This is a genomic window from Halomarina oriensis, from assembly GCF_009791395.1.
In the GTDB taxonomy this organism is placed as follows: Archaea; Halobacteriota; Halobacteria; order Halobacteriales; family Haloarculaceae; genus Halomarina; species Halomarina oriensis.
The window spans coordinates 1-52,248 of record NZ_WSZK01000006.1 but is presented as its reverse complement, the minus strand read 5'-3'; the positions used below and the strand labels follow the sequence as shown (position 1 = coordinate 52,248).

General features: G+C 67.7%; 67 protein-coding genes and 1 pseudogene (1 of these 68 only partly in view). 35 read left to right on the top strand and 33 right to left on the bottom strand.

The features are described from left to right. A protein-coding gene (locus GQS65_RS02095) for a DUF4112 domain-containing protein (RefSeq protein ID WP_158203018.1) crosses the window boundary here: on the bottom strand, positions 1 to 264 show its beginning. It extends 303 nt beyond the left edge of the window; only the first 264 of its 567 coding nucleotides appear in the window; it begins with the start codon at positions 262 to 264; its stop codon lies beyond the left edge, outside the window. Positions 265 to 392: 128 nt separating this feature from the next. Between GQS65_RS02095 and GQS65_RS02090 the strand changes: the two genes are divergently transcribed. From GQS65_RS02090 to GQS65_RS02075, 5 genes are all read left to right on the top strand, one after another. Continuing rightward, positions 393 to 1,937, top strand: coding sequence for an aldehyde dehydrogenase family protein (locus GQS65_RS02090; protein ID WP_158203017.1), 1,545 nt, complete (start codon positions 393 to 395; stop codon positions 1,935 to 1,937). A gap of 204 nt (positions 1,938 to 2,141) precedes the next feature. Then, positions 2,142 to 2,294 carry a hypothetical protein gene (locus GQS65_RS21320; protein WP_199268387.1) on the top strand — a complete coding sequence of 51 codons (153 nt, stop codon included), beginning with the start codon at positions 2,142 to 2,144 and terminating at the stop codon, positions 2,292 to 2,294. An 87-nt stretch (positions 2,295 to 2,381) separates the two neighbouring features. Then, a complete protein-coding gene (locus GQS65_RS02085; protein WP_158203016.1) occupies positions 2,382 to 3,503 on the top strand; it encodes a pyridoxal phosphate-dependent aminotransferase in 1,122 nt (373 codons plus the stop codon). Between the two features lie 70 nt (positions 3,504 to 3,573). Further along, entirely contained in the window at positions 3,574 to 3,951 is a 378-nt protein-coding gene (locus GQS65_RS02080; protein ID WP_368279763.1) for a hypothetical protein, read from the top strand. A gap of 363 nt (positions 3,952 to 4,314) precedes the next feature. Beyond that, a complete protein-coding gene (locus GQS65_RS02075) occupies positions 4,315 to 5,169 on the top strand; it encodes a UbiA family prenyltransferase (protein WP_158203015.1) in 855 nt (284 codons plus the stop codon). Positions 5,170 to 5,237: 68 nt separating this feature from the next. Here the strand turns inward: GQS65_RS02075 and GQS65_RS21550 are convergent, their stop codons facing one another. Continuing rightward, a complete protein-coding gene (locus GQS65_RS21550) occupies positions 5,238 to 5,399 on the bottom strand; it encodes a hypothetical protein (RefSeq protein ID WP_233264992.1) in 162 nt (53 codons plus the stop codon). Positions 5,400 to 5,562: 163 nt separating this feature from the next. Between GQS65_RS21550 and GQS65_RS02070 the strand changes: the two genes are divergently transcribed. Next, complete coding sequence (locus tag GQS65_RS02070) at positions 5,563 to 6,327, top strand: methyltransferase domain-containing protein (protein ID WP_368279762.1); 765 nt, start codon at positions 5,563 to 5,565, stop codon at positions 6,325 to 6,327. Positions 6,328 to 6,340: 13 nt separating this feature from the next. Here the strand turns inward: GQS65_RS02070 and GQS65_RS02065 are convergent, their stop codons facing one another. Next, complete coding sequence (locus tag GQS65_RS02065) at positions 6,341 to 6,733, bottom strand: histone acetyltransferase (RefSeq protein WP_158203013.1); 393 nt, start codon at positions 6,731 to 6,733, stop codon at positions 6,341 to 6,343. Positions 6,734 to 6,740: 7 nt separating this feature from the next. After that, the gene (locus tag GQS65_RS02060; protein ID WP_158203012.1) at positions 6,741 to 7,922 is read right to left on the bottom strand and encodes a redox-regulated ATPase YchF; all 1,182 of its coding nucleotides are present in this window, start codon (positions 7,920 to 7,922) and stop codon (positions 6,741 to 6,743) included. A gap of 119 nt (positions 7,923 to 8,041) precedes the next feature. On the opposite strand from GQS65_RS02060, the gene GQS65_RS02055 reads away from it, so the two are divergent. Both GQS65_RS02055 and GQS65_RS02050 read left to right on the top strand, forming a co-directional pair. Next, on the top strand, positions 8,042 to 9,229 hold the full coding sequence (locus GQS65_RS02055) for a S8 family peptidase (RefSeq protein WP_158203011.1): 1,188 nt from the start codon (positions 8,042 to 8,044) through the stop codon (positions 9,227 to 9,229). A gap of 134 nt (positions 9,230 to 9,363) precedes the next feature. Next, positions 9,364 to 10,440, top strand: coding sequence for a phosphotransferase family protein (locus tag GQS65_RS02050; protein WP_233264982.1), 1,077 nt, complete (start codon positions 9,364 to 9,366; stop codon positions 10,438 to 10,440). A 21-nt stretch (positions 10,441 to 10,461) separates the two neighbouring features. Here GQS65_RS02050 and GQS65_RS02045 read toward each other — a convergent pair whose 3' ends face one another. After that, a complete protein-coding gene (locus tag GQS65_RS02045) occupies positions 10,462 to 10,665 on the bottom strand; it encodes a hypothetical protein (RefSeq protein ID WP_158203010.1) in 204 nt (67 codons plus the stop codon). Between the two features lie 41 nt (positions 10,666 to 10,706). Then, a complete protein-coding gene (locus GQS65_RS02040) occupies positions 10,707 to 11,618 on the bottom strand; it encodes a polymer-forming cytoskeletal protein (RefSeq protein WP_368279761.1) in 912 nt (303 codons plus the stop codon). Positions 11,619 to 11,750: 132 nt separating this feature from the next. Here GQS65_RS02040 and GQS65_RS02035 point away from each other — a divergent pair, with 132 nt between their 5' ends. Both GQS65_RS02035 and GQS65_RS21315 read left to right on the top strand, forming a co-directional pair. Continuing rightward, complete coding sequence (locus GQS65_RS02035; protein WP_158203009.1) at positions 11,751 to 11,948, top strand: DUF5800 family protein; 198 nt, start codon at positions 11,751 to 11,753, stop codon at positions 11,946 to 11,948. A gap of 70 nt (positions 11,949 to 12,018) precedes the next feature. Next, positions 12,019 to 12,165 carry a hypothetical protein gene (locus GQS65_RS21315; protein WP_199268386.1) on the top strand — a complete coding sequence of 49 codons (147 nt, stop codon included), beginning with the start codon at positions 12,019 to 12,021 and terminating at the stop codon, positions 12,163 to 12,165. Between the two features lie 43 nt (positions 12,166 to 12,208). On the opposite strand, the gene GQS65_RS02030 is transcribed toward GQS65_RS21315, so the two are convergent. Together GQS65_RS02030 and GQS65_RS02025 are read right to left on the bottom strand one after the other, a co-directional pair. Next, entirely contained in the window at positions 12,209 to 12,499 is a 291-nt protein-coding gene (locus GQS65_RS02030; protein WP_199268385.1) for a C2H2-type zinc finger protein, read from the bottom strand. Further along, positions 12,496 to 13,914, bottom strand: a complete 1,419-nt coding sequence (locus GQS65_RS02025; protein ID WP_233264981.1) for a hypothetical protein — start codon at positions 13,912 to 13,914, stop codon at positions 12,496 to 12,498. The genes GQS65_RS02030 and GQS65_RS02025 overlap by 4 nt, the downstream gene beginning before the upstream one ends. A gap of 94 nt (positions 13,915 to 14,008) precedes the next feature. Here GQS65_RS02025 and GQS65_RS02020 point away from each other — a divergent pair, with 94 nt between their 5' ends. Then, complete coding sequence (locus GQS65_RS02020) at positions 14,009 to 14,869, top strand: cytochrome c oxidase subunit 3 (protein ID WP_158203008.1); 861 nt, start codon at positions 14,009 to 14,011, stop codon at positions 14,867 to 14,869. An 841-nt stretch (positions 14,870 to 15,710) separates the two neighbouring features. On the opposite strand, the gene GQS65_RS02015 is transcribed toward GQS65_RS02020, so the two are convergent. After that, positions 15,711 to 16,571: a cytochrome c oxidase subunit II gene (locus GQS65_RS02015; RefSeq protein ID WP_158203007.1), complete on the bottom strand. Its 861-nt coding sequence runs from the start codon at positions 16,569 to 16,571 to the stop codon at positions 15,711 to 15,713. A gap of 114 nt (positions 16,572 to 16,685) precedes the next feature. Between GQS65_RS02015 and GQS65_RS02010 the strand changes: the two genes are divergently transcribed. From GQS65_RS02010 to GQS65_RS02000, 3 genes are read left to right on the top strand one after another with little or no spacing between them, the layout of a single operon-like run. Then, complete coding sequence (locus tag GQS65_RS02010) at positions 16,686 to 18,101, top strand: heme o synthase (protein WP_368279760.1); 1,416 nt, start codon at positions 16,686 to 16,688, stop codon at positions 18,099 to 18,101. 18 nt (positions 18,102 to 18,119) lie between these two features. Beyond that, positions 18,120 to 18,833, top strand: coding sequence for a DUF7546 family protein (locus tag GQS65_RS02005; protein WP_158203006.1), 714 nt, complete (start codon positions 18,120 to 18,122; stop codon positions 18,831 to 18,833). Beyond that, positions 18,830 to 19,066, top strand: coding sequence for a SelT/SelW/SelH family protein (locus tag GQS65_RS02000; RefSeq protein WP_158203005.1), 237 nt, complete (start codon positions 18,830 to 18,832; stop codon positions 19,064 to 19,066). Before GQS65_RS02005 ends, GQS65_RS02000 begins: the two co-directional genes overlap by 4 nt. 16 nt (positions 19,067 to 19,082) lie before the next feature. Here GQS65_RS02000 and GQS65_RS01995 read toward each other — a convergent pair whose 3' ends face one another. Continuing rightward, on the bottom strand, positions 19,083 to 19,691 hold the full coding sequence (locus GQS65_RS01995) for a class I SAM-dependent methyltransferase (RefSeq protein WP_158203004.1): 609 nt from the start codon (positions 19,689 to 19,691) through the stop codon (positions 19,083 to 19,085). Positions 19,692 to 19,805: 114 nt separating this feature from the next. Between GQS65_RS01995 and GQS65_RS01990 the strand changes: the two genes are divergently transcribed. Beyond that, positions 19,806 to 20,741, top strand: coding sequence for an ABC transporter ATP-binding protein (locus tag GQS65_RS01990; RefSeq protein ID WP_158203003.1), 936 nt, complete (start codon positions 19,806 to 19,808; stop codon positions 20,739 to 20,741). Continuing rightward, positions 20,738 to 21,526 (top strand): ABC transporter permease, encoded by a 789-nt coding sequence (locus GQS65_RS01985; protein ID WP_368279759.1) that lies wholly within the window; start codon positions 20,738 to 20,740, stop codon positions 21,524 to 21,526. Before GQS65_RS01990 ends, GQS65_RS01985 begins: the two co-directional genes overlap by 4 nt. 282 nt (positions 21,527 to 21,808) lie before the next feature. Here GQS65_RS01985 and GQS65_RS01980 read toward each other — a convergent pair whose 3' ends face one another. Further along, the gene (locus GQS65_RS01980; protein WP_158203002.1) at positions 21,809 to 22,882 is read right to left on the bottom strand and encodes a hypothetical protein; all 1,074 of its coding nucleotides are present in this window, start codon (positions 22,880 to 22,882) and stop codon (positions 21,809 to 21,811) included. 434 nt (positions 22,883 to 23,316) lie between these two features. Here GQS65_RS01980 and GQS65_RS21545 point away from each other — a divergent pair, with 434 nt between their 5' ends. Together GQS65_RS21545 and GQS65_RS01970 are read left to right on the top strand one after the other, a co-directional pair. Beyond that, positions 23,317 to 23,505: a hypothetical protein gene (locus GQS65_RS21545; protein WP_233264980.1), complete on the top strand. Its 189-nt coding sequence runs from the start codon at positions 23,317 to 23,319 to the stop codon at positions 23,503 to 23,505. Positions 23,506 to 23,599: 94 nt separating this feature from the next. Beyond that, the gene (locus GQS65_RS01970) at positions 23,600 to 23,797 is read left to right on the top strand and encodes a DUF4177 domain-containing protein (protein ID WP_158203112.1); all 198 of its coding nucleotides are present in this window, start codon (positions 23,600 to 23,602) and stop codon (positions 23,795 to 23,797) included. A 387-nt stretch (positions 23,798 to 24,184) separates the two neighbouring features. Here the strand turns inward: GQS65_RS01970 and GQS65_RS01965 are convergent, their stop codons facing one another. Beyond that, complete coding sequence (locus GQS65_RS01965) at positions 24,185 to 25,246, bottom strand: S1C family serine protease (protein ID WP_158203000.1); 1,062 nt, start codon at positions 25,244 to 25,246, stop codon at positions 24,185 to 24,187. A gap of 129 nt (positions 25,247 to 25,375) precedes the next feature. Beyond that, positions 25,376 to 26,071, bottom strand: coding sequence for a DUF420 domain-containing protein (locus GQS65_RS01960; protein WP_158202999.1), 696 nt, complete (start codon positions 26,069 to 26,071; stop codon positions 25,376 to 25,378). A 92-nt stretch (positions 26,072 to 26,163) separates the two neighbouring features. Here GQS65_RS01960 and GQS65_RS01955 point away from each other — a divergent pair, with 92 nt between their 5' ends. The 4 genes from GQS65_RS01955 (at position 26,164) to GQS65_RS01940 (ending at position 29,227) form a co-directional block, all read left to right on the top strand. Continuing rightward, a complete protein-coding gene (locus GQS65_RS01955) occupies positions 26,164 to 26,583 on the top strand; it encodes a cobalamin B12-binding domain-containing protein (RefSeq protein ID WP_158202998.1) in 420 nt (139 codons plus the stop codon). After that, complete coding sequence (gene meaB, locus GQS65_RS01950) at positions 26,583 to 27,629, top strand: methylmalonyl Co-A mutase-associated GTPase MeaB (protein ID WP_158202997.1); 1,047 nt, start codon at positions 26,583 to 26,585, stop codon at positions 27,627 to 27,629. The genes GQS65_RS01955 and meaB overlap by 1 nt, the downstream gene beginning before the upstream one ends. A gap of 68 nt (positions 27,630 to 27,697) precedes the next feature. Further along, positions 27,698 to 28,651, top strand: coding sequence for an alpha/beta fold hydrolase (locus tag GQS65_RS01945; protein ID WP_158202996.1), 954 nt, complete (start codon positions 27,698 to 27,700; stop codon positions 28,649 to 28,651). A 171-nt stretch (positions 28,652 to 28,822) separates the two neighbouring features. Next, complete coding sequence (locus tag GQS65_RS01940) at positions 28,823 to 29,227, top strand: hypothetical protein (protein ID WP_158202995.1); 405 nt, start codon at positions 28,823 to 28,825, stop codon at positions 29,225 to 29,227. 151 nt (positions 29,228 to 29,378) lie between these two features. On the opposite strand, the gene GQS65_RS01935 is transcribed toward GQS65_RS01940, so the two are convergent. From GQS65_RS01935 to GQS65_RS01925, 3 genes are all read right to left on the bottom strand, one after another. After that, positions 29,379 to 29,723 (bottom strand): hypothetical protein, encoded by a 345-nt coding sequence (locus tag GQS65_RS01935; RefSeq protein ID WP_158202994.1) that lies wholly within the window; start codon positions 29,721 to 29,723, stop codon positions 29,379 to 29,381. A 182-nt stretch (positions 29,724 to 29,905) separates the two neighbouring features. Beyond that, positions 29,906 to 30,295: a Zn-ribbon domain-containing OB-fold protein gene (locus GQS65_RS01930; RefSeq protein WP_158202993.1), complete on the bottom strand. Its 390-nt coding sequence runs from the start codon at positions 30,293 to 30,295 to the stop codon at positions 29,906 to 29,908. Further along, positions 30,292 to 31,458, bottom strand: coding sequence for a thiolase domain-containing protein (locus GQS65_RS01925; RefSeq protein ID WP_158202992.1), 1,167 nt, complete (start codon positions 31,456 to 31,458; stop codon positions 30,292 to 30,294). The genes GQS65_RS01930 and GQS65_RS01925 overlap by 4 nt, the downstream gene beginning before the upstream one ends. Positions 31,459 to 31,620: 162 nt before the next feature. Between GQS65_RS01925 and GQS65_RS01920 the strand changes: the two genes are divergently transcribed. Next, on the top strand, positions 31,621 to 31,965 hold the full coding sequence (locus tag GQS65_RS01920) for a hypothetical protein (RefSeq protein ID WP_158202991.1): 345 nt from the start codon (positions 31,621 to 31,623) through the stop codon (positions 31,963 to 31,965). Between the two features lie 26 nt (positions 31,966 to 31,991). Here GQS65_RS01920 and GQS65_RS01915 read toward each other — a convergent pair whose 3' ends face one another. Further along, positions 31,992 to 32,315 carry a DUF7111 family protein gene (locus tag GQS65_RS01915; protein WP_158202990.1) on the bottom strand — a complete coding sequence of 108 codons (324 nt, stop codon included), beginning with the start codon at positions 32,313 to 32,315 and terminating at the stop codon, positions 31,992 to 31,994. A 96-nt stretch (positions 32,316 to 32,411) separates the two neighbouring features. On the opposite strand from GQS65_RS01915, the gene GQS65_RS01910 reads away from it, so the two are divergent. After that, positions 32,412 to 32,705 carry a PadR family transcriptional regulator gene (locus tag GQS65_RS01910; protein ID WP_158202989.1) on the top strand — a complete coding sequence of 98 codons (294 nt, stop codon included), beginning with the start codon at positions 32,412 to 32,414 and terminating at the stop codon, positions 32,703 to 32,705. A gap of 12 nt (positions 32,706 to 32,717) precedes the next feature. On the opposite strand, the gene GQS65_RS01905 is transcribed toward GQS65_RS01910, so the two are convergent. From GQS65_RS01905 to GQS65_RS01875, 7 genes are all read right to left on the bottom strand, one after another. Next, positions 32,718 to 33,044: a VOC family protein gene (locus GQS65_RS01905; RefSeq protein ID WP_158202988.1), complete on the bottom strand. Its 327-nt coding sequence runs from the start codon at positions 33,042 to 33,044 to the stop codon at positions 32,718 to 32,720. After that, positions 33,013 to 33,159 (bottom strand): VOC family protein, encoded by a 147-nt coding sequence (locus GQS65_RS21815; protein WP_158202987.1) that lies wholly within the window; start codon positions 33,157 to 33,159, stop codon positions 33,013 to 33,015. The genes GQS65_RS01905 and GQS65_RS21815 overlap by 32 nt, the downstream gene beginning before the upstream one ends. A 106-nt stretch (positions 33,160 to 33,265) precedes the next feature. Next, positions 33,266 to 34,408 (bottom strand): acyl-CoA dehydrogenase, encoded by a 1,143-nt coding sequence (locus GQS65_RS01895; RefSeq protein WP_158202986.1) that lies wholly within the window; start codon positions 34,406 to 34,408, stop codon positions 33,266 to 33,268. A 119-nt stretch (positions 34,409 to 34,527) separates the two neighbouring features. Then, the gene (locus GQS65_RS01890) at positions 34,528 to 34,731 is read right to left on the bottom strand and encodes a hypothetical protein (RefSeq protein WP_158202985.1); all 204 of its coding nucleotides are present in this window, start codon (positions 34,729 to 34,731) and stop codon (positions 34,528 to 34,530) included. Between the two features lie 68 nt (positions 34,732 to 34,799). Further along, positions 34,800 to 35,264: a GNAT family N-acetyltransferase gene (locus tag GQS65_RS01885; protein WP_158202984.1), complete on the bottom strand. Its 465-nt coding sequence runs from the start codon at positions 35,262 to 35,264 to the stop codon at positions 34,800 to 34,802. Positions 35,265 to 35,348: 84 nt separating this feature from the next. Then, positions 35,349 to 36,209: a 3-hydroxyacyl-CoA dehydrogenase family protein gene (locus GQS65_RS01880; protein WP_158202983.1), complete on the bottom strand. Its 861-nt coding sequence runs from the start codon at positions 36,207 to 36,209 to the stop codon at positions 35,349 to 35,351. A gap of 86 nt (positions 36,210 to 36,295) precedes the next feature. Next, positions 36,296 to 36,937: an HAD family hydrolase gene (locus GQS65_RS01875; protein WP_158202982.1), complete on the bottom strand. Its 642-nt coding sequence runs from the start codon at positions 36,935 to 36,937 to the stop codon at positions 36,296 to 36,298. A gap of 171 nt (positions 36,938 to 37,108) precedes the next feature. On the opposite strand from GQS65_RS01875, the gene GQS65_RS01870 reads away from it, so the two are divergent. Then, a complete protein-coding gene (locus GQS65_RS01870; RefSeq protein WP_158202981.1) occupies positions 37,109 to 37,894 on the top strand; it encodes a class I fructose-bisphosphate aldolase in 786 nt (261 codons plus the stop codon). Further along, complete coding sequence (locus tag GQS65_RS01865) at positions 37,891 to 38,826, top strand: class 1 fructose-bisphosphatase (protein ID WP_158202980.1); 936 nt, start codon at positions 37,891 to 37,893, stop codon at positions 38,824 to 38,826. Before GQS65_RS01870 ends, GQS65_RS01865 begins: the two co-directional genes overlap by 4 nt. 72 nt (positions 38,827 to 38,898) lie before the next feature. Here GQS65_RS01865 and GQS65_RS22035 read toward each other — a convergent pair whose 3' ends face one another. Continuing rightward, positions 38,899 to 39,456, bottom strand: a complete 558-nt coding sequence (locus GQS65_RS22035) for a DUF2267 domain-containing protein (RefSeq protein ID WP_158202979.1) — start codon at positions 39,454 to 39,456, stop codon at positions 38,899 to 38,901. A 32-nt stretch (positions 39,457 to 39,488) separates the two neighbouring features. On the opposite strand from GQS65_RS22035, the gene GQS65_RS01855 reads away from it, so the two are divergent. After that, positions 39,489 to 41,201, top strand: coding sequence for an acyl-CoA carboxylase subunit beta (locus tag GQS65_RS01855; protein WP_158202978.1), 1,713 nt, complete (start codon positions 39,489 to 39,491; stop codon positions 41,199 to 41,201). 21 nt (positions 41,202 to 41,222) lie between these two features. On the opposite strand, the gene GQS65_RS01850 is transcribed toward GQS65_RS01855, so the two are convergent. Further along, complete coding sequence (locus GQS65_RS01850; RefSeq protein ID WP_158202977.1) at positions 41,223 to 41,645, bottom strand: DoxX family protein; 423 nt, start codon at positions 41,643 to 41,645, stop codon at positions 41,223 to 41,225. 230 nt (positions 41,646 to 41,875) lie between these two features. Between GQS65_RS01850 and GQS65_RS01845 the strand changes: the two genes are divergently transcribed. Then, positions 41,876 to 42,226 carry a DUF5658 family protein gene (locus GQS65_RS01845; protein ID WP_158202976.1) on the top strand — a complete coding sequence of 117 codons (351 nt, stop codon included), beginning with the start codon at positions 41,876 to 41,878 and terminating at the stop codon, positions 42,224 to 42,226. A 16-nt stretch (positions 42,227 to 42,242) separates the two neighbouring features. Here the strand turns inward: GQS65_RS01845 and GQS65_RS01840 are convergent, their stop codons facing one another. Beyond that, positions 42,243 to 42,722, bottom strand: coding sequence for a MaoC family dehydratase (locus GQS65_RS01840; RefSeq protein WP_158202975.1), 480 nt, complete (start codon positions 42,720 to 42,722; stop codon positions 42,243 to 42,245). Between the two features lie 158 nt (positions 42,723 to 42,880). Between GQS65_RS01840 and GQS65_RS01835 the strand changes: the two genes are divergently transcribed. Next, positions 42,881 to 43,126, top strand: a complete 246-nt coding sequence (locus GQS65_RS01835) for a PRC-barrel domain containing protein (protein ID WP_158202974.1) — start codon at positions 42,881 to 42,883, stop codon at positions 43,124 to 43,126. An 18-nt stretch (positions 43,127 to 43,144) separates the two neighbouring features. Here the strand turns inward: GQS65_RS01835 and GQS65_RS01830 are convergent, their stop codons facing one another. Then, positions 43,145 to 43,924 (bottom strand): hypothetical protein, encoded by a 780-nt coding sequence (locus GQS65_RS01830; RefSeq protein WP_158202973.1) that lies wholly within the window; start codon positions 43,922 to 43,924, stop codon positions 43,145 to 43,147. Between the two features lie 130 nt (positions 43,925 to 44,054). On the opposite strand from GQS65_RS01830, the gene GQS65_RS01825 reads away from it, so the two are divergent. Next, on the top strand, positions 44,055 to 44,915 hold the full coding sequence (locus tag GQS65_RS01825) for an HpcH/HpaI aldolase/citrate lyase family protein (RefSeq protein WP_158202972.1): 861 nt from the start codon (positions 44,055 to 44,057) through the stop codon (positions 44,913 to 44,915). A gap of 104 nt (positions 44,916 to 45,019) precedes the next feature. Then, positions 45,020 to 46,279: a Glu/Leu/Phe/Val family dehydrogenase gene (locus GQS65_RS01820; RefSeq protein WP_158202971.1), complete on the top strand. Its 1,260-nt coding sequence runs from the start codon at positions 45,020 to 45,022 to the stop codon at positions 46,277 to 46,279. A 38-nt stretch (positions 46,280 to 46,317) separates the two neighbouring features. Here GQS65_RS01820 and GQS65_RS01815 read toward each other — a convergent pair whose 3' ends face one another. After that, positions 46,318 to 46,620 (bottom strand): DUF3784 domain-containing protein, encoded by a 303-nt coding sequence (locus GQS65_RS01815; RefSeq protein WP_158202970.1) that lies wholly within the window; start codon positions 46,618 to 46,620, stop codon positions 46,318 to 46,320. A 103-nt stretch (positions 46,621 to 46,723) separates the two neighbouring features. Between GQS65_RS01815 and mvaD the strand changes: the two genes are divergently transcribed. Next, positions 46,724 to 47,692 (top strand): phosphomevalonate decarboxylase MvaD, encoded by a 969-nt coding sequence (gene mvaD / locus GQS65_RS01810; RefSeq protein ID WP_158202969.1) that lies wholly within the window; start codon positions 46,724 to 46,726, stop codon positions 47,690 to 47,692. Positions 47,693 to 47,740: 48 nt separating this feature from the next. Further along, positions 47,741 to 48,211, top strand: a complete 471-nt coding sequence (locus tag GQS65_RS01805) for a hypothetical protein (protein ID WP_158202968.1) — start codon at positions 47,741 to 47,743, stop codon at positions 48,209 to 48,211. A 43-nt stretch (positions 48,212 to 48,254) separates the two neighbouring features. Here GQS65_RS01805 and GQS65_RS01800 read toward each other — a convergent pair whose 3' ends face one another. The 3 genes from GQS65_RS01800 to GQS65_RS01790 form a co-directional block, all read right to left on the bottom strand. Further along, positions 48,255 to 48,407: a rubrerythrin-like domain-containing protein gene (locus tag GQS65_RS01800; protein WP_158202967.1), complete on the bottom strand. Its 153-nt coding sequence runs from the start codon at positions 48,405 to 48,407 to the stop codon at positions 48,255 to 48,257. Positions 48,408 to 48,495: 88 nt separating this feature from the next. Then, positions 48,496 to 48,984 (bottom strand): cupin domain-containing protein, encoded by a 489-nt coding sequence (locus GQS65_RS01795; protein ID WP_158202966.1) that lies wholly within the window; start codon positions 48,982 to 48,984, stop codon positions 48,496 to 48,498. Positions 48,985 to 49,050: 66 nt separating this feature from the next. After that, entirely contained in the window at positions 49,051 to 50,232 is a 1,182-nt protein-coding gene (locus GQS65_RS01790; protein ID WP_158202965.1) for a cystathionine gamma-synthase, read from the bottom strand. A gap of 111 nt (positions 50,233 to 50,343) precedes the next feature. Here GQS65_RS01790 and GQS65_RS01785 point away from each other — a divergent pair, with 111 nt between their 5' ends. Both GQS65_RS01785 and GQS65_RS01780 read left to right on the top strand, forming a co-directional pair. After that, a complete protein-coding gene (locus tag GQS65_RS01785; RefSeq protein WP_158202964.1) occupies positions 50,344 to 51,600 on the top strand; it encodes an ABC transporter substrate-binding protein in 1,257 nt (418 codons plus the stop codon). 103 nt (positions 51,601 to 51,703) lie between these two features. Beyond that, on the top strand, positions 51,704 to 52,060 hold the full coding sequence (locus GQS65_RS01780) for a DUF7344 domain-containing protein (RefSeq protein WP_158202963.1): 357 nt from the start codon (positions 51,704 to 51,706) through the stop codon (positions 52,058 to 52,060). 34 nt (positions 52,061 to 52,094) lie between these two features. Here GQS65_RS01780 and GQS65_RS21535 read toward each other — a convergent pair. Then, a pseudogene (locus GQS65_RS21535) lies at positions 52,095 to 52,248 on the bottom strand (cysteine synthase); the annotation flags it as partial.

Here is a 52,248-nt window from a genome sequence, read left to right as displayed (position 1 = left end):
CAGCGAGACGCCCGCCGAGACGACCGGTCCGACGGCGGGGATGGCGCTCACCAGCGGGTCGAGTCCGACCTTGACGTCGGTGCCGGGGATGGTCACCGCCTCGTCGAGCAGGTCCGCGACCGCCCGCATCCGGTTGAGCGCGTCCTCGTCGACGGAGTCCGGGACGTCGAAGTCGTCGTCACCGATCTCGTTCAGGGCGTCCTCGCCGGGGAGGGTGTCGTCGTCGGCAGTCCCGTCGTCGTCCTCGTGTGGGGCGTCGTCCATGCGCTCATCCACTCGCGGCGACCACAAAGCGATGGCGCCCGTCATCACCCGAGACGGTCACGGCCGCCGAGAAGTACTGCCGCGAAAGACAGGGCTTTATACGGAGCTCGGGGCAACACTCCACCGTCATGAGCCAACAGGTCAGCGAGACCCACCAGCACTACATCGCGGGCGGGTTCGACGACGGGGACGGCGACGAGACGTTCGACTCCGTCAACCCGGCGAGCGGCGAGACCATCGCCACGTTCCGCCGCGGCACCGAGAGCGACATCGAGCGTGCGGTCGCGGCCGCCGAGGACTCCTTCGAGGAGTGGCGCTCGCTCAGCCACATCCAGCGCGCGGAGTACCTCTGGGACATCTACCACGAACTGCGCGAGCGCACCGACGAACTCGCCGAAGTCGTCACGAAGGAGTGCGGCAAGGAGATTTCGGAGGGTCGCGCCGACGTCGTCGAGGCGTACCACATGGTCGAGTGGGCCGCCGGCGACGCCCGCCACCCCAAGGGGGACGTCGTCCCCAGCGAGATTCCCGCGAAGGACGCCTACATGCGCCGCAAACCGCGCGGCGTCGTCGGCTGTATCACGCCGTGGAACTTCCCGGTCGCCATCCCGTTCTGGCACATGGCCGTCGCGCTGGTCGAGGGCAACACGGTCGTCTGGAAACCCGCCGAGCAGACCCCGATGTGCGGGCAGGTCATCGCCGAGATGTTCGAGGACGCGGGCATCCCCGAGGGCGTGTTCAACATGGTCCAGGGCTTCGGTGACGCCGGGTCGCGCATCGTCGACCACGAGGACGTCAACGCCGTGCTGTTCACCGGCAGCGCCGAGGTCGGTCACGAGGTCGCCCAGAAGGTCGCCGAACAGCCCGGCACGCTCGCGGCCTGCGAGATGGGCGGGAAGAACGGCATCGTCGTCACCGAGGAGGCGGACCTCGACGTCGCGGTCCACTCCGCCGTAATGAGTTCGTTCAAGACGACCGGCCAGCGCTGTGTCTCCTCCGAGCGTCTCATCGTCCACGAGGACGTCTACGACGAGTTCAAAGAGCGGTTCGTCGAGGTGGCGAAGCAGGTCTCCGTGGGCAACCCCCTCGACGAGGGGACGTTCATGGGCCCGGCCATCGAACCGGAGCACGTCGAGAAGATACGGAAGTACAACGACCTCGCCCGCGAGGAGGCCACCGAGGTGCTCGTCGACCGCACCGACCTCGACGACAGCGAGATTCCCGAGGGCCACGCCGAGGGCAACTGGGTCGGCCCGTTCGTCTACGAGGTCGAGTACGACGACGAGGGCGAACAGCGCTCCATCCGCGAGGAGGTGTTCGGCCCGCACGTCGCGCTCATGAGCTACAGCGGCGACATCGAGCGTGCCGTCGACATCCACAACGACACGCCGTACGGGCTGGCCGGTGCCGTCATCTCCGAGAACTACCGTCAGATCAACTACTACCGTGACCGTGCGGAGGTCGGCCTCGCCTACGGCAACCTCCCCTGTATCGGCGCGGAGGTCCAGTTGCCGTTCGGCGGCGTCAAGAAGTCCGGGAACGGCTACCCGAGCGCCCGCGAGGTCATCGAGGCCGTCACCGAGCGCACGGCGTGGACGCTCAACAACTCGAAGGACATCGAGATGGCACAGGGTCTCTCGGCGGACATCAAGACCGCGTCCGGCGACGACTGAGACCACGGGCCGACTGCGTGTGACCGTTTTTCGGCGAGGACGCCACCAGCGCCCGCCGTGACGTGAGTTCAGTCACGGACGGTTCCGGGGCCGAGACCCGTACCGCGCGACACGCCCGTCCGTGAGCGGTGGTGGTGTCGCCTGTCCGCGAGCGACCCGCAGCCGGGGCGACAGGTTCTCCCCTCTGCGGGCGAACCCACTGCCATGAGCGAACCCGACGACGCGGTCAGAGAGTACCTCCGGAAGGTCGACGGCGTGTTCCACGAGTACGAGCAGGGGTACATGGACGCCGACGCCGCGATGGACGCGATGGAACTGTACGTCGGCGAACTCCGCGAGGAGACCGACCTGGAGTAGCGACACGGCCACCGTGTCGACGCGTGACCGGCGTCCGAGTGACGCCGGTCCTCAACCTTCATGTCACGGCCCCACCCGGTAGTGGGTATGACGACGTTCTCCAATCGGGTCGAGCAGGTCTCCATCAGCGGCATCCGGAAGGTGTTCGAGGCGGCGGGCGAGGACGCCATCAACCTCGGCCTCGGACAGCCGGACTTCCCGACGCCCGAACACGCCCGCGAGGCGGCCGTCGAGGCCATCCGATCGGGGGAGGCCGACGCCTACACCTCCAACAAGGGGACCCGCGAGTTGCGCGAAGCCATCGCCGCGAAACACGACCGGACGAACGGCTTCTCGGTCCACCCGCGGGACGTCATCGCCACCGCCGGCGGGAGCGAGGCGCTCCACATCGCGCTGGAGGCCCACGTCGACCCCGGTGAGGAGGTCGTCTTCCCGGACCCCGGCTTCGTCTCCTACGACGCGCTGACCCGCATCGCCGGTGGGACGCCGACCCCGGTCGAACTCCGCGAGGACCTGACGATGGACCCCGCCGCCGTCGAGGACGCCATCACCGACGACACCGCCGCGTTCGTCGTCAACTCGCCGTCGAACCCCACCGGCGCGGTCCAGTCCGAGGCCGACATGCGCGAGTTCGCCCGTATCGCCGACGAACACGACGTGCTGTGCATCAGCGACGAGGTGTACGAGCAGTTGGTGTTCGAGGGCGAGCACCACTCACCGATGGCGTTCGCCGAGACCGACAACGTCGTCGTCGTCAACGCCTGCTCGAAGACCTACTCGATGACCGGGTGGCGACTCGGCTGGGTGACCGCCAGCGAACGCCGTATCGAGCGGATGCTCCGTGTCCACCAGTACGTCCAGGCGTGTGCGTCCGCGCCCGCACAGTTCGCCGCCGAGGCTGCGCTCTCCGGCCCGCAGGGCGTCGTCGAGGAGATGCGCGCGGCGTTCGAGGAGCGCCGGAACGTCCTGCTCGACGGGCTGAACGACATGGGGTTGGAGACACCCACGCCGGCGGGTGCGTTCTACGCGATGCCACGCGTCCCCGATGGCTGGTGTGACGCCGTCATCGACCGTGGCGTCGTCGTCGTTCCCGGCGAGGCGTTCGGTGCCGGGGGTACGGGGCACGCCCGCATCTCCTACGCCGTCAACGTCGAGACGCTGAAAGAGGCGCTCGACGTGATGGCCGACGCGACGGCGAGCGTCGAGTGACGCCCCCGTAGCCGCGACCACCGATGGCTGTAGCCGACGAATCCAAGCCCGTCGAACCCGTACTCGCCGTGTGGACTCACTCGCACCGTCGAACGTCCCGCTGTACGCGAGCGACCAGGAGCGAGCGCGCGTCTGGTCGCGCTGTGCCGAGCGTGGACTCCCCGTCGTCGCCGTCCGCATCGGCGAACGCGGGTTCGTCGTCCGCTACGACCTGGGCGTCGTCGACAAGCACCTGACGAGTACGGCGCTCCAGCGCCTCCGCCAGCAGGTGCTGGCGTTCCACGACCGTTCGCCGGGGGTCGACGCCCGCTCGCAGGTCGAACGGGTCGGCGGCGAGACCGGCCCCATCGCCGGGGAACTCCACGCCGACACCGAACGGACGGCCAGACGGCTCGCCTCGCACGTCGCCGACACCGTCCTCGACACGTCGAACTGGCGACGCGACTGACCGACCCCGACGCGTTGGCCCTCGCCCGACGTCACGACCGGCCGTCGAGCACTGGCGTTCGTGCCAACGCGAGCCGACCTCACAAGCCCCCTGAGAACTCCTGTACCCCACTCGCCCGGTGGAGACGCAGACGGCAGTGTTCGACCGCGTGAAACCGGTCTCGAACCGTCTCCCTGACGTTCGGTCGGGCCTCACGACTCGACTCGGGACGAGTCCGTTCTGTCGCTCACAGGCCTCGGCCGTCGTCCCGAACTCGGTCGCGCCGACGAGGGAAGACGGCGGCACGGCCGGGACCGGTCCTCGGCGTTCGGCCTTCCTGTTTCGCCGTCGATGTTTATGTGGCGGGGCGACCCGAGTGTGTGTATGGCTATCGCTCGTCACGGTTCGGGTGTCGGTGCGGACGTGCGAGCACTGGCGTCACAGGTCCATCCCGTGTTCATGCTCCCGCCGGTCGCCGCAAGCGCGTTCGGAGCCGTGCTCGCCCGTTCGTTCGACCCGGCCGTCGCGCTGCTGTACGCCGTCGTCGTGTTCAGCGCGCTGTTCGTCGCCCACGTCAAGGACGGCTACGTGGACTTCCACGGCCGCGGCGAGGACGACGACCACCCGCTGACCGCACGTGGCTGCCGACTCGCCCTGGCCGGTGCGTCGACGGTGTTCTTCCTCGGTCTGGTCCCCATCTACCTCGCGGCGGGACCGGTCGCCGTCGCGCTCACCCTTCCGGGGTGGCTCATCGGCTACCACCACGCGCCACGACTCGACATGCACCCGGTGACGGCGACGACGGGCTACCCCGCCGGCATCGGGTTCGCGCTCCTCGGCGGCTACTACGTGCAGGCGGAGGCGCTCTCGACGACCGTCGTCGCGTTCGCCGTCGTGTTCGTTACCGTCCTCTCGGGCATCAAGGTCATCGACGACGCGAAGGACTACGAGTACGACCGCTCCATCTCGAAGCGGACCGTCGCGGTCGTCCTCGGTCGTGAACGGGCACGGACCGCCGCGTACGCGCTGATGGCGACGGGGATGGTCGTCGTCACCGCACTCGCGGTGTCGACGTCCGTGTTCCCGACGAGTAGCGTCCTCGCCGTCGGCGTGTTCGTCGCCGTCGCGTCGCTCACTCGCCGGATGGACGCCCGGACGACGACGGCCGTGTTGATTCGTGGGTCGTACCTGTTCCTCGCGGCGCTGGTCGTCGCCGTCTGGTTCGAGCCGTTACGGTGACCGGTCGTCGGGGCGGCGGGTGGAGGACTCGAAGGCGGCGTCAGCGGTCGGACGGTAGAGAAGAGCGCTCACCGATGGTTCGTTGGCTCGTGACAGCACCGAAGTTCGGCGACCAGAAGACCGATGCGGTCGTGGAAGTACCGGGCGTCGTCGCTACCGATACGGTTGGACTCGCGGAGTTCCTCGACGACGAGGTGTAGCGCCCGTTCGGTGTCGGTCAGTTCGGTCATCGGTGATGCTCTGTGTGCATCGTTTGCACACGACTCGGTGGAGGGGGTGCCCGAGCAAAAGGGTATTTCAAACTCGGACCAGAGACTCACCCGAATTTCCCTCCGCAGCGTCGACAGTCGGTCGAAGGACACCTTCATTTCGACCGGACGAGGACCCCCGGTCGTGACCGACTGGTGTGAAGACCGGGAGGCGCTCGCCGAGCAGTACGACGACGCCTCGAACCTCGACGCACGTATCGCCCTCCACGAGCGGTTCTCGACGGCCGAGCGAGACCTCAAGCCCTGGCTGTTCGACCAGTTCGACTGCCCCGACTCGCCGCGAATCCTCACCCTCGGCGGCGGCCCGGGGGACGTCTGGGCCGACGTCGGTGTGCCCGGCGACTGGACCGTCGTCCACACCGACGCCTCGTCGGGGATGGTCGAGGAGGCACGCGACGCGGTCGACGCCCAGTTCGCCGTCGCCGACGCCGCGTCACTGCCGTTCGCGAGCGACTCGTTCGACGCCGTCACGGCGAACTTCGTGCTGTATCATATCGCGGAACGGCGGCGGACCTTCCGCGAGATTCGGCGCGTCCTCCGCCCCGGCGGGACGCTCCACGCCGCGACGAGTGGCGAAGCCCACCTTCGTGAACTCTACGAGAGAGTAGAAGCGGTCCACGAGGGGGTCGTCCCCCGAATCGAGGGCTTCCGGTTGGAGAACGGGCGCGAGCAACTCACGGCCGTCTTCGACCGCGTCGAGTGCCGTCGTCACGAGGACGCACTCGCGGTCACCGACGTGGACGTGCTGGTCGGCTACGCACTCTCGCGGGAGGAGTTCGACGAGTCGGACGCGCCGGCGCTCCGCGAGGCGTTCGAGGAGGGGTTCGAGGACGGCGTCTTCCGGGTTCGGAAGGACGCGGGCGTGTTCGTCGCCCACGTCGCCGAGTGACGGCGCGTGGTCGTCAGCCGTCGCCGAGTCGCTCGGCCGCCCGCTGGCATCGGTCGACCCACACCCGCTCGAACGTGGTGGCGTTCACGACCCGCCCGAACAGGTCTCGAACCTGAGTGACGTCCTCCTCGTGACACCACCCGACGCACTCGGCGTAGAGCGCCCTCGGCAGGTCGTCGGTGTCCTCGTGAACGTGGAGACTCTCAGCACCCGCGAACACAGCGAGGAAGGCCCGTGTGTGACCGTCGGTCAGCGTCCAGTTGCCGTCGATGCGAACGACAGGAACCGAGTCGTACTCGGGGTCGTCGAAGTCGAACCACTCGGTCGCCAGTGCCAGTTTCCGACCGTTCAGGTAGAGCTGTGAGGGTCGAACGTCCTCGGCCGGGAGCCTGAACGGTCCGGGCATCGCCGGGTCAGGCGGCCGTCGAGACGATCTTGACGACGTCGCCCTCCTCCAGTTCGTGGTCCTCGCCGATGCGTCGGTTCTCTCGGGCGTCGACGGCGTGGAGGTAGCCCTCGCCGATGTCGGAGTGGACCGCGAACGCGAGGTCCTTCGGGGTCGAACCCCGCGCGAGGAGGAACGCGTCGGGGAGGACGTTCTCCTGTCCGTCCGTCCACTTCGACTCGTTCTGGACGGGGTAGGCGGTGAAGTGGTCGAGGAAGTCGTAGACCGCGGTGTCGAGAGCGGTCTGGACGCCCGTGCCGCCCCACTCGTCCATCACGCCGCGAATCCGTTCGAGGCCGCGTTCCTGTTTCTCCGAGAGGTCGCCCGTGATCTCGAACTCCTCGTCGCCGGGGTCGTAGTCGACGGCACCCGCCTTCGCGGCCTGTCTCAGCGCGAGTTCGCCCTCGGCGGTGGCGGGGACGACGACGTCCGCGGCCTCGTGGAGGCGTTCGAGGTTCTCCTGTGGAGCGACGTCGGCCTTGTTGGCGACGACGATGATGGGTTTCGAGCGTGCCCGCAGGTCACGAGCGAGGCGTTCCTGGTCCTCCTCGTCCCACTGGATGGGGTCGGCGGGGTACTCGACGCTCCGTAGCGTGGCGGCGACGTCGTGTTCGCTCGCGCCGATACCGGTGAGGAGGTCCGTCAGGGCGTCCTCCAGCGAGAAGTCCGGCGAGCGTGACTGTCGCTCGACGGACTCCCAGTTGCGCGAGACGATACCCGCCAGCCAGAGGTCCATCTCCTCCTCGACGAAGTCGACGTCCTCGACGGGGTCGTAGCTGCCCACCTCGACCGGTTCACCTTCGGCGTTCGTCCCGCCGGAGGCGTCGACGACGTTGCAGATGACGTCGGCGTTCGACAGGGCGTCGAGGAACTGGTTGCCGAGGCCACGCCCCTCGTGTGCGCCGGGGACGAGTCCGGCCACGTCGAGCAGTTCGACGGGGACGTAGCGCTTGCCGTTCCGACAGTTCTCGTTGCCACAGCGGTCCTCGCGGGCGAGACAGGGGCAGTCCGTGCGGACGTAGCTCACTCCCCGGTTCGGGTCGATGGTGGTGAACGGGTAGTTGCCGACGTCGACGTCCGCGAGCGTCGCCGCCCGGTAGAACGTGGACTTGCCGGCGTTGGGCTTGCCCGCGAGCGCGACAGAGAGCATATCACACCCACCGCGAGGGCGGAGGTGTGCCTTTCGGTCGCCGGAATCCGAACGTACTTATTTCCTCGTTTGACTGACCCTAGATTTATTATCGGGTGTTACTTGTGATTGTCTGTTCCATGTCTCGGAATAACAAGACGCGGCGCAGCGTACTCAAGGGAATCGGCGCGGGTGCGGCCGGGACGGCACTCCTCGGCACGGCGAGCGCACAGGCCGCCGAGAAAGGTGACTTCGTCGTGGGCGTGACCGACGGGAAGGCCAAGGGCCTGGTGAAACAGCAGGCCAACAGCGTCAAACACGAACTCGACTTCGGGGCGCAGGGCGAGGCCGTCGCCGGGAACTTCCCGGAGCAGGCGCTGAAGGGGCTCCGGAACAACCCGAACGTGAAGTATATCGAACCGGACGGGAAGATGCACGCCATCGCCCAGTCGACGCCGTGGGGCGTCGACCGGGTCGACGCCGAAGTCGCACAGGCCAACGGGTCGACGGGCGACGGCATCGACGTCGCCATCGTCGACACCGGCATCGACTCGGACCACCCCGACCTCCAGGCGAACCTCGGGGAGGGCGTCGCCATCACCGCGTGTGGCGACGGCGGGTTCACCTGCTTCTTCGGCGGGAACTCCAACTCCTGTAACGAACCGTGGGACGACGACAACGACCACGGAACCCACTGTGCCGGGACCGCCAACGCGGTGAACAACAGCGAGGGCGTCGTCGGCGTCTCCACCGAGGCGACGCTCCACGCGGTGAAGGTACTCGACTGTGCGGGTTCGGGAGCGTTCTCCGACATCGCCGCCGGCATCGAGGCCGTCGCGGACAAGGGCTGGGACGTCGCCAGCATGAGTCTCGGGGCGTCCTCCGGGTCGCAGGCGGTGAAAGACGCCTGTCAGTACGCCGCCGACAACGGCGTCTTCCTCGTCGCCGCGGCCGGCAACTCCGGGGAGTGTACCGACTGCGTGGGCTTCCCGGCCGCCTACGACACCGTCATGGCCGTCTCCTCGACCAACAGCAACGACGGCCTGTCGAGTTTCTCCTCGACCGGTCCGGAGGTCGAAATCGCCGCCCCCGGAAGCAACATCAACTCCACCGTTCCCGGTGGCTACGCCGAGTTCTCCGGGACGTCGATGGCCTGCCCGCACGTCGCCGGTGCGGCCGGGCAACTGCTCGCCGACGGCTACGGCCCCGGCGAGGCACGCTCCCGGTTGAAGAGCACCGCCGAGGACATCGGCCTGGCCGAGAACGAGAGCGGTTCCGGCCTGCTCGACGTGGCCGCCGCCCTCGGCTACGACTCCTCGGACGACTGAGTCCGCCCCTCGCATCGGTGGGCCCCGTCTCCTCCGCTCGCTACCCGCCGAGCGTCTCGCTCGGTCGACGGCGAACTCACGGGTGGTAACACGCCTACGACACGCTTACCACGCCCGTGACCGAGCGTGTCGCCATGACGAACGAGTCGACTTCGTCGGACACCGTCGACGACGACGCGGTCCGCGGGATGGTCGGCGAACTCGAACCGACGTGGACCGTCGAGTCCATCGAGCGAAGCGAACACGGCACCGACTTCGTCGGCCTCCTGACGGTCGATACCGGCGACGAGCGACGGCGTGTCGTCCTGAAGGCGACGACGGCGGGCCTCGTCGATCCGGCGGTCGCCCGCTCCGAACCGCGACTGCTCGACCTCGTCGACCGAGAGACGGCGATTCCCGTCCCGAGTGTGGTCGGATACCGTGACGACCACGGGACGTACCCCGCGCCGTTCACCCTGATGGAGTACGTCGACGGCGAGAACCTGGAGAACCGGGCTGGGTCGCTCGCCCCCGCGGCCCGTGACCGAATCGTCCGCGATGCGGGGGCGAACCTCGCCAGACTGCACGCGCTCGGTCCGCTTCCCGCGTACGGCCGTGTCGGCGTCGAGGACGGCGAGTTGACGGTGCTCGACACCGACGATCACTCCCACCGGGAGGACTTCCGCGAGAAACTGCTCGCCGACACGGAGGAGACGCTCGACTCGCTCACCGACGGCGGGTTCTTCCCGGAACTCGCGGACGACCCCGAACGGTTCGCCGACCTCGTCCCCGACGCCCGTGCGTTCGTCCGCGAGGCGGTTCCGGCGCTCCCCGAAGCGGACCCCCCGACGTACAACCACTGGGACTACCGGTACGGAAACCTGCTGGTCGACCCCGAGACGGGCGAGACGCGGGCCGTCCTCGACTGGGCGAACCTCTCGGCGGCCGATCCGGCGTACAACCTGGCGAAAGTCGAGACGCGACTCCTCTCGCCCGAGGACGACGGCGAGACACGCACCGCCGACCTCCGCGAGACGTTCCGGTCGGCCTACCGACGAGAACGGCCCTCGTGGACGTTCGACGACGCGACCCTCGAACGGATGGCGCTGTACCGCCTCACCGACCGACTGGACGCGATGGCGTGTCTCCCACTGTGGTACCAAGACGCATCACCGAAGGAGCGTGACGACGTCGCGGCCGACCACCGCGCGTTCGTCCACGAGTTCTTCTGAGCGGCGTCGGAGGCGGCCTGTTCACTGTCGGGCGGTCAGTTCCTCGCCGCTGGCGCGAACCCGCTCGCCGGTGTCGACGAACTCGACGACGTAGGTCCGGTAGTCCGCCAGCGGGTGGGAGACGGCCAGCACGTCGACGACCGAACAGACCGCACCGTGGCGCGGGTGGTTCGGACGCTCGAAGGTGACGCGCTGGCCGATACGGAACCGCTGATCTGGAGCCATGGTGGGTCGAAGGCGGTGGTCGGCGAAGTGACCGTGGCCGGTCACTCGATTTCGCGGGCGAACTCGCGGACGATGGACATCTCGCCGCGGGCGCGAATCGCGCCGTCGACGGCGGCGTCGTCGTGGAGCGAGAGGTCCTCGCAGGCGACGTCGCCCAGCACCTCCGCGCCGGGCGCGATGCGGACGGTGCCTTTCCGGGTCGTCACGTCGCCGTGAATCCGGGTTCCTTCGCCGACGGTGATGTCGCCCTTCGCGCGGAGACTGCCGAAGACGTTGTTGTCCTCACCGACGTCGAGCGAGGCGGCCCGGAGGTTGCCGTGGATGCGACAGTCGTCGCCGACGAACGCGGGCGTCGAGACCCGCCACGCGTCGTCGGAGACGCTCGCCCCACGCGGAATCACGAGCGGAGCGGGACCGGTCGGCGCGTCCGCGTCGTCGACGTCCGCGTCGCTCTCCTCACCCTCGGATTCGTCGCCCTCGTCGTCGCTCAGTAGTTCGTTCGCGGCGTCCTGGGCGGCCTCCTCCTCGCCGATGCGGAGGAGATGCGAGAGGTAGACGAAGAAGAACGTGATGGTCGGCATCGGGTTCCGGATGACGATCCAGCCGTTGGCTTCGAAGCCGCGTTCGATGTCGACGTCGTCGCCGATGTCGAGGTCACCCGAGACCATCAACTGCCCGCCGATGTGGGTCCGCTCGCCGATGTAGGCGTCCTCGCCGACGAGGACGTTCCCGGCGACGTCACACCACATGTCGAGTCGGCAGTCGGCTTCGGCCTCGATGTCGCCGCCGAAGGTGACGCGCTCGCCGGCGACGACCCCCCGACCGCGAACCCCGAACTCGACGGTGGACTGTCCCCCGACGACCACGTCTCCCGCCGTCACCAGGTCGCGCTCCTCGACGGTCGTCCCGTCGGGAACGGCGAGTCTGTCCAGCGGGTCGGAACGGAGCGGCACGGCTACCCCTTGCCGTCTCCCATAATAAACCCACGGCGAGCGTCTGACGGACGGCAGACGCCTGTTCGAGGTCGTGAGAGTCCGGGTTCCGAGGAACGGTGAGGTTTTGTAAGCCGGATGCACAGGGGAGGTATGACGGTTCTGTCGTTCGACGAGTCGGGCGTCGACGTCGTCTACGAAGGTACCGAGTTCCGACTGGAGAAGTCCCTCGTCGAGGAGGCCATCGGCAAGTCCTACCCCGACGTCACCGACCACGAGGTGCTGAACATCGTCGAGAAGGACTCACAGCCGACGGGTGAGCCCCGACGTATCGGCGACATCGTCCGCTGAATCGGTCACCGGGTCGTCCCGTGGCTCCGGGCAACGATACACCTTTGAGCCGAGGCGCGCAGGGTCGGATATGGAACTGCCCGCACGCTTCGCCGAGTACGAACACCCGACCTGGCTCACGGCCGTCGCGACGGCACTCAGCTACGGCCTCATCCTCGTGGCGATGACCGTCGTCCTGTTCGTCCTGCCGTATCTCGTCTTCCGGGGACTGGGCTGAGACCGTCGTCGCTCCACCCGGTCACGGGCGGTCCAGTCGTCTCTCACAGCAGGAGGTTGACCACCGCCCACAGCATGAGGAAGCCGAAGTACGTGAACACGAGCGCGAGCAGCGCCTTCAGTCGAAACTGGCGCAGCGCCGCTTCCTCCTCCTCGCGGGCCGTCTCGAAGGCCGCGCGGCGCTCGGCGTCCAGCGGTTCGTCGTGGTCGACGCCGTAGTGGAGCGCGAGGTACGCCTCGCGGGCGAACGGCCGGCCACAGTGCGCACAGACGAACGGGCCGGCCTCGGGCACCGCGACCGCATCGTTCGCCGTCGGCTCGGCACTCCCGCTCACAGGTACGGCACCTCGATTGCCGGCTGAGAGACGATGAGCAGACTCGTCATCGTGTAGAGCACCATCACCGCCGTGAGTGCGTACTGACTGCGGATAGCCTGGACGCGACTCGGGAACAGTTCGAACGCCGCGGTGTGGGCGACCCAGATGGCGAGGACGTGACCCACCAGCACGAACGTCAGGCCGACGCCGCCGAACCACGACGGCAGGACGAGTTCGAGCGGCGGCGGTGGCGAGAACGGGTTCGACAGTGCGCCCAACAGCGCCGGCGACAGCGAGAGGAAGTAGCCGAGGTAGTGCGCGACGTGGTAGCCCGCGGCGATGGCGAGCAGCGACGGCGCGAACCGGCGGGCAACCTCGTCGGTCGTGAGCAGGGAGTCGGCGGCGCGCTTGCCGGAGCGGGCCGCCAGTCGGTACGCGCCGTAGAACAGCACGAAGCCGACGACGAGCGCGAGCGGGTAGAGCAGCGGTGCGGGGACGCCCGCCTCGACGAGCGGCGTGACGACACCGCGCCACGTCGGGGTGGCGACGAACCCGTCGTAGGTCGTCACCCACAGCAGGGCGACGACGAACGCCACGTCACTACGCCCCGAGAGCCACGACGCCTCGGAGAGGGCCATCCCCGGTACGCGGGCGCGAACACGCCCGTCCTCGACCGTCAACGGTGCGACACGCCCGTAGGCGGCGAACACACGCGAGACCGGGTCGACACGCGAGAACCACGTCTCGGTGCCGAAGACGGCCGCTCCGGCGACCGTGAACACGGTGTACGCGAGGACGACCGCTCCCAGCAGCGTCGGGTCGTCGGCGACCGGACTCACCACCTCCAGCCAGACGAGCGCCAGGAGGAGGCCGACGCTCGGCCACGACCCGACGCGCTCGGGGAGCGAGCGGTCGAGCGACGGGAGGACGGACGCGACGGTGCGCCACGGGTTGAGCACGGGCCAGGTGTCGCCCACGAGGTACGTCGTCATCGAGAACCCGGCCCACCAGCCGACCCAGACGACGAGCACCGCGAGGTTCCGGAGTGGCTGTGTCAGCCCGAGCGGGTCCGCGAACAGCCCGGTGACGAGGACGCCGACCAGCCCGACGACGCCCCCGATTCGGCCGATGACGACGAGCGGGCGGACGGGCGACCCGAGGCCACGCTCGCTGTCGTGGACCGCTCGGAGGAACGACCGGTCGGTGACGAAACTCGCCAGGAGGAACGACGCGCCGACGGCCCCGCCACCGGTCATGAGGACGAGCCACTGGGGGACCGAGAGGTCCTGTCTGGAGCCACCGAGCGACCCGCTGTGGGCGAGTGCGGTGCCGACGAACAGCGCGCACGCGACACCGAGCACGACGGCGAGCGCGAGGAGGCGACGCGGCGGGAGTACGCGCGGAGCGCGTTCGGGCGAGGCCAACCGGTCCATACGGTCGAGTACGGCCAGCGCCGTGGTGTCGCTTTCGTCTCGCGCCGCCGGCGTTTTGAGAGGGCTTTTGTCCCTCCGCTCGGTAACGATTCCTATGGCGACTGAAGAATCGGACGACCACGGCGGACACGGTCACCACCTGCCCGCCGTCGAGGACTGGCCTCGCGGTTTCGGCGAGGCGAGCTGGTGGCCGTTCGTCACGGCCATCGGTGGCGCAGGCTTCTACATCGGTGCTGCCCTGTTCCTCCTCGGTACCGGTGACGAACCACTGATCGGCTCGCTGGTCGGGCCGTCGGTGTTCGTCGCCTCCACGGTCGTCTTCCTCGTCGGGTTGTACGGATGGCTCTACCACGCGTTCATCGTCAACTTCTGGGAGGGCGACGCCTCCGAACACGGCTCCTCCAGACTCCGGATGGCGATGATACTGTTTCTCGGGACCGAAGTGGCGACGTTCGGGGCCGGGTTCATCTACTACTTCTTCGTCCGCGCCGGCGCGTGGAGCACGGAGGGGTTCCCCCACCTCGTCGGCTCGCTCGTCCTCATCAACACGGCACTGCTCGTGGCGAGTTCGTTCACGCTCCACTACGCACACGTCGCGCTGTTGAACGACGACCGCAAGCGGTTCATCGGCCTGCTCGGGACGACACTCCTCCTGGGAATCGTCTTCATCGGCGGCCAGATCTACGAGTACTACGAGTTCATCGTCCACGAGAACTTCACCATCACGCAGGGCGTGTTCGGGTCGGCGTTCTACGGCCTGACGGGCCTCCACGGCCTGCACGTCACGCTCGGTGCGGTGCTCATCGGCATCGTCTTCATCCGCGCGCTGTTCGGCCAGTACTCCTCGGAGCGTCACACCTCCGTCTCGACCGTCTCGATGTACTGGCACTTCGTGGACGTCGTCTGGATCTTCCTCGTCGTCGTGCTCTACGTCGGCGCGGTGTTCACCATCTGAGACGGCCACGAGTTCTCTCGACGTCTCCGACCCACCAGCGCCGCCGCCGTCTCGCGGCCGCCGTCACGCGCTCCGCTCGTGGACGGAGCGACGTTCGACCGCCTGCACCCGGCCGACGACGTCGGGCACTCGACCGACGTGAGGGCGACGGCGGACCGTCCGACCCGAACGGACAGTCGCGTGACGCCGACGAGGCGGCGACACGAGACCCGAGACGTGCCGGTCACTCCGTGGAGTCACGCACCCCGAACACTGACGAGGACGAGCGGCGCGGTAGCTACCGGGTGAGAGCGCCAGTCGTCGGAAGACGGCCGTCCGTCGGCACTCGGGGCGGGTCGACGTGACGACGGCACGCTCGTGGACGAGGGGGCGTCCCGACCGGTCCGACGGAGCGCCGGCTCGGCGGGTGACGGTGTGCGCCCGTTCGTGCGACGGTTCGTTCTCCCCACGTGCCGTCGGCTCGAAACCCGTCGACCGCATCGTGTGTCGACGCCGAGTGGGTGGGCGCGGAGCCACTCGGCGAGCGCGACGGCATCGCGGGCGACGATACCGTCGCGGTCACACGACGTCCGAGCGGAGCGGTGTCGGTGCCAGCGTCACCTGCTCCGACCGACGCGGTACGGGCGTACCGATGGAATCGCCCTCCGCCGTGGTGTCTCGACGGGTCGACTCGACCGAACCCCGTCACCACGACACAGCTAGCGACACCATCGTGCCACGACAACAGTGTACACGAACAAAAATGTTTCGATAGTGAGTAGTCTCGCCAGTGGGATGTTCAGTAATCCGAGCAGTGGCTCCGGTGAGCGTCGTGGTCGGAGAAAGACGACGAGACCGCTCGTCAGGCCGTGACGAGCGACGCCGACGCGTTGCCGGAGGCGTTGCCCGAACCGTTACCGCTCGCGTTGCCCCCGCTGCCGCCGGAGCTACCGTTCTCTTCGAGGTACTGCTGGTACTCCTCCTGGCTCACGACGCGGACCTCACCGAGCATGTTGGAGTGGCCGACACCGCAGTACTCGGCGCAGTAGAGCTGGTAGGTACCCTCCTCGGTGACCCTGGTGGCGATGGTGTTGTACTGACCGGGGAAGGCGTCCTGTTTCAGCCCCAGTGCGGGGATGTGGACGGCGTGGAGCCAGTCCTTCGAGGTGACGTGGAGGTAGACCTTCTCGTTGGCGGGTATCACCAGCGTCCCGGACGCGGAGACGTTCTCCCCGCCGGCGTTCTGGTGGTTGAACTGCCAGGCGTACTTGAATGCCTTCACCTCGATCTGCGTCGCGTCGGGGCTGTCGGCGGCGGGCGGCGACGCGCCGGGGTAGTCGTAGCTCAACTCCATGAGGTCGCCCGACTGGCCGTTGTCGTCGACGGTGGCCGTCGCGCCGCCGATGAACTCGCTGCCGAGCACCTGGTAGGAGGCCAGACCGACGAACAGCAGGATGATAGCCGTGGCGATGGTCCAGGTGATCTCGAGACGGCGGTTCTCCTGGGTCGGTTTCGGGTCGTCGTTGTCTCGGAACCGATAGACGGTGTAGATGAGGATTCCCTCGACGAGCACCGTGATGGGAACTGCGACGTAGAGCAGTTTCCGGTTGAGCCCGAAGATGAGTTCCTCGTTGACTGACGTCTGGGCGGCGACCGGGTCCGCGATGAGGACGAGCGCGAACAGGCCGGTCAGCACACCCAGTACTCGTCGCGCCTGTTGCATGAACTGCGCTTAGCCGCTTCGACGTAAATACCTGCTGACTGCGGCCTCGTAACGACCGATCGGCTCCGGAAAACGGGGGGTCTAAGTGCGAACGCATCCGACGGTATCACAACCGTGTCCCGCCCTCGTTTCACCTCCCTGCTCGCGGCGACGCTCGTCGGCGTCTACCTGCTGGTGGTGGTGGGCGCGACCGCCTCACTCGCCGACGCCGTCGCCGCCTGTGGCACCTGGCCGACGTGTTCGGGGCCCCTCACCGACCCGCAGGTCGCCGTTGCGACGGGCCACCGACTCGTCGCCGTCGTCGTCGGCCTGCTCGGGTTGACGACGGCCGTCGTCGGTTGGTCGGCTGCTACGACCCGCGTCCGCCTCGCCCTGCTGGTCGCCGGCGTCGCGTACCCCCTCCAGGCCGGCGTCGGCGCGTCCGTCGCGCTCGAAGGTGCACCGCGTGCCCTCGCGGGCACCCACCTCCTCGTCGGGACGGTCATCTTCACCGCGCTGGCGCTCGCGCTCGCCTGGCAACTCGAAGCCGAGACCGGAACCGACGACCGACCCGACGGGTCGCTCGACACACCCGACCCTGCGCTCGACGAGACGCCGGTCGACCGACCGACCGCGCCGCTCGCGGCCGACGTCGGGCCGGTGGCGCGTGCCAAGCGCGTCGGCTGGGCGTACTTCCAGTTGATGAAGCCACGGCTGATGTGGCTCCTCTGTCTCGTCGCCTCGGCGGGGATGGCGCTCGCCGCGGGACCCGACCTCTCCCTGGACACCATCGTGTTCACGCTGCTCGGCGGTGTCCTCTCTATCGGTGCGAGCGGGACGTTCAACCACGTCCTCGAACGCGACGTCGACAAGAGGATGCAGCGGACCAGCGACCGCCCGCTGGCGACCCACGAGGTGCCGGTCCGCAACGCGCTGGCGTTCGCGGCGGTGTTGACCGTGCTCTCGCTGGTCGCGTTCCTCCAGGTGAACGTGCTGGTGGCGACGCTGGGCTTCGTGGCCATCCTCTTCTACAGCGTCGTCTACACGCTCGTCCTCAAACCCAACACCGTCCAGAACACCGTCATCGGCGGCGCGGCCGGGGCGCTCCCGGCGCTCATCGGCTACGTCGCCGTCACCGGGTGGGTCGGTATCGACGGCCTCGGGAGCCTCCTGCCGGGCCTCGTCCTCGCGGGCGTCATCTTCCTCTGGACGCCGGCGCACTTCTACAACCTCGCGCTGGCGTACAAGGACGACTACGCCCGCGGCGGCTTCCCGATGATGCCCGTCGTCCGCGGTGAGACGGTCACCCGGAAACACATCCTCTGGTATCTCGCGGCGACGCTCATCGCGGCGACGGCACTGACCGCGCAGACGGGACTCGGCTGGCTCTACGCCGCCGCGACGGTCGTCTTCGGCGGCGTGTTCCTCTGGGCGGTCGTCAGGCTCCACCGCGAGCAGACCGAGTCCGCCGCGTTCCGGGCGTTCCACGCCTCGAACGCCTACCTCGGGACGGTCCTGATAGCGGTTCTCGTCGACGCCAGCGTCGTCTGAACGCCCCGACATCACCAGATGAGCACCGCACACCCCCTCGAACGGTTCGTCCCACGACGCGAGACCATCGCCTACGGGACGTTCCTCGTCGTCGCCGAACTCCTCTTGCTGGCGACGTACTTCGACACGACGGGCATCGCACCGACCGGTGCGCGGACGAACATCTACCTCTACCCGTTCGTCTGGATCAACGTCGCCGTCTGGGGCGTCGTTCGGGCACGGATTCCCGACGCCCCCGCCCGAAGGCGGGCGCTCGCGGCGCTCGTCGCCGTCGGCTACCTCCTCGTGCTGGGGTACGCCGGTGGGCTCTACGCCGTCGGGCCGACACGGTTCACCCTCGGCGTGGACGTGCGCTTCTGGACGCTCCCGCCGGGGTGGTCCCCGGCCGTCCTCTACACGGGCGAGTGGCTGACGGTCGCGCTCGTCCCGTTCCGCGTCGTCGGCTACGTGGCGCTTGCGTATCTCGTCTACGGCGTCGTCCTCGACGCGACGGGCGGGGCCGGCGGCGCGGCGGCGGGCGTTCTCGGCCTGTTCTCCTGTGTCTCGTGTACGCTCCCGGTGCTCGCGGGCGTCGTCAGCAGCTTCGTCGGCGGCGGTGGCGTGCTCGTCGCGGCGACCAACGGGCTGACCTACGGCGCGTCGACGGCGGTGTTCGTCGTCAGCGTCGCCCTGCTCGTCTGGCGGCCGACGGCGGCAGACGTTTCACGCCTCCGGGCGTGGCTCCGACGATGACAGCCGTCGAAATCGAGTACTGCGTCCCCTGTGGCTTCCTCGAACGCGCCGAACAGATACAGCACGCCGTCCTGAGCAGTCTCGGCGAACGCATCGACCGCGCCGCACTCGTGACGGGCGACCACGGCATCCTCGAAGTCCGCGTGGATGGGACCGTCGTCTACGAGAAAGAGCGCGACGAGTTCGACGTCGACGCCATCGTCCGAGCCGTGCGCGACGAGACGTTCGCGTAGCGACCCCGTCCCACGTTCAGCCCTCGTTTCGTGCGAGGAGCATCGGGAACGGCCCGCCGTGCTCGTCCTCGGGCGACCAGACCGACTCGACGACGAAGCCGGCGTCGGTCACCAGTTCGCGGGTGACCGCGGGAGCGGGGTACGACCACTCCATGCGGGTTCCGGTCTCCAGCCAGTCGTCGTTCGCGCCGGTCCACGCCTGGTCGCCCGTGTTGAACAGCATCCAGCCGTCCGGTCGGACGACACGTGCGAACTCCGAGAACACCGTCGCGTGCTCCTCGGTGGGGACGTGGATGACGGCGAACAGCGACGTGAGCGCGTCGAAGGAGTCGTCCGCGAACGGGAGGTGGGTCATGTCGCCGGCGACGTGTTCGTCGCCACGGCCCGCCTCGGCCGCCAGTCGAAGCTGTTCACGGGAGAAGTCCAGTCCGACCGCCCGGTGGCGCTCGGCGAGGCCTTCGAGCGCGACACGGCCACCCCCACAGCCAGCGTCGAGGACGCGAGAATCGGGGTCGAGTCGGTCGAGGAGCGTTCGGAGGACGTCCGCCCCGGCCGTCCCACGGTCCGCGTCGTAGTCGGCGGCGATATCGTCGTACGCGTCCCTGACGCGGCGGCGTTGGCCCATGTGCGTGCTGACCGAGCGACTCGCAAAGCGCTTGGGGTAGTGTGTCACGAACTCACGAACGGGCCGACGGGAGAACCCGGAACCCTTAGGCGCGAACCGACCGCAACTCGAACCATGGCAATCGTCGCCGAGAACGTCCGTCGGGAGTACGGCGACACCGTCGCGCTCGACGGCGTCTCGCTCACCGTCGACGACGGGGAGGTGTACGCGCTCATCGGTCCCAACGGCGCGGGGAAGACGACGCTCGTCCGTGCGCTGCTGGGGACCACGGACTACGAGGGCCGCGTCGACCTGTTCGGCGGCGACCCGCGCACCGCCGACCCACAGCGCGTCGGTCTCCTCCCACAGTCGTTCTCGCCGCCCGAACGGCTCACCGCCCGCGAACTGGTCGACTACTACGGCGGCCTCTACGACGACGCTCGCCCCACGGACGACGTACTGGCGGACGTCGGCATGACCGACGACGCCGACACGTGGTACGAGAACCTCTCGGGGGGCCAGCGACGGCGCACCTGCGTCGCTATCGCGCTGGTCAACGACCCCGACCTGCTCGTCCTCGACGAACCGACGACGGCCATCGACCCGGCCGGTCGGCGCGCGCTCTGGGAGTTACTGGAGTCGCTGGTCGCGGGCGGCACCACCGTCGTCCTGACGACGCACTCGATGCCCGAAGCCGAACGCCTCGCGGACCGGGTGGGCCTGCTCGCCGGCGGCGAACTCGTCGCGGAGGGGACCCCCCGCGAACTCGTCGAGGCCTACGGCGGCCAGTCCCGACTCGTCGTCGAGACGGAGGGCGGTGTGGCCGACGCGGCCGCGAGCGCCGTCGAGGAGGCGGGCTACCGCGTCGCCACGACGGCACGAGGCGTCGTCGTCCGCGACGCCATGCCCGACGACATCGGCACTATCGTCGACGCCCTCGCCGAGGCGGACGTGTCGTACCACGCCCTGCGTTGGGAACGACCGGACCTCGAATCGGTGTACCTCGCGCTGACGGGCACGGGCGTCACCGAGACGGGTGAAGCGGTCGAACGCGAGGAGGCCGCCGCGTGAGCCTGACTCGCCGGGTCGGGTCGGAGACGACGGCCGCCGCACGGGGATTCTTGCGTCGCCGGACGGCCGTCTTCTTCACGTTCTTCTTCCCGGTCATCATCATCCTCATCTTCGGCGCGCTGGTCCAGACCAACCCGACCGGTGGCGGCCTGTTCGCCGAACCGCCGGTCTACTACCTGCCGGCGTACCTCGCCGTCGTCGTGCTGTTCACACCGCTGTCGCGGGTGGGAAGCGAGGTGGCACGCCACCGCGAGGGCAACCGCTTCGAGAAACTGGCGACCACCCCCCTCGCTCGCTGGGAGTGGCTGCTCGCCCAGACGCTCGTCAACGTCGCCATCATCGGTGGGGCCGCCATCCTCATCTTCGTCCTCGTCGTCTTCGTGACGGGCGCGGAGATAGCCGTCGGGCCACAGTTGTTCGCACTCGTCCCGTTCGTCGCGCTCGCGGTGGCGCTGTTCTGTGGCGTCGGTGCGATTCTCGGGCGGGTCGCGGACTCCCAGGACGGCGTCATCGCCGCCTCGAACGGCATCGCCATCCCGCTGCTCTTCCTCTCGGAGACGTTCGTCGCCCCCGACCAACTCCCCGACTGGTTCCTCCCGGCGTTGAACCTCTCGCCGCTGACGTACTTCTCGCGGGGCGTCCGGGCGGTGACGACGCCACGGGCGACGATTCAGGTCGAGGGTGCGACGGGCGTCGCACCGTGGCTACTGAACCTCGGCGTGCTGGCGGTGCTCGCGGTGGTGTTCTTCGTCCTCGGCGCGTTCGCGCTGCCGCGGACGGACTGAGTCGGACGGACCGGCGGCCACTACCGACGTGCTGACCGGACGGTGCCACCGACGGACCCGGTACACGAGCGCGAACGGCCGGAATCGGCTACTGCCTCGTCTGCCGGCGTCGTCAGACAGAGAGCGTGGGTCTATCGGTACGACTCAGACACCCATCATGAACTCCGACTCAATGCGCACCGTTCCTCTCCAATTCGACACTGTCGGAAAAGAGCGACCACAGCACGCAATCGATGAGTAGCGATGAACCGCCCGTTGCCTCTCCTCCTGAAAACGGTTGGTTCAGCGCTGGGAGTCTCGGAGGATGAACGGTCCGATAGCGAGGGTCCGCTTGGCGATGGTCGCCACCCGCGCGATGTACGAGATGAGCAACAGGAAGGGGAGCGTCGTGATGGCGAACGCTCCGGACGTCACCCAGATGAGGTTCGGCACGCCGAGCGTCCCACCGGCCAGTGCCGTCCCGCCGACGTACGTCGTCATGAACCCGGCGGTGATGAGCGCCGGGACGGAGAGATAGAGGATGTTCTGTGAGAGACTGATGAGTTCCCACTCGAAATACAGCGTTTTGATGTGTTCGCGTGCGGGACCGAACATCGACAGCACCGTCTTCAGATCGTCGAAAATCCTCCGCGTCTCTTCTGTGAGGGTGTCGCTGTAGTCGTCGGCGATGCGCTCGATCTGGAAGATTTTCCAGCCGTAGTTGTAGTCCAGTGCCGCCGAGACGACCGTATAGGACCCGAACTTCCGCCCTTCGAGTTTGTCGGAGGCAGCCTCTGCGTTGCCGATGAGGCTGTCCGTGAACTCGCCGACTTCCCCACGGAGGTCCTCACTGTCGCTGTTCTGGACCGATTCGCGCAGGTCTTCGGCGTAGTCTTTGCTCTCCAAGATGAGCGCCCGGAGGAACGCCGACGGGTCGGCGGGCGTCGGCGTTCCGGTGAGTTCCTTCGTGTACTCTCGGAAGTCCATCGTGTCACTCATCCGCTGGCGCTGGTCGCCGAGCGGCCCGTTCTCCTGTGAGATGACGATCTGCGTGATGGTCAACACGAGCGTGACACCGGTGATGATGGCGCTGATCATCGTCGAAAACACCGTCTCGACGGTGTCGGCAGTCTGAGCGTCCGTGAGGTAGTACTGGTAGAAGAACGTCCCGCCAAAGACGAACACACCGAAGATGAGCATCGCCAACAGCCCTGCGACGACGATGCGGTGGCCGTCGAGGGTCAGCCAGACCTTGAACTTCGTCTCGCCGCTTCGCTCGCGCATCGTGTTCGCCGTTCCGATGTCGTCGACGCTCGACGCATCGAGGTTCGGGTCCTCCTCACGGGTGTCGATAGTCTCCGAGGAGTCGTCGCTCATCGCTGTGAGTCCTTCAGTTGGTGTCTATCGGTCAGCGAGAGGCCCTCGAAGAGAGGCACCGTCCGCTCACGAGCAGCGCGTTTCATGTAGTGACTCCGCCGACTCGTGGTACACACTTGAGGGCTCTGTTCCCCCTCTATCCCGCCGCATTCGGGCTGTTTCACTACTGAACCCCGGGTCGAAGCCGGCCGTGGAGTAATAAGGGTCGCTTGCGGACGGAGGAGTAGATGAATACGACCCGGAGAGGCGCAGTCGCCCTACTCGCTGTTGTCGGTCTCGTCGTTACGAGCGGCTGTCTCACCGTCTATCCGTCTGTTACCGTAGAGTCCAACGACTCGGCCACGTTTCGAAACGTCGAGACAGGCAGCGAGTGGGGAACCTCGTCGGTCCAAGCGACCATCACGTTCGCTCCGTCGGCGACGACGACGGACGGCGTGAGTCGAGTGAACGTCATCACCGAAAGCGGTGGGTCGTTCTACTCGACCGAAGTCGACACCGGACAGACCAGTGTCTCACTCCCGCTCCCGACTGGAACCCCAGTGACGCTGTACGCGGTCAACACCGTCAACGGGAGTGTCGTTGCGACTCAGAACGTGACGGTCAGCGGGGACACCTACCCGTGACGATGCCGTCGTTCGTAATCGACGACCGGGTACCCTCGGTAACCAGCAGTAATCGGGAGTGGTATCATCGCCGGCGGAGTATCTCCCGTTCCACATGAGCCACCACACCGACGACCACTGGGAGTACGAGACGCTACGAGTCCCTCGTGGCGAGACGAAAAAGGAGTCCGCGGACCCGAAAGTCGAAATCAACGAACTGGCCGCCGAGGGCTGGCGGCTGGTCGAGACGGTCGATTACACCGGCGGCGGAACGAAGTTTCTCATCTTCGAGCGGTCGACTGAACCACAGTAGCGGCCTGACCGGGCGCTGTATGGCCCGCCCGATTCGATGCCAGCGGTGATAGACACGCGCCACCAGTCTGACAGCTGAACCACTGCGAATCAGCGTGAAAGGGAACTGTTCGCGTCGATTGCCGGTGTTGTTAGACAGAGCGCGTGGGTCTAACGGTCGGAGTGAACGGGAGCAATCGATTACTCCACGGTGACGGTCGCCTCTCGTTCGCCCCCTGACCATCGGAGGTCGAGCGTCATCTCCTCGCCGGGACGTCCCGTTACCGTCGTCGAGGACGTCCACGACTCGCTCTGTTCTGACATAACAGTCGGGAGAGACGTCAGGAACTGGCGTAGCGGTGTTCTCGTTTCGACCGACCGGTTTCGAGACGAGCGAATCGAGGCGGCCTCAGCGAACCGGGACGTTCGTCCCGCGGCGACGGGAGTCACCGTCACCGCGTGGGTCGCGGCCACCCCGACGACGCCCACGGCCGCGCTGGTCGCCACGCTCGCCCGGCATCGGTCGTTCGCCGAGTCGGACACGCTCCTCGATGCGCGCTCCGCGCCGGAGCAGTTCGAGCGTCACCTGATCGCCCGGTCGCGTCTCCAGCAGGAGGTAGCGCATCAACTGCTCGTGGGCGTCGACGGGGTCGCCGTCGATGCTGACGACGACGTCGCCGCCGGCGGGCACGTCGTGGTCCCTGACGCGTCGGGTCCCACGACACCCACGGAGGACGCCGCTGGCCGGCCCGTCGGCCACGTCGACGACGAGGACGCCGCGGGGCCGCTCCAGGCGGTTGGCCTGTGCGACGCTCGGCGAGACGTCGAGGGTCCGGACTCCGAGGTACGGGTGGCGGTACTCGCCGTCGACGACGAGCGACGGGACGACGCGTGCGGCGACTTCGGCGCTGACGGCGAAGCCGATGTTGTCGCCGCCACGGGCGCGGTTGATGCCGACGACCCGGCCGTCGAGGGCGACGAGCGGTCCCCCGGAGTTGCCGGGGTTGATGGGCGCGTCCGTCTGGACGGTGTCGGGGATGACGAACCCCGACCGAGTGACCATCGACCGCGACGCGCCGCTGACGACGCCGACCGACAGCGACCCGTCGAGACCCATCGGGTTGCCGAGGGCGGCGACGTGCGTTCCGGGGACCGGGTTCTCGTCGGCGAAGACGAGCGGTTCGACCGCGTCGGGCAGGTCGGGGACGCGGACGACGGCGAGGTCGGTGGAGGCGTCGCTCCCGACTACCTCGCCGACGCGCCACCGGCCGTCGGCGAAGCGCACGTCGACCTCCGTCTCGCGGCCGACGACGTGCTGGTTCGTCACGACCACCCACTCGCCGTCGGCCGTCTCGTGGACGAACCCCGACCCCGAACCGCCGGGTCGCCGGCCGTTGCCCGCGATGTAGATGGAGACGACCGACGGGATGGTCGTTCGATACAACTGCTGGTAGGTTGACTCCTCGCTCATGGTGGGCCACCGCGTCGAACACGCCGCCCGCGGCGGACTAACCGGAGGTAAGCGAACGCCGACGATAACGGGCGTGCGATTCGGTGACACGCACGCACTGCCGTCGGGAAGGACAGGTCGCCGGCCGGACTACTCGTCGGCGCTCTCGTCGTCTCGGGCCGACGCACGACGGGCGCGGTAGGCGGGGACGGCGAGCAACAGGAGCATCGCCTCCTCGCCGCGCGGCACCCACGAGTAGACGTGGTTGAGCATGACGTAGGTGACGACGCCGAGGAAGAGGCTCAGCGACCACGACGCGACGGCGATGCGTCCGACCCGCGCGTGGGCGGTGTTCCGGAGTTCCTGCGGGGTGTGCGAGAGGCCGAGGACGATGGCGTAGAGCACGACGGGGACTGCGACGACGCTCAGCAGGATGTGGATGGCGAGCATGCCGAGGTAGAGCGGTTCGATGACCCCCGCGTAGCCCGCGAGGAACTGGCCCTCCCGAATCACGAACGACTTCTCGAAGCCCCCGCCCACCTTCCAGAGGTAGAGGACGAGGAACGCACAGATGAGTGTGAACGCGGTCAGCATCGCCACACGGTGTCTCCGGACGTCGCCCCGCCGGATGAGATACCAGCCGACGAGTAAGGCAGTGAGCGCTAGCGAGTTGACGACGGCGATGAGGTCCGAGAACAGGATGACGGTCTCACGCGAGAGTTCCGGGAACAGCGGGATGACGTCCGCGAACGCGCCGAGGACGAGCGCGTAGCCCACGACGGAGAGCACCGCCGTAATCGCACGGGGATGCTCCTTGAGGACGCTCCCGGAGGAGGCAGTGGCCATACCCACTCTCCGTGCGCCGGGTGTATGGCCGCTTCGCTTTGGACCTTAGTCGCTTCGTTAGAGTCAATGTCCCACCCCGTGAACCCCAGGCCATGAGCGCAGACGCTGACCAGCGAACCATCCGCTGTCTGGTAGCGAAAGTCGGCCTCGACGGCCACGACCGCGGCGCACACGTCATCGCACGGGCGTTCCGCGACGCCGGCTTCGAGGTCATCTACTCGGGCCTGCATCGCTCGCCGGACGAAGTCGTCCAGGCGGCCGTCCAGGAGGACGTCGACGTGCTGGGCATCTCCATCCTCTCGGGGGCGCACAACACGCTCGTCCCGAAGATTCTGGCGGGACTCGACGAGTACGACGCGCTGGACGACACGCTCGTCGTCGTCGGCGGCATCATCCCCGAGGACGACCGGCCGAAACTGAAGGAGGCGGGCGTCGGCGGTATCTTCGGCCCCGGCGCGTCGATGGAGGAGGCCGTCGAGTTCGTCCGCGAGAACGCCCCACAGCGCGACTGATGGGCGACCTCATCGACGACCTGCTCGCGGGCAAACACCGGGCGCTCGCCCGCGCCATCACGAAGATAGAGAACCGCTCGCCCGGCTATCGTGACCTCGTCGGCGAACTCTACCAGCACACCGGCGACGCCGAGGTCATCGGCATCACCGGGTCGCCGGGTGCGGGCAAGTCCACGCTCGTCGACAAACTCGCCAAGACCTACCGCGACGAGGGCCTGACGGTGGGCGTCATCGCCATCGACCCCTCCTCACCGTTCACCGGCGGGTCCGTCCTCGGCGACCGCATCCGGATGGCCTCCGTGTCGGGCGACATGGACGTGTTCTTCCGCTCGATGAGCGCTCGCGGGAGTCTCGGGGGGCTCTCGACGGCCACCGCGGACGCCGTCAAGGCGCTCGACGCGTTCGGCAAGGACAAGGTCATCGTCGAGACGGTCGGCGCGGGACAGAACGAGATAGACATCGTGAAGACCGCCGACACGGTCGCCGTCCTCGTCCCGCCGGGCAGCGGTGACGACGTGCAGATGCTCAAAGCCGGTATCCTCGAAATCGGAGACGTGTTCGTCGTCAACAAGGCCGACCTCCCCGGCGCTGACCGCACGGTGATGGAACTGCGCGAGATGATCGACACGCGCAACGACTACACCCAGACGGCAGACCACCACGGTGCGGACGCGGCCAGCGAGGCCGCCGCCAGTGAGGCGATGGCCCGTGAGACCGACGACGAGGGGTGGACCCCGCAGGTCGTCGAGACGGTCGCCGAGGACGGGACGGGCGTCGACGACCTCATCGAGTTGCTCGCCGACCACGCGACCTATCTGGCGGAGTCGGGGAAAGGCGAGGAGCGTGCGCGTCAACGCTACGCCGAGGAGATTCGCACGCTCCTCCGCGAGGACGTCAACCAACTCGTCGCGGGCGAACTCGCCGCGCGTGGCGGCATCGAGAGCTACGTCCAGCGGGTGCTCGACCGCGAGACCGACCCCTACGCCGTCGCCGACGAACTCGTCGCCCCCATCGAGGAGTGTGTCGAGGCCGACCGCGACGGCTGAGAACGTGGGGCGGTGTGACTGCCCGCGCGTGGACAGGGATTAAGCGCCCGACCGTCGTACAGTGCGCTATGCGCTATCGCAACCTCCTCTATGGACTCGTCGGCGGCCTCGGGGCGACGGCCGCCGCGAACCGGGCACTCGCGGGGCAGGCGGAGACCCCACACACGCCGCTCGGCCGAGCGACGCAGACGTACCGCTGGCGTGGGTTCGACGTCTCCTACACCGAAGCCGGTGACCCGGACGACCCGGACCTCGTCCTGATTCACGGCGTCAACGCCGCCGGGTCGTCGGCGGAGTTCGTCGAGTGCTTCGACGCACTGGCCGAGGACTACCACGTCGTCGCCCCCGACCTGCCGGGGTTCGGTCTCTCGGACCGGCCGCCGCTGATGTACTCGGCGTCGCTCTACGAGACGTTCGTCACCGACTTCCTGCGCGATACGGTGGAGGACGCCACCGTCGTCGGGTCCTCGCTCACCTCCGCCTACGTCGCCAGAGCCGCGACGAGCGGGGCCGTCTCGGTGGACGAACTCGTGCTCGTCTGCCCGACGGCGACGACGATGCCCGGCCGCCGGACGTGGCTCCGCTCCCTGCTCCGCTCGCCGCTCGTGGGTGAAGGGCTGTTCAACCTGCTGTCGAGCGAGCGGTCGCTGCAGTACTTCCAGGCCGACCACGGCTTCGCGGACCCGAGCAACGCCGACGACGAGTGGCTCGAATACCGGTGGCAGCTCACCCACCAGCCCGGTGCGCGGTTCGCCCCGGCGTCGTTCGTCAGCGGCTTTCTCGACTCCGACCTCGACCTCGCGGAGACGCTCGCGGACGTCGACGCCGACGTGACCGTCGTCTGGGGCCGCGACGCCGACATCCTCCCGCTGGAGCAGGGCCGCGAACTCGCCGAGGCCATCGACGCGAAACTCGTCGTGTTCGACGACGCACTCCTCCTCCCGCACTACGAACACCCGACCGAGTTCGCCGCCGTCGTCCGGGGCGACGTGGTCGACGACCTGGAGTACGTCGAAGCCTGAGCGGAAGAGAGCCAACGCTCTTGTCTGCCAAACTTGCGACTGGCACACTCGGAATGTGAGCGAAGGGATCAGCCACTGTATTTATTGCCGGTATTGTTAGACAGAGAGCGTGAGTGTATCGAGCAACTGGACCGACAGAAAGCTTATCGCAATAGTACATGGAATCGAGACATGCCTCTCCGTCGACGGTTTGGTCCTCTCATCATCGTCTGCTTGCTGGTGGCAGTTTCTGGCTGTTCGGTGCCAAACATTGGCGGGTCATCAGAGGGGTCCACAGGAGTTGTACTTGAGAACGAGTACAACCAAACAGAGCGTATCAACCTCTCCATTCAGAGCGAGAACACCACGGCTCAATTTAATCTGACGCTCACGCCCGGCATGGGGGTCGACCTCCATGAAGCGTTCTCACAGCAAGGTGAGTACAGGGTCACTGTCCAGCGAGGAGACGACGCTCCGGTTGCCGGACTCGTTGGTATCGGTGAGAACGCCGATGGCGAACGTGTCGGAGGGACAGTCCTGATAACGGTTGATGAGGATGGTTCGTTCGTTATCACGGGATTGGAGCAGCCGCCGTAAACCCGCAACACGAACCCAGCGGCGTGCTATACTCGCGGCACGTGTCTAACAGCTGAGCCACGGCGGATCGGTACGAAAGAAAGCTATCTCGTTGCTTGCCGGTCTTGTTAGACAGAGAGCGTGAGTCTATCAGACCTGTCCCACTCCGTAGTTACGGGACTCTCATCATCCGACGTGTCGAATCGTCATATTCGGCGTACACCTCGACGGTTTGGTCGGGGTTCAAACGGAACGTCACGTCGTCCCCCGCTTCGTCAAGAATGTGGTCGGTGGATGTTGACGATGTATTGGCGAGGCGAGCGGTGTACTGGTTCGCTCGCCCCATCTGCTCAACGCGTATTGTCGCGGTGCATGATGGGTCAGCGGACTCGTCACAGCTGTAGGTTGCTCGCACCTTGTGCTCTCGTTCACCATTACCGGTGAGGCCCCGTGTAAGGTCCGAACAGCCAGCAGTCATGGAGATGCCGAGGAGGGCGAGGAGGGACCGTCGCTTCATGCAGGCAATTTCGTGGTTTTAAATAAATACTTTCTCCTGACGGGTGATACACTCGCGGCACGAGTCTAACAGCTGAGTCACCAGAATCCCATATGAAATAAACACGGCGGGCGACTGTGGGGAGAGCGTTGGCCGGTGCTACCAGCGACGACACACTGACGCTGTCGAAAGAAGGTTGTGACCTACCGCGGGTCGAGCGTCAGCACCCGGTCGCCAGTCGTCTCCGAGCGACCGACACTCACGCCGACGGTCATCCCGACGGACACCTCGTCGGGGGCGGCGTCGACGATACCGGTCAGGCGGACTTCGCCGAAGTCGGCGACGGCCGTGACGTAGGGCACGTCGTCGGCGAACTGTGGGGTGGCGACCCGGACGACGGTGAACGTCTCGACGCGCCCCGAGTCGGGGAGGGACGTCTCGGTGAGGGCCTGTGAGCCACAGTGCGGGCAGACCCGCCGTGGCGGGAGCGACCCGTGGCCGTTCTCACACGAGCAGTAGTAGCCCGACCCGTCCTCGACGGCGTCGAGCAGGTCGTCGAACCCGTCCTCGCGGGGGGCGTCGTCGGCGCTCATCGTTCGACCTCCAGAACGTGGACCGTCGCACTGGCGACGGTGCCGCCGGCGTTGTGCGCCAGTCCGACTCGCGGGTCGTCGAGGTCCGACGAACGCGGGTGGGTCCCGCGCAGGAGTTTCGTCAGCGAGGCGATTTGGGCGACACCGGTCGCGCCGACGGGGTGGCCCTTCGCCTTCAGACCGCCCGAGACGTTGATCGGGAGTCGGCCGTCGCGGGTCGTCTCGCCGTCTCGGGCCGCGCCGACGCCCTCGCCGTAGTCGTAGAAGCCCAGCGCCTCGATAGCGAGGACTTCGGCGATGGTGAAACAGTCGTGGACCTCCGCGAGGTCGACGTCGTCCGGGCCGATACCGGCGTCATCGTAGGCCATCTCGGCGGCCTTCTCGGTGGCCGGCGAACGTGCTAGCCACTCCCGGTCGTGGAGCGCGAGTTTGTCGCCACCCTGCCCGCTGCCGGTGACGGAGACGGCAGCGTCGAGGCCTTCGCGCTCGGCGAACTCCTCGCTGACGAGCACCGCCGCGCTCGCGCCATCGGAGATGGGACAGGAGTCGAACAGCCCCAGTGGGTCGGCGATACGCGGCGCGTCGAGTGCCTGCTCGACGGTGATGGCGTTTCGGAACTGCGCGTACTCGTTGGGCAGGGCGTTGTCGTGGTTCTTCACCGCGACGTGCGCGAGGTCCTCGACGCTCCCGCCGTACTCCTCGAAGTAGGCGGTGGCCATCAGCGCGTACGCGCCGGGGAACGTCATCCCCGCGCGAATCTCGTAGAGGTCGTCCGCGGCGATGGAGAGGCCGTCGGTGGCTCCCGCGGTGCCCATGTTCGTCATGCGTTCCATCCCGCCGACGAGGACGACGTCGGCCTCGCCGTTTCGGACGGTCTTGACGGCCTCGCGGACGGCGACGCCCGAGGAGGCACACGCCGTCTCCAGTCGTGTGGCGGGCGCGTTCACGCCCACCGCCTCGGCCATCAACGGTCCCTGATGGCCCTGGTGTTCCGCCAGTTCCCCCATGAAGTTCCCGAAGAACAGGTGCTCGACGGTCGGCGGGGCGACCCCCGCGTCGTCGAGTGCGGCCAGTCCCGCCTCCGCGAAGAGGTCCCGGCCCGTGCGGTCGGGCATCCGCCCGAACGGCGTCAGTCCGACACCCGCGATACGTACCTCTGACATGGACTGACGTACTCGGTTGCGCCGTATATGTCTGCCGCGAGACGGCGCGAGAACGCACGAGCGAACCGCTTACGCTGTTCTGGAATGGTCGGTCGAAGATTAACAGCGTGCGAGAGCTACCGGCAGTCGACAGTTTCGTTCCCGCGACCCGACAGGTCGGAGATGAGTCTGAACTCCCTCCTCGGACTCGGTGCCGTCTACGGCCTCGGCGGTGGTGGCCTCACCGCCGCCCTGCTCTCCCCCGTGCCCGCCGTCCTCGACCGCTCGCCCCCGGCGACCGCGTTCGTCGTCGGGATGGGGGCGTTGATGCTCGGTCCGTTGCTCGTCGCCACCTCCGACACCGGTCTCGACACCGCGACGGCCGGCGGGGTGGCCGGCTTTCGGGACACCACCGACCCCTCGAAGTACCAACCGGAGACCATTCCGATGTCGGGACGGGTGGAACTCGCCTGCGACCTCGTCGGCCTCGGCGTCTGCTGTCTCGCGGCCGTCGGTCCGTTCGTCTGAGTCGACGCGACGGTCACGCGGCGCGGCTACATCCCCATGTCCGAGGCGGCGTCGGGCACGGGCAGGTCGTGGACGGCGACGGCCAGCAGTTCGGCGACGTGGTCGAGCGCCATGTCGAACCCGTAGTAGCGTTCGAGTTCGTCGCCGTCGGCGGTCGGTCTGACCTTGAGCATCGCGTACCCCTCCACGTTCTGGGCGACCGCTGCCGTCCGACCCGCACGCTCGTAGGCCAGCACACGCTCGGTCTCGGTCTCGTAGTAGCGGGCGGTGATGCCGTTCGCTTCGGCGGTATCGGTCGTTTCGTGGTCGTCCGTCCCGTCGTGCTCCTCGCTCGCGTCGGCGTCGCTCATACCACTCGTTGTCGTGCCACCCCGTCGTCTCTGTCGGTTCCGGAACGAGCGCCCGAGAACCACAACGGCCGAGTCCCCGGCGACGGACCTCGGGGTATGCGCTGGCTGGAATCCGGCACCCGACGGGACATGTGCGCCGCCCTCCTCGCACTCGGGGAGGCGCGTGGACCCGAACTGAAGCGCCGTCTCGAACGCCACTACGACGACCGACTGGACTCCAAGCGGTTCTACGACCGCCTCTCGGCGCTCGAGTCCTCGGGCCACGTCGAACGCCACGTCGACGGCCTGGACGACATCTACTCGTTGACCGAGCGTGGCGAACGGGGCGTCCGCGCCCAACGACAGTGGCTCACCGACTGCGTGGAGACCGCAGACGAGAACGAGGAGTAGTCCGACGAGCGGTCAGTTGGCGGTCGCCTCGTCCAGCAGCGCCGCCATCGCCGCCTCGTCCATCTCGCGGGGTTCGACGAGGTCGAAGACGTTGCCGTAGCGGTCCTCGAACTGCACCTCGACACCCCACGGGTTGTCTTCGGGTTCGCCGTGGAACGCGACACCCGCCTCGCGCAAGCGGTCGTACTCCGCCCGGCAGTCGTCGGTGCCGAGGACGAACGCGACGTAGCCGGGGACCTGCGCCCCGACACGCTCGCGTTGCGCGTCGGTCTCCGGTTCCATCAGCGAGAACTGCGGCAGTTCCTGCTCACCGGGCGAGACGGTCAGCCAGCGACCCATCCCCCCCCATGTCCACGTCGTCGCGTTTCACGAATCCCAGTACCCGAGTGTAGTACGCGAGCGCCTCGTCGAGGTCGTCGACAAGCAGCGTCGCGTGCGAGAGTTCTGTTATCACGGCCAGTATCCTGTTGGATTCTCGAGGACATGAACGCGCGCCTAGCGGGGTGAGTGAAAGTGAACGTGAGGACGGCCGGCGACCGATCGAGAAGCGGCGCTCGCGCTCAGTTCAGCAACTGTGCGGCGATGGTGTTGCGGAGCACCTCGCTGGTGCCCTCGTATATCTCGTTGAGTTTCGCGTCGCGGTAGAACCGTTCCGCGGGGAAGTCCTTGGTGTAGCCGTAGCCGCCGTGGATCTGGATGCCCTCGTTGGCGACCTCACGGGAGACCTCGCTGGCGTAGAGTTTCGCCTGTGCGGCCTCCTTGACGTAGTCCTCGCCGCGAATCTTCTTGTCCGCCGCCTGGTGCATCAGCAACCGCGCGGCGGACGTCTTCGTGTCCATGTCCGCCAGTTTGTGCTGGATGGACTGGAACCCGCTGATGGGCTGGTCGAACTGTTCGCGTTCCTGACTGTACGCCAGCGCCTCGTCGAGGGCGGCCTGTGCGATACCGACACCGCGAGCGGCGATGGTGATGCGCCCGCCGTTGAGCGTCTTGAGCGCGTGGACGAACCCACGCCCCTCCTCGCCGAGTCGACGGTCGGCGGGGATGCGCAGGTCGTCGAAGCGGAGTTCGGCGGTCGGACAGCCCTTGTCGCCGAGTTTGTCCTCCGTGCCCTCGACGATGAACCCGTCGTCCTCCTCGGGGCGGACGATGAACGAGGAGATGCCCTTGTTGCCGGCGTCGGGGTCGGTCTTGGCGAACAGCGTCACCGTGTCGGCCTCCGACCCGTTCGAGATCCACAGTTTGTTGCCGTTGACGACGTACTCGTCGCCGTCGCGTTCGGCGGTGGTGCCCATCGCGGGCACGTCACTGCCGGCCTGCGCCTCCGAGAGCGCGAACGCGCCGATGTCCTCGCCTTCCGCGAGCGGCGTCAGATACTCCCGTTTCTGCGCCTCGTCACCGAACTCGTAGAGCATGTTCCCCGCCAGCGAAGTGTGGGCGGCGACGATGGTGCCGACGCCGCCGGAGCCACGCGATATCTCCGCGAGGCCCAGCGCGTAGGAGTGATAATCGAGGCCGGCCCCGCCGTACTCCTCGGGGAACGGCATCCCCATCAGGCCGAGTTCGCCCATCTCGCTCACGAGATCGTGGGGGAACTCGTCGTCGTGGTCGATGTCGGCGGCACGCGGGACGATCTCCTCGTCGACGAACTCGGAGACCATCTCCTCGATCTGCTTCTGCTCGGGCGAGAGGCTGAAGTCCATACCTCGCCTCCGAGCCATCCGGACTTCATTGTTGGCATCACCACCGCTGACGGCGCGTTGCGGCGAAACGAGAACGAGGACGCGGAGCCGTCACCGGGGCCGCCGGGAGGCCGACGGGACTACCGGCTCCGGTCGTAGAGGCGAATGGCGATCTGGAGGGCGAAGCCGACCCAGCTGAAGCGGTAGGCGACGACCGCCGCCAGTACGAAGAGCGCCGCGATCCGCCGCTTGCCACGGGAGAGCGCGAGGGCGGCCTCGAAGAGCATCGACAGCGCGCTCGTCGTCCTGGTAGTTCCGTTCGAGAGGAGATCTCCGAGTGTCATCGCCACGGGGAGGCGACGAGACGGCAAAGCGTAGCGCCACGCAGGTGCCGGGTGACCGACCGTCGAGCTCAGAGCCACTTCTGGTAGTAGAGGATGTCCGTACCCCACTCCGGCAGGGGACGGCGGTCGACGAGTTCGTACCCCCGCGACTCGACGGCGCGGTTTCGCTGCTGGAGGTGGCCGTTCGTGTCGAGGACCACTCGAGCGTACCCACGGCGGTCCGCGAGCGCCTCGAGCGTCCCGACGAGGTCGTCGACGACCTCCCCGTCGCGCCACGTCGGGAGGACGCGGACGCGTCGCAACCCGACCGTCTCGTCGTCGGTCGGGAGGAACCCGCCCGTCGCGACGACCCGGTCGTCGACCACGCCGACCAGGAAGTCCCCGTCGACGAGGTAGTACCGCTCGACGTCGTGGAGGTCCGTCGCCCACGCGGGCGAGAAAATCGGCATCGCCTCCGAGAGGTCACGGACGTGGACGTCCCAGACCGCCGCGGCGTCCGTGGGGCGATAGCGCCTGACCTCGGGAGTCCTCACAGACTGAACGCGTGAACGCACCCACATAACAGTCTTGTTACACCACGGCGGACAGTCACCGGATCGGCCACGCCGGGGTTCGGACTACTCGTAGTCGTAGAAACCACGCCCGGACTTCTTCCCGAGGTCACCGGCGTCGACCTTCCGCTTGAGGAGGTACGCCGGTTTGTAGCGGTCGCCCAGTTCCTCGTGGAGCGTCTCGGTCGCGTCGAGACAGATGTCGAGGCCGATGTGGTCGGCGAGTTCGAGCGGCCCCATCGGGACGTTCGTCCCGAGTTTCATCCCGCGGTCGATGTCCTCCTTCGTGGCGACGCCCTCGTCGAACGCCCGGACGCCCTCGTTGATCCACGGCATGAGGATGCGGTTGGAGACGAATCCGGGCTTGTCGTCGGACTCCCACGTCTCCTTGCCGAGGGCTTCGGCGAGACCGTGGGCGAGCGACGTCACCTCCTCGCTGGTGTGCTCGCCGGTGACGACTTCGACGCCCTTCATGACCGGGACGGGGTTCATGAAGTGCAACCCGACGACGAGTTCGGGACGCTCGGTGGCGCTGGCGATGGTCGTGATGGAGAGCGTCGAGGTGTTCGTCGCCAGGACCACGTCCTCGGGGACCGCCTCGTCCAGGTCCGCGAAGATGTCCTGCTTGACGTCCATGTTCTCGACGGCCGCCTCGACGACGACGTCACACTCCGCGAGGTCCGCCAGTTCCGTCGTCCCGGTCAGACGCTCGCGGGCCGCGTCGGCCTCCGCTTGGGTCAGTTTCTCGGCGTTCACGAGTCGCCCGAGCGACTCCTCGATGGCCTCGAAGCCACGGTCGAGGAACTCCTGCTCGACGTCCCGGACGACGACGTCGTAGCCCTGCTGGGCGCAGACCTGTGCGATGCCGCCGCCCATGGTGCCCGCGCCGACGACGCCGATACGCTCTATCGAATCGAAGCCACGCATACTCGTCGCTCTCCGCGCGGTGGGTAAAGCGTGCCGCTCTCCGGTTCGGGACGTGTTCCGAGAGGGACGAGAGAACGGTCGAGAACTCAGACCAACGCCGGGAGTTCGCCGAGCGACTCGATGCGGTGGGTCGGCTCACAGTCGGGCACCGCGTCGTCACGGACGACGAGCGCGGAGTCGACACCGGCGTTCGCGGCCGCCTCCACGTCCACTGCGGAGTCACCGACGTAGAGCGCGTTCCGCGTCCCCAGGTCGTCGAGCGCGGCGTCGAGGTAGTGGGGGTCGGGTTTCATCCGGCGCAGGCCCTCGGGCGTGTAGGGGTTGCCGTAGACCGCCTCGAACCGGTCTTCGATACCGAAGAACTGGAGGATGAACCGAATCGTCTCGTGCTGGTTGTCGCTGACGAGGCCGAGGCGGGCGTTCAGGTCCCAGAGCGTGCTCGCGTCGTCGTAGAGCGTCCGGAGCCCCTCGCGGAGTTCGCGTTTCTGTTCGCGGACCGCGTGGGCGGCGGCCTCGTAGCAGAACGTGCTCGCGTCGATACGGTGTTCGGCACAGAGCGTGCGGATGGCCTCGACGTTGCCCCCGACGAGCGCCCGGACCTGCTCGCCCGACGGCGTGGAGAGGTCGAAGCTCTGGAAGGTCCGTTCGGCCGCCCGCCAGAGGGTTTCGTGGTTGGGGAGCTCCGTGAGCACCCCGTCGTTGTCGAGGACGACTGCGGCGTAACTCACGCCCGTACCTCGTCGTCGCTCTCGGTCATGGAGGGTGGGATGTGTCTCCCACATATGAATCTGTCCGAACACGCACGCCGACCGTCGGACGGGGGAGACACGTCAGCCTCGGAGAACGATACGAGCGGTTGCACCAACAGTAAAATAGACGGTTGGTGAACACCCATCCGCATGATTCCCATCGACGACTCGCCGCTCTGTCGGGACGGCAAGGTCCTCATCCTCGCGTTCGACCACGGCCTCGAACACGGCCCGGTGGACTTCGCCGGCCTCCCCGAGAGCGCCGACCCGGAGCGAACGTTCGAGGCGGCGACCCACCCCGCCGTCACCTCCATCGCCGTCCAGAAAGGCATCGCCGAAGCGTACTACCCCTCCTACGAGGACGACGTGAACCTCCTCATGAAGCTCAACGGCACGTCGAACCTCTGGATGGGCGAACCCGACACGGCCGTCAACTGCTCGGTCGACTACGCCGCCGAGGTCGGCGCGTCGTCCGTCGGCTTCACCGTCTACGGTGGCTCGAACAACGAGATAGAGATGGTCGAGGAGTTCCGAGAGGCACAGGAGGCCGCCCGCGAGTACGGCCTCCCGACGGTCATGTGGTCGTACCCGCGCGGACAGGGACTGAAGAACGACACCAGCGAGGAGACCATCGCGTACGCCGCTCGCCTGGCGCTCGAACTCGGCGCGGACGTGGCGAAGGTGAAGTACCCCGGTAGCAAGACCGGGATGGAACACGCGGTCCAGATGGCCGGCAAGACGAAGGTCGTCATGTCCGGCGGGTCGAAGACGACCGACCGCGAGTTCCTCCAGTCGGTGAAGGCCGTGATGGACGCCGGCGGGAAGGGCCTCGCCGTCGGCCGGAACGTCTGGCAGCGTGAGAACCCCACCGCGCTCCTCGACTCGCTAGAGAAGGTCATCTTCGAGGGAGCGTCCGTCGACGCCGCCCTCGAATGACCGCCGACCACGCGACGACCGACCACCCGGTCGTCGACGCGGTGTTCGAGACGGTTGCACAGACCGCCCCCGAAGTTCGCGAGAGCCTCGTCGGTCGCCGGAGCTACGAGGCGGGCGAGAACCCCTCGGGCGAACAGCAACTGGAGGCGGACCTGTTCGCCGACCAGTTGTTCGAGGAGGCACTCCTCGCGCTGGAGGGCGTCGGCAGCTACGCCAGCGAGGAGCGAGACGACGTGGTCGAAGCGGACGAACAGGGAGACGACGACTACCACCTCGCGCTCGACCCGCTCGACGGCTCCTCGAACGTCAAGTCGAACAACGCGATGGGCACCATCGTCGCCGTCTTCGACGAACCGCTCCCGGCAGGCGGTGACGCGCTCGTCGCCGCGGGCTACGTCCTGTACGGCCCGCTGACGACGATGGTCGTCGCCTGCGACGGGCAGGTGTCGGAGTACACCGTAATCGACAGCGCGGCGCAACGCGACGCGGGAGATGCGAGCGGCGACGGTACAGAGCCGCGAGCAGTCGAACGGACCGTCAACGACGCCGACCTCACACTCCCCGAAGACCCCACCGTCTACGGCTTCGGTGGCCGGGTCCCCGAGTGGACCGACGACTTCGCGGGCTACGTCGGCCTCGTCGAGGACGAACTGAAGCTCCGCTACGGCGGCGCGATGATCGGCGACGTCAACCAGGTGCTCACCTACGGCGGTATCTTCGGCTACCCCGGTCTGCGCCACCGCTCGGAGGGGAAGCTTCGACTGCTGTTCGAGGGCATCCCCATCGCGGCCATCGTCGAGGCCGCGGGCGGCCGCTCCAGCGACGGTAGCGGGTCACTACTGAAGCGGACGCCCGAGGAACTCCACGAACGCACACCGGTGTTCGTCGGCAACGACGAGTTCGTCGAACGACTCGAACTCGCACTGGAGTAGCCCGGACACGGGCTACGAACTGGCACGCGACCGCTCGTTTTCGACCACGCGTCTCGAATCACGAGCGCACGCTCACGGCCTGCTCGGGACCGTCGAGTTCGACGGGCCGTGAACGGTGCCGACCGACGCCGGTGGTCGGTCGGCGTTCAGACGTCGGGGGCGTGTTGTGGGTCCACGAACGCCTCGTAACCCTCTGGCAGACTGTCGAGGACGGCCGAAATCTCCCCGTCCGTGACACCCGCGGCGACCGACGAGAGCACCGCCGTCGCCTCCGCCTCCGGGTCGAGGACCGTCCGAGGAACCGTCGATGCGGTTCGAGAACGCCTCCGGCGAGCGGTCGTCGGCCGTCTCGGCGTTGGTGAGGTCCGTCTCGAACGCTTCGGGGAGTTGGGCGGCGAGGGCCTCCGCTTCCTCGTCGGGCAGTGTCGCGCCGAGCGACCGCAGGACGGCGTGGGTACTCTCTCGGGCGGCGTCGACCGTGTCGTGGCCGCCGCACCTCTGGACGTGCTGGAGCAGGTCGGTCTCCTGTGTGACTCCGGCGAACGGCCGGTAGTTCCTTGGTCCGACGGCTTTCTCGTGTGCGGCGGGGACCCGACGACGACGACACCGGTGTCGGTCACCACAAGACAACGATTTTCACGTCGGTCTGCGCAGTTCGGCGCATGAAGGTGCGCATCGCTGCGGAGGCCAGCGAGGAGGAGGCACAGGCCATCGCCGCTGCTCTCGCCCGACACGCCGTCGAAGAGGTCGAGGTGTACGTCGGCGACGCCGACGAACCCGCCGTCGTCCACGACGCTCAGCGCGTCGGTGACGCCGTCCCGAACGACGACCTCGGCCCGACCGAGCGCGAAATCGCGCTCCTCGAAGAGATAGCCGCCATCGAGCAGGGCGGCCACGAGAAGTACAAGGAGCGCCTCTCGGACCAAGGGAAACTGTTCGTCCGCGACCGGATGGACCTCTGGTTCGGCGAGGACGGTCTGCTGTTCGAGGACGGCAAGTTCGCCGAGTTCGACGCCGAGGACCGCCTGCCCGCGGACGGTCTCATCACGGGTGCGGCGGAGTTCGAGGGGCGGGACGTCCACTTCATGGCCAACGACTTCACCGTCAAGGCGGGGTCGATGGCCGCGAAGGGCGTCGAGAAGTTCCTCCGGATGCAACAGCGCGCGCTGAAGACCGGCAAACCGGTCCTCTACCTGATGGACTCCTCGGGCGGGCGCATCGACCAGCAGACCGGCTTCTTCGCCAACCGCGAGGGTATCGGGAAGTACTACTACAACCACTCGATGCTCTCGGGGCGCGTCCCGCAGATATGCGTCCTCTACGGCCCGTGTATCGCCGGTGCGGCGTACACGCCCGTCTTCGCGGACTTCACCGTCATGGTCGAGGGGATGAGTGCGATGGCCATCGCCTCGCCACGGATGGTGAAGATGGTGACCGGCGAGGAGATATCGATGGAGGACCTCGGCGGCCCGCAGATTCACGCCCGACACTCCGGGAGCGCGGACCTCGTCGCGCGCGACGAGGAGCACGCCCGCGAACTCGTGGCGAAACTCGTCGGCTACCTGCCGAACAACGCCGACGAGAAACCCCCACACATCGATGGTGTCGCTCCGGCCGCCTCCCCGGCGGGCATCGACCGCGTCATCCCGACCGAACCGAACAAAGGCTACGACATGCACGACCTCATCGAACGGGTCGTCGACGAGGACTCCGTCCTCGAACTTCAGCCGAACTACGGCGGCGAGATAATCACGGCGTTCGCCCGCATCGACGGTCGGCCCGTCGGTATCGTCGCCAACCAGCCAGCACAGCGCGCGGGCGCTATCTTCCCCGACGCCGCCGAGAAGGCCGCCGAGTTCGTCTGGAAGTGCGACGCGTTCGACGTGCCCCTCCTCTATCTCTGTGACACGCCCGGCTTCATGGCCGGCTCCGACGTCGAGAAGGAGGGTATCCTCGAACAGGGCAAGAAGATGATCTACGCCACGTCCTCGGCGACAGTCCCAAAGCAGTCGGTCGTCCTCCGGAAGGCGTACGGCGCGGGCATCTACGCGATGAGCGGTCCCGCCTACGACCCCGAGAGCGTCATCGGCCTGCCCGCGGGTGAAATCGGTATCATGGGTCCCGAGGCAGCCATCAACGCGGTGTACGCGAACAAACTCAACGCCATCGACGACCCCGAAGAGCGCGCCGAGCGCGAGGCCGAACTCCGCGAGGAGTACCGCGAGGACATCGACATCCACCGGATGGCGAGCGAAGTCGTCGTCGACGAGATCGTCCCGCCCGCCTCGCTGCGCGAGGAACTCGCCAACCGCTTCGCGTTCTACGAGACCGTCGAGAAGGACCTCCCGAGCAAGAAACACGGCACCGTGCTGTAACGTCGTCTGTTCGTTCCGTTTTCACGGGTCCCGCAGCGCCTCGACCAGCACCGTCCACGCCAGCGCCGCGAGGCCGACGTCCCGTGCGAGTACGTCACCGAACCGCCCCGACAGCACCCAGACGACGAGGAGATACGCCACCGTCGCGGTCAACGAGACGGCGGCGACGAGGCTGGCGAACGCGGTGAACCGGTCGACGAGGAGTGCGAGGCCGAACCCGACCTCCAGCACCCCGTTGACGAACATGAAGACGACCGGTGAGACGACGAGCAACGGTGCCAGCCAGTCGGTGACGTAGACGGCCCACGCCTCGGGGGCGAGCAGTTTGTGCACCCCGGCGAGGAGGACCATCGCGCCGAGGCCCACTCGCGCGAGCGTCGACGGGTCGGGCGACCGGGTGGCGACGGCCCGACTTCGCGCGACGACACGCTCGTAGGAGGTCATGACGAGAGATAGGCGGGTCGTACCCAAAGGGCCGTCGGGCCGGACGCGACGACTCTGGGGGCGAGAACGGGTCCATGCCCCGTCGGGTGGTGGTGTGACACGAACGGTGGTTATCCTCACGCTTTCGTGGCTTTCGGCGGCATTACGTGCTGGTTTCTCCTCGTAAGGCGCTGATAACAATGGTGTGAGGTGGTGTGCGATAGCACAAGCCCGACCGGGCCACTCGACCCATGTCACACCCGACCGACGCCGCCACACCCACGCAGACCGGGACGCTCCAGTTCGTCGCCCGCCACGAGCGGGCGCTCTGGGCGTTCGCCATCGCCGCGCTCGTCGCGGACATCGCGCTGACCACGTACGGTCTGGCGAACGGCGCGGTCGAACTCAACCCGCTCGCGGCGTGGGTCATCGCGGAGTACCACGTGCTCGGGATGACGGGGCTGAAACTCGGCGGCGTCGCTATCGCCGTCTTCGGCCGCCTGCTCATCCCCGACGAGTTCGGGGCACTCGTCCCGCTCGCACTCGGCGTCCCGTGGGCGCTCGCGTCGCTCATCAACGTCTTCACCATCGCGTCGCTCTGACTCGCCGACGCCCGAACTACTCCTCGACGGACTCTCGCTTGAGCGACAGCGCCGTCCGGTCGAACGCACAGACGAGTAGCTCCTCGCCGTCGTCGTTCTCACGGTTGACCGCGAACGCCTCGACGTGCATCGTCACGACACCGCGCTCGCCGTCGCTCGTCTCGCGCTTGTCGGTGACCGTCGACTGTGCCCGAACGGTGTCGCCGTGGAACACCGGCGCGGGGTGGGTGACGTCGTCGTACGAGAGGTTGGCGACGATGGTGCCGTCGGTGGTGTCGGGGATGGTGAGACCGACGGCCAGCGACATGGTGTAGAGGCCGTTGACGAGTCGGCTGCCGAACTGCGTGTCGGCGGCGAACTCGTCGTCGAGGTGCAACGGCTGCTGGTTCATCGTCATATCACAGAACGTCTGGTTGTCGCGCTCGCTGACGGTACGGCGCTTCTCGTGTTCGATGGTCTCGCCGACTTCGAACTCCTCGTAGTAGCGTCCGGTCATACGACCCCGTGCGCACCACCGGGAGAAAAGTCCCACCGACCCACGCCCGGTCGGACCGGACGGGACCCGTCGACGGACGGGGGAGCGTCCGTGGCGCCGACGACACGCGACGGTACGCCGGCCGAACGCACTTCCGCGACGACGGCGAGAGTCCGACCATGCGAACACGATTCCGTGACGACGACGTCGGGAAGCGCGTCGTTCGGCCGAACGGTGGCGAGGTCGGCGTCGTCGTCGCCGTCGAAGCCGACGGGGAGCGGGCACGCGTCGAGACCGACGACGGACTCGCCGACGCCGTCGCGTCGGCACTCGGTCGGGACGACGAGGACGTCCTCGAACTCTCGATGGACGACGTCGAGACGGTGACCGACGACACCGTCCGCCTCCAGCGACCACTCGACTGAGCGCCGAACCGACGACACTCAGGCGTCGAGTCGGCCGACGACCGGGTCGAGGTGACTCCAGCCGACGACGGCGACGACGGTCCCGCCGTCGACCGCCGCGAGTCGCCGGGCCATACGGCGCTCGCGGACGGCGTCGGTGATGCGGACGGCCGGCGGGGCCACCGTCGCGCCCGCGAGCAGTGAACACCGCGAGACGTGGTCGGCCTCGTGGTCGGCCTGCGCCTCGGGCGTGGCGTCCTCACAGCCGTAGGTGGTCGCCTCCGGCGGGTCGGGGGGCTCGGGCGAGAGCGCCGCGAGCCGGTCGCCGAGGGCGTTACGGGTGACGGCGAGCGTGCGGTCGGCGACCGCTCGAACCGTCTCCCACGAGCGATCCGTCCGGTGGGTCTCACGGACCAGTCCGAAGAGGAGACGGGAGTCGAGGGGGTCGGCACTCACGAGTCGTGCGGCCGGGGCGGCCGCGATGGCGGCGCTCATCTCGCCGCCGGTCTCCGGCGGGTCGGTCGCCGCGAACCGACGGTACAGCGGGAGCGACGCTCGCGGGAGTTCGAGCGCCAGCGTGTCGGGATCGACCCTCCGGCAGATCCGCCGGACGCGGGCGACGCTCGCGGGGTGGTCGTGGACGACGCCGACGACCAGCAGGTCGCTGCCGTCCGGACGGACGACGTGTCGGCAGTGTCGTTCGTCGGCGACGGTGCTCGCTGTCGCGGGCGGTGACTCACGGTCGGCACCGGGGCCGGTCCCCGTATCGGGAGAGACGTCGTCGGGCGCGTCGGTCGGTGGGGGTGTGCGGGATGCCATCTATCGACAGCCTCGACCGACGCTGGGCGCTCCCCCGAGGCGTCGTTGTGGGCTACGTCCGTACTCGGGGCGGGGGACGACCGGCAACACATATAGGGGTTTGAAGCCCACGACCCGCCACGAGACGAGTATGACTCGACGCAGCGTGCTGTTCTCGCCCGGTGACCGGCCGAAACTGATGCGCAAGGCCCCCGGTACGGGCGCGGACGTGGTCGTCTTCGACCTCGAAGACGCCGTCGCTCCCGGAGAGAAGGAGGCCGGTCGCGCGGCCGTCCGTGCGGTCCTGACCGACCCGGCGTTCGACCCCGACTGCGAGGTCTGCGTCCGTGTCTCGACGCACCAGACGGGCGCGGACCTCGACGCCGTCGTCGCCACGGACGCTCGTCTCGACGCCGTGATGCTCCCGAAAGCCGAGTCCGCCGACCAGGTCGACACGCTGGCGGCGATGCTCGCGGAACGCGACGCCGACGTCCCGGTGTTCGCGCTCTGTGAGACCGCCACCGGCGTGCTCCACGCCGAGGCCATCGCCGGGGCCGAGGCGACGACGGCGGTCGCCTTCGGTGCGGAGGACCTCTCGGCGGACATCGGCGCGAACCGGACCGACGAGGGGACGGAGGTGCTCTACGCCCGCGAACACGTCGTGCTGGCCGCGAGCGCCGCCGGCGTCGACGCCGTCGACACCGTCTTCACCGACATCGAGGACACCGACCGTCTCGCCGAGGAGACGGCGTTCGCTCGTGACCTCGGCTACGACGGGAAGATGGCGATCCACCCCGTACAGGTCCCGGTGATGAACGAGGCGTTCACGCCGACCGACGAGCAGGTGGCGTGGGCGCGGCGGGTCCTCGACGCCCGCGACGACCACGGGGGCGAGGGCGTCTTCCGCGTCGACGGCGAGATGGTCGACGCGCCGCTCATCACGCGGGCGGAGACGGTGCTGGCACGGGCAGGTGAGACGAACGGCGAAACGGGCGACGACGACGCCGAGTAAGCCACTCATTACCGTTCCGGTAGGTATTGCCAACCGTCGAATTCGGCGGGCAAGACCGTCGTAACTCCGACATACTTAACCGGCGCGTCACCGACTCGCAGGGTATGTCAGAAGAGGCCAACCCGTTCGAGAGTCTGCAGGAGCAGGTCGACGACGCGGCCGAGTTCCTCGACGTTCGATCGGACCTCCTCGAACGGCTGAAACACCCCGAGCGAATCCTCGAAACCAACCTCACGGTCGAGATGGACGACGGCTCACTGGAGGTGTTCAAGGCGTTCCGTTCGCAGTTCAACGGTGACCGTGGTCCCTACAAGGGTGGCATCCGCTATCATCCGGGCGTCAGCCGTGACGAGGTGAAGGCACTGTCGGGTTGGATGGTCTACAAGACGGCCGTCGTCGACATCCCCTACGGCGGCGGGAAGGGCGGCATCGTCGTCGACCCCCGCGAGTACTCCGACGGCGAAGTCGAGCGGCTGACCCGTGCGTTCGCCAACGAACTGCGCCCCATCATCGGCGAGGATACGGATATCCCCGCACCGGACGTCAACACCGGCCAGCGCGAGATGAACTGGATAAAGGACACCTACGAGACGCTGGAGAACACCACCGCGCCGGGCGTCATCACCGGGAAGGCTCCCGACTCCGGTGGCTCCGCGGGCCGCGTCGAGGCGACCGGTCGCTCGACGATGCTCACCGCCCGTGAGGCGTTCGACTACCTCGACAAGGACATCGAGGGCGCGACCGTCGCCGTCCAGGGCTACGGCAACGCCGGTTCCATCGCCGCGCGTCTCATCGAGGAGGAACTCGGCGGCACCGTCGTCGCCGCCAGCGACTCCTCGGGGGCCATCTACAACGCCGACGGCTTCGACGCCGCCGCGGCGAAGGACTACAAGGACGAGACGGGGAGCGTCACCGGGTTCTCGCAGGCCGCCGAGGAACTCACCAACGAGGAACTGCTCACCCTCGACGTCGACCTACTCATCCCCGCCGCACTGGAGAACGCCATCGACGCCGACCTGGCCGAGGACGTGCAGGCCGACGTCGTCGTCGAGGCCGCGAACGGTCCCATCACGCCCGACGCCGACGACGTCCTCACCGAACGCGACGTCGAGGTGCTGCCGGACATCCTCGCCAACGCGGGCGGCGTCACCGTCTCGTACTTCGAGTGGGTCCAGAACCGCCAGCGGTTCTACTGGACCGAACAGCGCGTCAACGACGAACTCGAACGCGTCATCACCGAGGCGTTCGACGCCCTGACCGACGCCTACGAGGAGAAGGGGACGCCGAACTTCCGCACTGCGGCCTACGTCGTCGCCATCGAGCGCGTCGTCAAGGCCTACCAGCAGGGCGGCACCTGGCCGTGAGGTCGCCGTAGTCACCGCTCGACCGGACTCCGGTCTCTCTACGTCTCGAACCGTCTCGTGCCGACCACGAGCCACAGCGCTATCAGGACGACCAGTCCGGTGTAGACGCCGACGGTGAGCAGGTCCGGCGTTGTGAACACCGTCAGGAGTCCGAACGCCGCGGTCAGACCGGCGATTGCGAGCGTCCCACGACCGACGAACCGTGTCAGGCCCGCCTCGTCGTCGACCCGGTCGGGGTCGTAGCCCGAGATGAGCGTGGGGTCGCCCCGGTAGACCGTCCAGCCCAGCAGCGCCGTGAGTGCCGCTGAGAACAGCAAAACGACGGGGAGGACCAGCGACATACCTCTCGTGACGTGGCGGGACACATCGCCGTTGCGGTCGTTCGGGGCGCTCGGTACGACCGGACAACGCAACTGCAAAGACCCGGCACCCGGACCCTCGGGTATGAAAGCGACCGCTCGCGCCCACCCCATCCAGGGCCTCGTGAAGTACCACGGGATGCGCGACGCCGACCTGCGTCTGCCGTATCACGACTCCATCAGCGTCTGTACTGCCCCGTCGAACACCACGACGACCGTCGAGTTCGACGACTCGCTCGACGAGGACCGCGTCGTCATCGACGGCGAGGAAGTGGACGGTCGGGGGCGCGAACGCGTCGACCACGTCGTGAACTACGTCCGCGAACTGGCGGGCATCGACACGCGCGTTCGCTTCGAGAGCGAGTCGTCGTTCCCCACGAACATCGGGTTTGGCTCCTCGTCCTCGGGGTTCGCGGCTGCGGCCGTCGCGCTCTGTGCGGCGGCCGGACTCGATATGAGCCACGAGGAGATGTCCACCGTCGCCCGCCGTGGCTCCTCCTCTGCGGCCCGCGCCGTCACCGGTGGCGTCTCCATCCTCTACGACGGCCTCAACGACGAGGACTGCTACGCCGAGCGCATCCCGACGGCCCTCGACGACGACCTGCGCATCGTCGCCTGCGAGGTCCCGGCGTTCAAACACACCGAGCAGGCCCACGCCGAAGCCGCCGACAGCCACATGTTCGAGGCGCGACTCGCGCACATCCACGACCAGATAGCGGAGATGCGCGACGCGCTCCATCGCGGCGACTTCGACGCCGCGTTCGAACTCGCCGAACACGACTCGCTGTCGCTCGCGGCGACGACGATGACCGGCCCCGCCGGGTGGGTGTACTGGCAACCGGAGACGCTGGAGGTGTTCAACGCGGTCCGCGACATGCGCGAGGACGGCGTTCCGGTCTACTTCTCGACGGACACGGGGGCGTCGGTGTACGTCAACACCACCGAAGAGTACGTCAAGCGCGTCGAATCCGAACTCTCCGAACTCGTCCCCACGCGCGTCTGGGAGGTCGGTGGCCCGGCGCAGGTGCTGGACGAGAACGAATCGCTGTTCTGAGTCGGTCGACCCAGCAGGCTTATTCTCGAACGGACGAACGTCGGTCCAATGTCCTCCATCGGTCGCCGCCGGCTGCTCGCCGCGAGTGTGAGCGGGTTCGCTTCACTCGCCGGTTGTTCCGCGCTGAGAGACGAGGAGACGGAGTTCAGTCACGAGCCGTATCGTATCGGCGAAGTCGCGCTCAACAACCACGACAGTATCGCTCACGAAGCGGACCTACTGATTCGCCGCGACGACGAGGTCGTCCACTGGCAATCGTACGAACTGCCGCCGAGAGACCCCGGAACCGATGGGAGTTGGGAGAGGATTCCAGCGGCGACGTTCGACGGATGTACGCCGGGAGTCTATCGACTTGCAGTCCGTGTGGACGGCGAGGAGAGACGCGTCTTTCCGACCGTCTCAGACCGCAGTCACGACGGAAACAGTCGAGTCGTTCGACTCCACGGCGACGGGGAGTTCGACTATCTCGCAGGAGCCAAGCGACAGTTCTGTTCGTCACCGACGGCGACGACCGAGTGAAACGACCCTCCGGTCCCGTCGCAGTGACGACCCGCCACTTCCCTCACCGCTCGCTCGACACGCTGATGTTACGCATCTCGCCGCCACACTCCTGACAGCCGACCGGTTGCCGGTCCGCTTCGTGGCGCTCGCCACAGTCCACACATTCGTAGGTGAACGGCGGTTCTCGCACCCCGGATTCGCTGTCGTGTGACATACCGATAGGGAGAGCGGCAGCCCGAACGAACCTGTTGCTTGCGCAGCGACCGAAATACGGCCGGCGGACACGACTCGGGACGTGGCGGTCAGCCCTGTTCGTGGCCACAGTCGCCGCAGGTAATCTCGAAGCGGCCGTCCTCCATCGCCAGGTCGTGGCCCGTCTCCTCGCCACACTCCGGGCAGTAGACGACCGACTCGATATCGTCCCAGTCGTGCATCGCGCCGGGCGCACCGAGTGCGAGGCCGACGACCTCCTCCTCGCCCATGTTGATGCCCTGCTGGTACTCGCCGGGTTCGAACCGGATAGCCTCGTCGGGGCCGACCTCGACGCTCTCGGTGTCGTCGGCTATCTCCTCGCGGGTCTGGAACGTCGCGGTCCCCTCCTGGACGTAGAACACCTCCTCCTGGTCGTGGTGGGTGTGGAGGCCGCCGGAGAACGACTCGCCCGAGTCGAGTTCGAAGTAGTTCATGGCGAAGTCCTCCGTCCCGAGCACCTTCGAGACGGGTTTGCGGACCTCGTGGACCTTCAACGGGTTCGGTTCGTTGCGAATCTCGTCGAGTGCGACCTTCTTCATTACGTCCGGGGCGAGGGACCCTGACGACAAAAGTCCCACCACGTCACCGGACGAGGTGGTCGGCACTCAGTGTAACGCGCCGTCGATGGCCTGGTCCAGGTCCGCACGCAGGTCGTCGACGCTCTCCAGGCCGACGCTGACGCGGATGAGACCGTCCGAGAGGCCGGCGGCTTCACGTTCGGCCTTCGGGACGGCCGCGTGGGTCATCGGCGCTGGCTGTTCGATGAGGCTCTCGACGCCGCCGAGCGATTCGGCGAGCGTGAACACCTCGGTCGACCCGACGACGTCGGAGGCCTCCTCCAGCGTGGCGTCCAACTCGAACGAGAGCATTCCGCCGAAGTCGTCCATCTGGCGGGCGGCGACGTCGTGCTGTGGGTGGCGCTCCAGTCCGGGGTAGAACACCTCGCTCACGTCGGGGTGGGCGTCGAGCCACCCGGCCAACTCGCGGGCGTTCTCGCAGTGGCGGTCCATCCGGACGGGCAGCGTCTTCGTCCCGCGGAGCACGAGGAAGCAGTCGAAGGGACTCGGCGTCGCGCCGACGGAGTTCTGGTAGAAGCCGAACTGCTCGTCCAACGCCTCGTCGTCCGTGACGAGCGCCCCGCCGACCACGTCCGAGTGGCCGCCGAGGTACTTCGTCAGCGAGTGGCTGACGATGTCCGCACCGTGTTCGAGCGGACGCTGGAGGTACGGCGTGGCGAACGTGTTGTCGACCGCACAGAGCGCGTCGTGGTCGTGGGCGACGTCGGCCACGGCCTGGACGTCGACGACCCGCATGAGCGGGTTCGTCGGCGTCTCCGTCCAGACGAGTTCGGTCTCGGGGCGCATCGCGTCTTCGACGGCCTCGGGGTCGGTCGTGTCGACGAACGACGTCTCCACGTCGTACTGTTCGTACACCTGGGTGAACAGACGGTGAGTGCCGCCGTAGACGTCGTCGCCCGTGACGACGTGGTCGCCCGCGCTCAGGAGGTTCATCACGGTGTTGATGGCACCCATCCCCGAGGAGAACGCCCGGCCGTACGCCGCCCCCTCCAGCGCGGCGAGGTTGTCCTCCAGTGCGGTCCGGGTCGGATTGCCCGTCCGCGAGTACTCGTAGCCGCGGTGGTCGCCGGGGGCGTCCTGCTCGTACGTCGAGTTGGCGAAGATGGGCGTCATCACCGCGCCGGTCCGTGGGTCCGGCCCCTGACCGGCGTGGATGGCCTGCGTCTCGAAGGCGAACTCCCCTCGCTCGGGAGCGTCCTGGTCGTCCATACGCCGAGTCTGCGGCCCGTCGTGGTGATTCTTACCGTTCGTCGCCGCGGCGGTGTTTTAGGCGAGCCGAAAATTCGGAACGACTATGTTGGATTAGGCTGGCCTAAAAACATGGACGACGACACGGACGGACGGGCACCCACACGGCGCGAGTATCTCACCCACGGCGGAGCGGTTCTCGCCGGCGGCCTCCTCGCTGGCTGTGCGGGTGACACCGACGGAGCGGGCGCGACGACCGACGGAGGGGACGGAGACACGGCGACGAGCACCCTCGCGGCGTCGACGGGAGAACCGACGCCGGCCCCCGAGACGGAGCAGTCCTCCGGCGAGCGGTCCTACAGCGTCACGATGTCGCCGATGGGCGAGGTCGAGTTCGAGAGCGTCCCCGAGACCGTCTTCACGCGTCTCACCCACCACGCCGGCATGGCGTTCGCGCTCGGACGGGGCGACGCCGTCAACGCGATGCACGCGCCGGACTACTACGACGCGCTCTGGAACCAGTTCACGCCACGACTCGACGGCGTCGAACTCGACTGGACCGGCCTGTACTCCTCCTGGCAGGTCGACGAGGAGCATCTCTACGAACTGGACAGCGACGTCCACCTCGCCGACCCCGCGAGCGTCGCCGCCCTCGACGGGTGGGGCCGCTCGGACGTCGAGGAGATCGCCGAGAACGTCGGTCCGTGGTTCGGCAACACGTTCAGCGACCGTAACCAGTCGCCGCCGGAGGGGTGGCGCGAGGGCTACGAGTACTACACCCTCTGGGAGCAGTTCGAGAAGGTCGCACGGGTGTTCCGGGAACGGGAGCGCTACGAGGCGCTGGCGGCGGTCCACGACGACCTGCTGGCGGCCATCGAGACGGACCTCCCACCCGAGAGCGAGCGCCCCACGGTGGCGATGGTCGGCGCGAGCGACGTCGAGTCCATCTACCCCTACAACGTCAACGCTCCGGGCTTCCTCGCGGCCCACACTCGGCCGTTCGGCGTCACCGACGCGTTCGACGAGAATCTCTCCTCGGGCGACACGGTGGACCTCGAAGGGATGCTGGCGGCCGACCCCGACGTTCTCCTCGTACTCGGCGGGATGCACCCACGGCGGGCGATGGCCGAGACACGACGGGCGCTCGAAGACCACCCGGTCGGTAGCGACCTGAGAGCCGTCGAGGACGGCCGCGTCTACGCACAGGGCGCACGCTACCAGGGGCCCGTTCTCAACCTGTTCCAACTGGAGATGACGGCGAAGCAGCTCTTTCCCGAGCGGTTCGGCGAGTGGCCGCAGTACGACTCGGGACCGTACCCCGAACTACCGGCCGACGAACGACTGTTCGACCACCGGCGGGTCGCCGACGTCGTCGCTGGCCGGTTCTGAGACCGACGAGCGCGTCACCGAGCGGCCGAACGACGTTCCCGTTGAATATACAAGGTGTAGCTCTATCCGAGCAGGTCCGGTGGAAGGTTGCGGGGAGAGACCAATGCACAAATTCACGGAAGCTGGGGGCTTCGACGGACAGGACGGCAGCGAGAACGAGACCGTCTTGACGGACGACCGGTGTCGGTTCGCGCTGTACGACCTCATCTCGCACTTCCACCCCGTACCGGTGTACGACCTGGCCGACCGGTTGCTGGCGTGGGAGCGGACGCGGAACGACGAGCGACTCACCTTCGAGGAAGTTCAGGAACGACTCCGGGACGACCACCTCCCGGCGCTCCAGTCGGTGGGACTCGTGGAGACGACCACGAACGGGACGCGCTACACCGCCTCGCGGCGGGCGCTCGACTTCGAGTCGACGATTCGTGAACTCGAAGCCGACACGCCGGCCGAGGAGTGAGTCACGGCGACGGCGACCGGTTCCCGCTCCGGCCTCAGCCCTGCCACTCCTCGAACGACCCGTAGAGTCCCTTCGAGAGGTATCGCTCGGAGGAGTCGGGGAAGACGGTCACGACCGAGTCGTGCGGGACGGCGACGTCGCCGTCCCGAATCGTCCTCGGCGACGGCACGGGCGGCGGCCCTCGCCGC

Excerpts from the sequence above, each read along its gene's own strand:
- GQS65_RS02090 (WP_158203017.1), top strand. The coding sequence starts at position 393 with ATGAGCCAACAGGTCAGCGAGACCCACCAGCACTACATCGCGGGCGGG.
- GQS65_RS21320 (WP_199268387.1), top strand. The coding sequence starts at position 2,142 with ATGAGCGAACCCGACGACGCGGTCAGAGAGTACCTCCGGAAGGTCGAC.
- GQS65_RS02085 (WP_158203016.1), top strand. The coding sequence starts at position 2,382 with ATGACGACGTTCTCCAATCGGGTCGAGCAGGTCTCCATCAGCGGCATC.
- GQS65_RS02075 (WP_158203015.1), top strand. The coding sequence starts at position 4,315 with ATGGCTATCGCTCGTCACGGTTCGGGTGTCGGTGCGGACGTGCGAGCA.
- GQS65_RS21550 (WP_233264992.1), bottom strand. The coding sequence starts at position 5,399 with ATGACCGAACTGACCGACACCGAACGGGCGCTACACCTCGTCGTCGAG.
- GQS65_RS02065 (WP_158203013.1), bottom strand. The coding sequence starts at position 6,733 with ATGCCCGGACCGTTCAGGCTCCCGGCCGAGGACGTTCGACCCTCACAG.
- GQS65_RS02060 (WP_158203012.1), bottom strand. The coding sequence starts at position 7,922 with ATGCTCTCTGTCGCGCTCGCGGGCAAGCCCAACGCCGGCAAGTCCACG.
- GQS65_RS02055 (WP_158203011.1), top strand. The coding sequence starts at position 8,042 with ATGTCTCGGAATAACAAGACGCGGCGCAGCGTACTCAAGGGAATCGGC.
- GQS65_RS02050 (WP_233264982.1), top strand. The coding sequence starts at position 9,364 with ATGACGAACGAGTCGACTTCGTCGGACACCGTCGACGACGACGCGGTC.
- GQS65_RS02045 (WP_158203010.1), bottom strand. The coding sequence starts at position 10,665 with ATGGCTCCAGATCAGCGGTTCCGTATCGGCCAGCGCGTCACCTTCGAG.
- GQS65_RS02035 (WP_158203009.1), top strand. The coding sequence starts at position 11,751 with ATGACGGTTCTGTCGTTCGACGAGTCGGGCGTCGACGTCGTCTACGAA.
- GQS65_RS21315 (WP_199268386.1), top strand. The coding sequence starts at position 12,019 with ATGGAACTGCCCGCACGCTTCGCCGAGTACGAACACCCGACCTGGCTC.
- GQS65_RS02025 (WP_233264981.1), bottom strand. The coding sequence starts at position 13,914 with ATGGACCGGTTGGCCTCGCCCGAACGCGCTCCGCGCGTACTCCCGCCG.
- GQS65_RS02020 (WP_158203008.1), top strand. The coding sequence starts at position 14,009 with ATGGCGACTGAAGAATCGGACGACCACGGCGGACACGGTCACCACCTG.
- GQS65_RS02015 (WP_158203007.1), bottom strand. The coding sequence starts at position 16,571 with ATGCAACAGGCGCGACGAGTACTGGGTGTGCTGACCGGCCTGTTCGCG.
- GQS65_RS02005 (WP_158203006.1), top strand. The coding sequence starts at position 18,120 with ATGAGCACCGCACACCCCCTCGAACGGTTCGTCCCACGACGCGAGACC.
- GQS65_RS02000 (WP_158203005.1), top strand. The coding sequence starts at position 18,830 with ATGACAGCCGTCGAAATCGAGTACTGCGTCCCCTGTGGCTTCCTCGAA.
- GQS65_RS01995 (WP_158203004.1), bottom strand. The coding sequence starts at position 19,691 with ATGGGCCAACGCCGCCGCGTCAGGGACGCGTACGACGATATCGCCGCC.
- GQS65_RS01990 (WP_158203003.1), top strand. The coding sequence starts at position 19,806 with ATGGCAATCGTCGCCGAGAACGTCCGTCGGGAGTACGGCGACACCGTC.
- GQS65_RS01980 (WP_158203002.1), bottom strand. The coding sequence starts at position 22,882 with ATGAGCGACGACTCCTCGGAGACTATCGACACCCGTGAGGAGGACCCG.
- GQS65_RS01970 (WP_158203112.1), top strand. The coding sequence starts at position 23,600 with ATGAGCCACCACACCGACGACCACTGGGAGTACGAGACGCTACGAGTC.
- GQS65_RS01965 (WP_158203000.1), bottom strand. The coding sequence starts at position 25,246 with ATGAGCGAGGAGTCAACCTACCAGCAGTTGTATCGAACGACCATCCCG.
- GQS65_RS01960 (WP_158202999.1), bottom strand. The coding sequence starts at position 26,071 with ATGGCCACTGCCTCCTCCGGGAGCGTCCTCAAGGAGCATCCCCGTGCG.
- GQS65_RS01955 (WP_158202998.1), top strand. The coding sequence starts at position 26,164 with ATGAGCGCAGACGCTGACCAGCGAACCATCCGCTGTCTGGTAGCGAAA.
- meaB (WP_158202997.1), top strand. The coding sequence starts at position 26,583 with ATGGGCGACCTCATCGACGACCTGCTCGCGGGCAAACACCGGGCGCTC.
- GQS65_RS01945 (WP_158202996.1), top strand. The coding sequence starts at position 27,698 with ATGCGCTATCGCAACCTCCTCTATGGACTCGTCGGCGGCCTCGGGGCG.
- GQS65_RS01940 (WP_158202995.1), top strand. The coding sequence starts at position 28,823 with ATGCCTCTCCGTCGACGGTTTGGTCCTCTCATCATCGTCTGCTTGCTG.
- GQS65_RS01935 (WP_158202994.1), bottom strand. The coding sequence starts at position 29,723 with ATGAAGCGACGGTCCCTCCTCGCCCTCCTCGGCATCTCCATGACTGCT.
- GQS65_RS01930 (WP_158202993.1), bottom strand. The coding sequence starts at position 30,295 with ATGAGCGCCGACGACGCCCCCCGCGAGGACGGGTTCGACGACCTGCTC.
- GQS65_RS01925 (WP_158202992.1), bottom strand. The coding sequence starts at position 31,458 with ATGTCAGAGGTACGTATCGCGGGTGTCGGACTGACGCCGTTCGGGCGG.
- GQS65_RS01920 (WP_158202991.1), top strand. The coding sequence starts at position 31,621 with ATGAGTCTGAACTCCCTCCTCGGACTCGGTGCCGTCTACGGCCTCGGC.
- GQS65_RS01915 (WP_158202990.1), bottom strand. The coding sequence starts at position 32,315 with ATGAGCGACGCCGACGCGAGCGAGGAGCACGACGGGACGGACGACCAC.
- GQS65_RS01910 (WP_158202989.1), top strand. The coding sequence starts at position 32,412 with ATGCGCTGGCTGGAATCCGGCACCCGACGGGACATGTGCGCCGCCCTC.
- GQS65_RS01905 (WP_158202988.1), bottom strand. The coding sequence starts at position 33,044 with ATGGGTCGCTGGCTGACCGTCTCGCCCGGTGAGCAGGAACTGCCGCAG.
- GQS65_RS01895 (WP_158202986.1), bottom strand. The coding sequence starts at position 34,408 with ATGGACTTCAGCCTCTCGCCCGAGCAGAAGCAGATCGAGGAGATGGTC.
- GQS65_RS01890 (WP_158202985.1), bottom strand. The coding sequence starts at position 34,731 with ATGACACTCGGAGATCTCCTCTCGAACGGAACTACCAGGACGACGAGC.
- GQS65_RS01880 (WP_158202983.1), bottom strand. The coding sequence starts at position 36,209 with ATGCGTGGCTTCGATTCGATAGAGCGTATCGGCGTCGTCGGCGCGGGC.
- GQS65_RS01870 (WP_158202981.1), top strand. The coding sequence starts at position 37,109 with ATGATTCCCATCGACGACTCGCCGCTCTGTCGGGACGGCAAGGTCCTC.
- GQS65_RS01865 (WP_158202980.1), top strand. The coding sequence starts at position 37,891 with ATGACCGCCGACCACGCGACGACCGACCACCCGGTCGTCGACGCGGTG.
- GQS65_RS01855 (WP_158202978.1), top strand. The coding sequence starts at position 39,489 with ATGAAGGTGCGCATCGCTGCGGAGGCCAGCGAGGAGGAGGCACAGGCC.
- GQS65_RS01850 (WP_158202977.1), bottom strand. The coding sequence starts at position 41,645 with ATGACCTCCTACGAGCGTGTCGTCGCGCGAAGTCGGGCCGTCGCCACC.
- GQS65_RS01845 (WP_158202976.1), top strand. The coding sequence starts at position 41,876 with ATGTCACACCCGACCGACGCCGCCACACCCACGCAGACCGGGACGCTC.
- GQS65_RS01840 (WP_158202975.1), bottom strand. The coding sequence starts at position 42,722 with ATGACCGGACGCTACTACGAGGAGTTCGAAGTCGGCGAGACCATCGAA.
- GQS65_RS01835 (WP_158202974.1), top strand. The coding sequence starts at position 42,881 with ATGCGAACACGATTCCGTGACGACGACGTCGGGAAGCGCGTCGTTCGG.
- GQS65_RS01830 (WP_158202973.1), bottom strand. The coding sequence starts at position 43,924 with ATGGCATCCCGCACACCCCCACCGACCGACGCGCCCGACGACGTCTCT.
- GQS65_RS01825 (WP_158202972.1), top strand. The coding sequence starts at position 44,055 with ATGACTCGACGCAGCGTGCTGTTCTCGCCCGGTGACCGGCCGAAACTG.
- GQS65_RS01820 (WP_158202971.1), top strand. The coding sequence starts at position 45,020 with ATGTCAGAAGAGGCCAACCCGTTCGAGAGTCTGCAGGAGCAGGTCGAC.
- GQS65_RS01815 (WP_158202970.1), bottom strand. The coding sequence starts at position 46,620 with ATGTCGCTGGTCCTCCCCGTCGTTTTGCTGTTCTCAGCGGCACTCACG.
- mvaD (WP_158202969.1), top strand. The coding sequence starts at position 46,724 with ATGAAAGCGACCGCTCGCGCCCACCCCATCCAGGGCCTCGTGAAGTAC.
- GQS65_RS01805 (WP_158202968.1), top strand. The coding sequence starts at position 47,741 with ATGTCCTCCATCGGTCGCCGCCGGCTGCTCGCCGCGAGTGTGAGCGGG.
- GQS65_RS01800 (WP_158202967.1), bottom strand. The coding sequence starts at position 48,407 with ATGTCACACGACAGCGAATCCGGGGTGCGAGAACCGCCGTTCACCTAC.
- GQS65_RS01795 (WP_158202966.1), bottom strand. The coding sequence starts at position 48,984 with ATGAAGAAGGTCGCACTCGACGAGATTCGCAACGAACCGAACCCGTTG.
- GQS65_RS01790 (WP_158202965.1), bottom strand. The coding sequence starts at position 50,232 with ATGGACGACCAGGACGCTCCCGAGCGAGGGGAGTTCGCCTTCGAGACG.
- GQS65_RS01785 (WP_158202964.1), top strand. The coding sequence starts at position 50,344 with ATGGACGACGACACGGACGGACGGGCACCCACACGGCGCGAGTATCTC.
- GQS65_RS01780 (WP_158202963.1), top strand. The coding sequence starts at position 51,704 with ATGCACAAATTCACGGAAGCTGGGGGCTTCGACGGACAGGACGGCAGC.